General features: G+C 66.7%; 56 protein-coding genes and 17 pseudogenes. 53 read left to right on the top strand and 20 right to left on the bottom strand.

The window, feature by feature from the left end:
* The 17 genes and pseudogenes from GNX96_RS40930 to GNX96_RS40860 all read left to right on the top strand — a co-directional run.
* The coding region (locus GNX96_RS40930; RefSeq protein WP_163572984.1) for a CGNR zinc finger domain-containing protein at positions 1-385 on the top strand (385 nt) is incomplete at its 5' end.
* Positions 386-457: 72 nt separating this feature from the next.
* Positions 458-1,411, top strand: coding sequence for a hypothetical protein (locus GNX96_RS40925; RefSeq protein WP_163572983.1), 954 nt, complete (start codon positions 458-460; stop codon positions 1,409-1,411).
* 147 nt (positions 1,412-1,558) lie between these two features.
* A complete protein-coding gene (locus GNX96_RS40920) occupies positions 1,559-2,128 on the top strand; it encodes a DUF4129 domain-containing protein (RefSeq protein ID WP_163572982.1) in 570 nt (189 codons plus the stop codon).
* The gene (locus tag GNX96_RS40915; RefSeq protein ID WP_163572981.1) at positions 2,125-2,421 is read left to right on the top strand and encodes a hypothetical protein; all 297 of its coding nucleotides are present in this window, start codon (positions 2,125-2,127) and stop codon (positions 2,419-2,421) included. Before GNX96_RS40920 ends, GNX96_RS40915 begins: the two co-directional genes overlap by 4 nt.
* Positions 2,422-2,572: 151 nt before the next feature.
* On the top strand, positions 2,573-3,391 hold the full coding sequence (locus tag GNX96_RS40910) for a DUF4350 domain-containing protein (RefSeq protein ID WP_390624282.1): 819 nt from the start codon (positions 2,573-2,575) through the stop codon (positions 3,389-3,391).
* A gap of 182 nt (positions 3,392-3,573) precedes the next feature.
* Positions 3,574-4,659 (top strand): annotated as a pseudogene (locus tag GNX96_RS40905) (AAA family ATPase).
* An 80-nt stretch (positions 4,660-4,739) separates the two neighbouring features.
* Positions 4,740-6,010: pseudogene (locus GNX96_RS40900) on the top strand (DUF58 domain-containing protein).
* Positions 6,011-6,245: 235 nt separating this feature from the next.
* Positions 6,246-6,440 carry a hypothetical protein gene (locus GNX96_RS40895; protein WP_163572979.1) on the top strand — a complete coding sequence of 65 codons (195 nt, stop codon included), beginning with the start codon at positions 6,246-6,248 and terminating at the stop codon, positions 6,438-6,440.
* Positions 6,377-6,667, top strand: a pseudogene (locus GNX96_RS66200) (glycoside hydrolase family 20 zincin-like fold domain-containing protein); the annotation flags it as partial. The gene GNX96_RS40895 and the pseudogene GNX96_RS66200, both read left to right, overlap by 64 nt.
* Before the next feature lie 14 nt (positions 6,668-6,681).
* A pseudogene (locus GNX96_RS40890) lies at positions 6,682-7,371 on the top strand (family 20 glycosylhydrolase); the annotation flags it as partial.
* A gap of 344 nt (positions 7,372-7,715) precedes the next feature.
* Positions 7,716-7,988: pseudogene (locus tag GNX96_RS59065) on the top strand (Ig-like domain-containing protein); the annotation flags it as partial.
* Positions 7,968-8,993, top strand: a complete 1,026-nt coding sequence (locus GNX96_RS40885; protein ID WP_279582832.1) for a DUF4082 domain-containing protein — start codon at positions 7,968-7,970, stop codon at positions 8,991-8,993. The pseudogene GNX96_RS59065 and the gene GNX96_RS40885, both read left to right, overlap by 21 nt.
* 4 nt (positions 8,994-8,997) lie before the next feature.
* Positions 8,998-9,498, top strand: a pseudogene (locus GNX96_RS66195) (SDR family NAD(P)-dependent oxidoreductase); the annotation flags it as partial.
* Positions 9,486-9,752 (top strand): SDR family oxidoreductase, encoded by a 267-nt coding sequence (locus GNX96_RS66190; RefSeq protein ID WP_163572976.1) that lies wholly within the window; start codon positions 9,486-9,488, stop codon positions 9,750-9,752. The pseudogene GNX96_RS66195 and the gene GNX96_RS66190, both read left to right, overlap by 13 nt.
* 9 nt (positions 9,753-9,761) lie before the next feature.
* Positions 9,762-10,472: a PIG-L deacetylase family protein gene (locus GNX96_RS40870; protein WP_279582826.1), complete on the top strand. Its 711-nt coding sequence runs from the start codon at positions 9,762-9,764 to the stop codon at positions 10,470-10,472.
* Entirely contained in the window at positions 10,469-10,978 is a 510-nt protein-coding gene (locus GNX96_RS40865; protein WP_163572974.1) for an enolase-like domain-containing protein, read from the top strand. Before GNX96_RS40870 ends, GNX96_RS40865 begins: the two co-directional genes overlap by 4 nt.
* Positions 10,975-11,619, top strand: a complete 645-nt coding sequence (locus tag GNX96_RS40860; RefSeq protein ID WP_279582825.1) for an enolase C-terminal domain-like protein — start codon at positions 10,975-10,977, stop codon at positions 11,617-11,619. The genes GNX96_RS40865 and GNX96_RS40860 overlap by 4 nt, the downstream gene beginning before the upstream one ends.
* 4 nt (positions 11,620-11,623) lie before the next feature.
* Here the strand turns inward: GNX96_RS40860 and GNX96_RS40855 are convergent.
* Positions 11,624-12,620, bottom strand: a pseudogene (locus GNX96_RS40855) (stage II sporulation protein M).
* Between the two features lie 70 nt (positions 12,621-12,690).
* Between GNX96_RS40855 and GNX96_RS40850 the strand changes: the two are divergent.
* Positions 12,691-13,281 (top strand): RDD family protein, encoded by a 591-nt coding sequence (locus GNX96_RS40850; RefSeq protein ID WP_279582824.1) that lies wholly within the window; start codon positions 12,691-12,693, stop codon positions 13,279-13,281.
* 66 nt (positions 13,282-13,347) lie between these two features.
* Here the strand turns inward: GNX96_RS40850 and GNX96_RS66185 are convergent, their stop codons facing one another.
* The 3 genes from GNX96_RS66185 to GNX96_RS59055 form a co-directional block, all read right to left on the bottom strand.
* Positions 13,348-13,488 carry a hypothetical protein gene (locus GNX96_RS66185; RefSeq protein ID WP_390624279.1) on the bottom strand — a complete coding sequence of 47 codons (141 nt, stop codon included), beginning with the start codon at positions 13,486-13,488 and terminating at the stop codon, positions 13,348-13,350.
* Positions 13,489-13,653: 165 nt separating this feature from the next.
* Complete coding sequence (locus GNX96_RS66180) at positions 13,654-13,815, bottom strand: CGNR zinc finger domain-containing protein (RefSeq protein WP_390624281.1); 162 nt, start codon at positions 13,813-13,815, stop codon at positions 13,654-13,656.
* Between the two features lie 169 nt (positions 13,816-13,984).
* Positions 13,985-14,185 (bottom strand): hypothetical protein, encoded by a 201-nt coding sequence (locus GNX96_RS59055; RefSeq protein ID WP_279582823.1) that lies wholly within the window; start codon positions 14,183-14,185, stop codon positions 13,985-13,987.
* A gap of 303 nt (positions 14,186-14,488) precedes the next feature.
* Between GNX96_RS59055 and GNX96_RS40835 the strand changes: the two genes are divergently transcribed.
* From GNX96_RS40835 to GNX96_RS40815, 5 genes and pseudogenes are all read left to right on the top strand, one after another.
* On the top strand, positions 14,489-14,962 hold the full coding sequence (locus GNX96_RS40835) for a DoxX family protein (protein ID WP_279582822.1): 474 nt from the start codon (positions 14,489-14,491) through the stop codon (positions 14,960-14,962).
* Positions 14,956-15,750: pseudogene (locus tag GNX96_RS40830) on the top strand (exodeoxyribonuclease III). The gene GNX96_RS40835 and the pseudogene GNX96_RS40830 overlap by 7 nt, the downstream one beginning before the upstream one ends.
* Complete coding sequence (locus GNX96_RS40825) at positions 15,747-16,160, top strand: DUF3052 domain-containing protein (protein WP_163572969.1); 414 nt, start codon at positions 15,747-15,749, stop codon at positions 16,158-16,160. The pseudogene GNX96_RS40830 and the gene GNX96_RS40825 overlap by 4 nt, the downstream one beginning before the upstream one ends.
* A gap of 33 nt (positions 16,161-16,193) precedes the next feature.
* Positions 16,194-16,556, top strand: coding sequence for a hypothetical protein (locus tag GNX96_RS40820; RefSeq protein ID WP_163572968.1), 363 nt, complete (start codon positions 16,194-16,196; stop codon positions 16,554-16,556).
* Positions 16,543-16,974: a hypothetical protein gene (locus tag GNX96_RS40815; RefSeq protein WP_163572967.1), complete on the top strand. Its 432-nt coding sequence runs from the start codon at positions 16,543-16,545 to the stop codon at positions 16,972-16,974. Before GNX96_RS40820 ends, GNX96_RS40815 begins: the two co-directional genes overlap by 14 nt.
* Here the strand turns inward: GNX96_RS40815 and GNX96_RS59050 are convergent.
* The 5 genes and pseudogenes from GNX96_RS59050 to GNX96_RS40795 all read right to left on the bottom strand — a co-directional run bounded on the left by GNX96_RS59050 (position 16,971) and on the right by GNX96_RS40795 (position 21,111).
* Positions 16,971-17,324 (bottom strand): hypothetical protein, encoded by a 354-nt coding sequence (locus GNX96_RS59050; protein WP_279582821.1) that lies wholly within the window; start codon positions 17,322-17,324, stop codon positions 16,971-16,973. The genes GNX96_RS40815 and GNX96_RS59050 overlap by 4 nt on opposite strands.
* Positions 17,237-18,235 carry a galactokinase gene (locus GNX96_RS40810; protein WP_279582820.1) on the bottom strand — a complete coding sequence of 333 codons (999 nt, stop codon included), beginning with the start codon at positions 18,233-18,235 and terminating at the stop codon, positions 17,237-17,239. Before GNX96_RS40810 ends, GNX96_RS59050 begins: the two co-directional genes overlap by 88 nt.
* Positions 18,232-19,213 (bottom strand): annotated as a pseudogene (gene galE, locus GNX96_RS40805) (UDP-glucose 4-epimerase GalE). The gene GNX96_RS40810 and the pseudogene galE overlap by 4 nt, the downstream one beginning before the upstream one ends.
* A pseudogene (gene galT / locus GNX96_RS40800) lies at positions 19,210-20,278 on the bottom strand (galactose-1-phosphate uridylyltransferase). The pseudogenes galE and galT overlap by 4 nt, the downstream one beginning before the upstream one ends.
* Positions 20,279-20,295: 17 nt before the next feature.
* Positions 20,296-21,111 carry a DeoR/GlpR family DNA-binding transcription regulator gene (locus GNX96_RS40795; protein ID WP_279582819.1) on the bottom strand — a complete coding sequence of 272 codons (816 nt, stop codon included), beginning with the start codon at positions 21,109-21,111 and terminating at the stop codon, positions 20,296-20,298.
* A 286-nt stretch (positions 21,112-21,397) separates the two neighbouring features.
* Between GNX96_RS40795 and GNX96_RS59045 the strand changes: the two genes are divergently transcribed.
* The 12 genes from GNX96_RS59045 (at position 21,398) to GNX96_RS40745 (ending at position 29,848) form a co-directional block, all read left to right on the top strand.
* Complete coding sequence (locus GNX96_RS59045) at positions 21,398-21,610, top strand: hypothetical protein (RefSeq protein ID WP_279582818.1); 213 nt, start codon at positions 21,398-21,400, stop codon at positions 21,608-21,610.
* Complete coding sequence (locus GNX96_RS40790) at positions 21,594-22,694, top strand: ABC transporter substrate-binding protein (protein WP_279582817.1); 1,101 nt, start codon at positions 21,594-21,596, stop codon at positions 22,692-22,694. The genes GNX96_RS59045 and GNX96_RS40790 overlap by 17 nt, the downstream gene beginning before the upstream one ends.
* Positions 22,695-22,704: 10 nt before the next feature.
* Entirely contained in the window at positions 22,705-23,658 is a 954-nt protein-coding gene (locus GNX96_RS40785; RefSeq protein WP_279582816.1) for a carbohydrate ABC transporter permease, read from the top strand.
* Complete coding sequence (locus tag GNX96_RS59040; protein ID WP_279582815.1) at positions 23,655-23,879, top strand: hypothetical protein; 225 nt, start codon at positions 23,655-23,657, stop codon at positions 23,877-23,879. Before GNX96_RS40785 ends, GNX96_RS59040 begins: the two co-directional genes overlap by 4 nt.
* A 2-nt stretch (positions 23,880-23,881) precedes the next feature.
* The gene (locus GNX96_RS40780; protein ID WP_279582831.1) at positions 23,882-24,583 is read left to right on the top strand and encodes a carbohydrate ABC transporter permease; all 702 of its coding nucleotides are present in this window, start codon (positions 23,882-23,884) and stop codon (positions 24,581-24,583) included.
* Positions 24,580-26,682, top strand: a complete 2,103-nt coding sequence (locus GNX96_RS40775) for an alpha-galactosidase (RefSeq protein WP_279582814.1) — start codon at positions 24,580-24,582, stop codon at positions 26,680-26,682. Before GNX96_RS40780 ends, GNX96_RS40775 begins: the two co-directional genes overlap by 4 nt.
* A 357-nt stretch (positions 26,683-27,039) precedes the next feature.
* Complete coding sequence (locus GNX96_RS40770; protein WP_163572966.1) at positions 27,040-27,645, top strand: hypothetical protein; 606 nt, start codon at positions 27,040-27,042, stop codon at positions 27,643-27,645.
* A complete protein-coding gene (locus GNX96_RS40765; protein ID WP_163572965.1) occupies positions 27,633-27,842 on the top strand; it encodes a hypothetical protein in 210 nt (69 codons plus the stop codon). The genes GNX96_RS40770 and GNX96_RS40765 overlap by 13 nt, the downstream gene beginning before the upstream one ends.
* Complete coding sequence (locus tag GNX96_RS40760) at positions 27,808-28,038, top strand: hypothetical protein (RefSeq protein ID WP_163572964.1); 231 nt, start codon at positions 27,808-27,810, stop codon at positions 28,036-28,038. The genes GNX96_RS40765 and GNX96_RS40760 overlap by 35 nt, the downstream gene beginning before the upstream one ends.
* A gap of 69 nt (positions 28,039-28,107) precedes the next feature.
* Positions 28,108-28,671, top strand: coding sequence for a M36 family metallopeptidase (locus tag GNX96_RS40755; RefSeq protein WP_163572963.1), 564 nt, complete (start codon positions 28,108-28,110; stop codon positions 28,669-28,671).
* Positions 28,581-29,501: a M36 family metallopeptidase gene (locus GNX96_RS40750; protein WP_279582830.1), complete on the top strand. Its 921-nt coding sequence runs from the start codon at positions 28,581-28,583 to the stop codon at positions 29,499-29,501. The genes GNX96_RS40755 and GNX96_RS40750 overlap by 91 nt, the downstream gene beginning before the upstream one ends.
* On the top strand, positions 29,498-29,848 hold the full coding sequence (locus tag GNX96_RS40745) for a hypothetical protein (RefSeq protein ID WP_390624278.1): 351 nt from the start codon (positions 29,498-29,500) through the stop codon (positions 29,846-29,848). Before GNX96_RS40750 ends, GNX96_RS40745 begins: the two co-directional genes overlap by 4 nt.
* An 18-nt stretch (positions 29,849-29,866) precedes the next feature.
* On the opposite strand, the gene GNX96_RS59035 is transcribed toward GNX96_RS40745, so the two are convergent.
* Together GNX96_RS59035 and GNX96_RS40740 are read right to left on the bottom strand one after the other, a co-directional pair.
* Complete coding sequence (locus tag GNX96_RS59035) at positions 29,867-30,046, bottom strand: hypothetical protein (protein WP_279582813.1); 180 nt, start codon at positions 30,044-30,046, stop codon at positions 29,867-29,869.
* Positions 30,043-30,438: a TetR/AcrR family transcriptional regulator gene (locus GNX96_RS40740; protein WP_279582812.1), complete on the bottom strand. Its 396-nt coding sequence runs from the start codon at positions 30,436-30,438 to the stop codon at positions 30,043-30,045. Before GNX96_RS40740 ends, GNX96_RS59035 begins: the two co-directional genes overlap by 4 nt.
* 99 nt (positions 30,439-30,537) lie before the next feature.
* Between GNX96_RS40740 and GNX96_RS40735 the strand changes: the two genes are divergently transcribed.
* The 7 genes and pseudogenes from GNX96_RS40735 (at position 30,538) to GNX96_RS40705 (ending at position 34,202) form a co-directional block, all read left to right on the top strand.
* A complete protein-coding gene (locus GNX96_RS40735; RefSeq protein ID WP_163572961.1) occupies positions 30,538-31,107 on the top strand; it encodes a quinone oxidoreductase family protein in 570 nt (189 codons plus the stop codon).
* Positions 31,080-31,493 (top strand): zinc-binding dehydrogenase, encoded by a 414-nt coding sequence (locus GNX96_RS40730; protein WP_279582811.1) that lies wholly within the window; start codon positions 31,080-31,082, stop codon positions 31,491-31,493. Before GNX96_RS40735 ends, GNX96_RS40730 begins: the two co-directional genes overlap by 28 nt.
* A 121-nt stretch (positions 31,494-31,614) precedes the next feature.
* Positions 31,615-32,643, top strand: a pseudogene (gene trpS, locus GNX96_RS40725) (tryptophan--tRNA ligase).
* The gene (locus tag GNX96_RS40720; protein WP_163572959.1) at positions 32,640-33,167 is read left to right on the top strand and encodes a 2'-5' RNA ligase family protein; all 528 of its coding nucleotides are present in this window, start codon (positions 32,640-32,642) and stop codon (positions 33,165-33,167) included. The pseudogene trpS and the gene GNX96_RS40720 overlap by 4 nt, the downstream one beginning before the upstream one ends.
* Positions 33,168-33,227: 60 nt before the next feature.
* The gene (locus GNX96_RS40715) at positions 33,228-33,683 is read left to right on the top strand and encodes a YhjD/YihY/BrkB family envelope integrity protein (RefSeq protein WP_163572958.1); all 456 of its coding nucleotides are present in this window, start codon (positions 33,228-33,230) and stop codon (positions 33,681-33,683) included.
* A pseudogene (locus GNX96_RS66175) lies at positions 33,605-33,820 on the top strand (inner membrane protein YhjD); the annotation flags it as partial. The gene GNX96_RS40715 and the pseudogene GNX96_RS66175, both read left to right, overlap by 79 nt.
* Positions 33,821-33,890: 70 nt before the next feature.
* On the top strand, positions 33,891-34,202 hold the full coding sequence (locus GNX96_RS40705) for a YhjD/YihY/BrkB family envelope integrity protein (RefSeq protein WP_313885914.1): 312 nt from the start codon (positions 33,891-33,893) through the stop codon (positions 34,200-34,202).
* Here the strand turns inward: GNX96_RS40705 and GNX96_RS40700 are convergent.
* From GNX96_RS40700 to GNX96_RS40690, 4 genes and pseudogenes are all read right to left on the bottom strand, one after another.
* Entirely contained in the window at positions 34,162-35,085 is a 924-nt protein-coding gene (locus GNX96_RS40700) for a D-alanyl-D-alanine carboxypeptidase family protein (protein ID WP_279582810.1), read from the bottom strand. The genes GNX96_RS40705 and GNX96_RS40700 overlap by 41 nt on opposite strands.
* Positions 34,994-35,731, bottom strand: a complete 738-nt coding sequence (locus tag GNX96_RS59030; protein ID WP_279582809.1) for a hypothetical protein — start codon at positions 35,729-35,731, stop codon at positions 34,994-34,996. Before GNX96_RS59030 ends, GNX96_RS40700 begins: the two co-directional genes overlap by 92 nt.
* 52 nt (positions 35,732-35,783) lie before the next feature.
* A pseudogene (locus GNX96_RS66170) lies at positions 35,784-36,011 on the bottom strand (hypothetical protein); the annotation flags it as partial.
* Positions 36,008-36,598, bottom strand: coding sequence for a D-alanyl-D-alanine carboxypeptidase family protein (locus GNX96_RS40690; RefSeq protein WP_279582808.1), 591 nt, complete (start codon positions 36,596-36,598; stop codon positions 36,008-36,010). The pseudogene GNX96_RS66170 and the gene GNX96_RS40690, both read right to left, overlap by 4 nt.
* 126 nt (positions 36,599-36,724) lie before the next feature.
* Between GNX96_RS40690 and GNX96_RS40685 the strand changes: the two genes are divergently transcribed.
* Positions 36,725-36,961 (top strand): SCO4848 family membrane protein, encoded by a 237-nt coding sequence (locus tag GNX96_RS40685; RefSeq protein ID WP_163572954.1) that lies wholly within the window; start codon positions 36,725-36,727, stop codon positions 36,959-36,961.
* Positions 36,962-37,214: 253 nt separating this feature from the next.
* On the opposite strand, the gene GNX96_RS40680 is transcribed toward GNX96_RS40685, so the two are convergent.
* Together GNX96_RS40680 and sdhC are read right to left on the bottom strand one after the other, a co-directional pair.
* Positions 37,215-37,565, bottom strand: a complete 351-nt coding sequence (locus tag GNX96_RS40680) for a hypothetical protein (RefSeq protein WP_163572953.1) — start codon at positions 37,563-37,565, stop codon at positions 37,215-37,217.
* The gene (gene sdhC, locus GNX96_RS40675) at positions 37,562-38,155 is read right to left on the bottom strand and encodes a succinate dehydrogenase, cytochrome b556 subunit (RefSeq protein WP_279582807.1); all 594 of its coding nucleotides are present in this window, start codon (positions 38,153-38,155) and stop codon (positions 37,562-37,564) included. The genes GNX96_RS40680 and sdhC overlap by 4 nt, the downstream gene beginning before the upstream one ends.
* A gap of 261 nt (positions 38,156-38,416) precedes the next feature.
* Between sdhC and GNX96_RS40670 the strand changes: the two genes are divergently transcribed.
* The 7 genes and pseudogenes from GNX96_RS40670 to GNX96_RS40645 all read left to right on the top strand — a co-directional run bounded on the left by GNX96_RS40670 (position 38,417) and on the right by GNX96_RS40645 (position 45,222).
* The gene (locus GNX96_RS40670) at positions 38,417-39,469 is read left to right on the top strand and encodes a BMP family lipoprotein (protein ID WP_163572952.1); all 1,053 of its coding nucleotides are present in this window, start codon (positions 38,417-38,419) and stop codon (positions 39,467-39,469) included.
* Positions 39,470-39,600: 131 nt separating this feature from the next.
* Complete coding sequence (locus GNX96_RS40665) at positions 39,601-41,133, top strand: ABC transporter ATP-binding protein (protein ID WP_163572951.1); 1,533 nt, start codon at positions 39,601-39,603, stop codon at positions 41,131-41,133.
* A 13-nt stretch (positions 41,134-41,146) separates the two neighbouring features.
* Positions 41,147-41,281, top strand: coding sequence for a hypothetical protein (locus tag GNX96_RS59025; protein ID WP_279582806.1), 135 nt, complete (start codon positions 41,147-41,149; stop codon positions 41,279-41,281).
* The gene (locus GNX96_RS40660; RefSeq protein WP_279582805.1) at positions 41,278-42,168 is read left to right on the top strand and encodes an ABC transporter permease; all 891 of its coding nucleotides are present in this window, start codon (positions 41,278-41,280) and stop codon (positions 42,166-42,168) included. Before GNX96_RS59025 ends, GNX96_RS40660 begins: the two co-directional genes overlap by 4 nt.
* 90 nt (positions 42,169-42,258) lie before the next feature.
* Positions 42,259-43,518 (top strand): ABC transporter permease, encoded by a 1,260-nt coding sequence (locus GNX96_RS40655; protein ID WP_163572950.1) that lies wholly within the window; start codon positions 42,259-42,261, stop codon positions 43,516-43,518.
* A gap of 10 nt (positions 43,519-43,528) precedes the next feature.
* Complete coding sequence (locus GNX96_RS40650; protein WP_163572949.1) at positions 43,529-43,942, top strand: cytidine deaminase; 414 nt, start codon at positions 43,529-43,531, stop codon at positions 43,940-43,942.
* Positions 43,939-45,222, top strand: a pseudogene (locus GNX96_RS40645) (thymidine phosphorylase). Before GNX96_RS40650 ends, GNX96_RS40645 begins: the two are co-directional and overlap by 4 nt.
* A 491-nt stretch (positions 45,223-45,713) precedes the next feature.
* On the opposite strand, the gene GNX96_RS66165 reads toward GNX96_RS40645, so the two are convergent.
* Positions 45,714-46,085, bottom strand: coding sequence for an MMPL family transporter (locus tag GNX96_RS66165; RefSeq protein ID WP_390624280.1), 372 nt, complete (start codon positions 46,083-46,085; stop codon positions 45,714-45,716).
* Positions 46,078-47,706: pseudogene (locus GNX96_RS40640) on the bottom strand (MMPL family transporter); the annotation flags it as partial. The pseudogene GNX96_RS40640 and the gene GNX96_RS66165, both read right to left, overlap by 8 nt.
* A 336-nt stretch (positions 47,707-48,042) precedes the next feature.
* On the opposite strand from GNX96_RS40640, the gene GNX96_RS40635 reads away from it, so the two are divergent.
* Positions 48,043-49,068 (top strand): hypothetical protein, encoded by a 1,026-nt coding sequence (locus tag GNX96_RS40635; protein ID WP_163572948.1) that lies wholly within the window; start codon positions 48,043-48,045, stop codon positions 49,066-49,068.
* 48 nt (positions 49,069-49,116) lie between these two features.
* Positions 49,117-50,555: pseudogene (gene purB / locus GNX96_RS40630) on the top strand (adenylosuccinate lyase).
* A 39-nt stretch (positions 50,556-50,594) separates the two neighbouring features.
* Here the strand turns inward: purB and GNX96_RS40625 are convergent.
* Positions 50,595-51,332 (bottom strand): DUF6585 family protein, encoded by a 738-nt coding sequence (locus GNX96_RS40625; protein WP_163572947.1) that lies wholly within the window; start codon positions 51,330-51,332, stop codon positions 50,595-50,597.
* A 238-nt stretch (positions 51,333-51,570) separates the two neighbouring features.
* Here GNX96_RS40625 and GNX96_RS40620 point away from each other — a divergent pair.
* Positions 51,571-51,777, top strand: a pseudogene (locus tag GNX96_RS40620) (adenosine deaminase); the annotation flags it as partial.
* Positions 51,778-52,003 lie beyond the last annotated feature (226 nt).

Below are 52,003 nucleotides of genomic sequence, written 5' to 3'. Positions count from 1 at the left end.
TGCGCGCTCGCCCTCCGGCTGCGGACGGCGTTGCGAAATGCCGCACAGGCGCACCGCGACAGCGCTCAAGACGAGGCCCCCGACAGCCGACCTCACCCGCAAACTTCCGCTGTACGCCGACATCCAACCGGACGGCTTGATCAACCTGGTCCCAGCGGCGATCGCCGGAACGGTCCGCCATGCGCTCGCCGCCCTGCTGGCCACCGCGACGATGGCTACCGTCGACGGCACCTGGCGGCGGGTGAAAATGTGCGCGGCGCCGGACTGCCACACCGTCTTCTATGACAACTCCAAACCGCACAATGGCCGTTGGTGCAGCCCAAAAGGCTGCGGCAACCGGCACAACACCCGCACGTACCGCAATCGCGCGAATCGCACGCCGTGAGGGCTGCCCCATCGGGCTCGGTGGTGGGCGGTCGTACGGGTGCGGGCTGACGAGGCGTGACACGATGGCGGCATGGTCGCGACCGCAGACGCCGCGGCGGCCGTGACCGCGGCGAACCCCGCACAGGCCTCGCCTGGGGTGGCCGAGGCGGACGTCAGAGGCGTGCCCAGCATCCCGATGCGACCGCTCGCGGTCGGTGAGGTCATTGACTACTCGTGGGACATGGTCCGGCGCTGGCCGCGGATCAGCCTGACGCTCGGCGCGCTCACCACCGTCGCCGTGCAGCTCGTCGCGTTGCCGATGGCGGCGCTGGTCGCCGTGGTGGCGGCCACCGTCGACACGAACGGAGTCGCCGGCACCCTCGCGTTGCTGCTGTCGATCGCCGGCGCCACGTTCGCGGTGACGGCACTGACATACACCGGCACCGCCGCGCTCTCCGGGATGCTGTCGATCGTCGCCGACGATGCGGTGACCGGCGTCGAGCCGTCGCTGCGCCGGGTCCGACGCAAGATGCGCGGGCGGTGGCCGGCCCTGATCGGCGTCAGCTTGGTGATCGGCGCGATCGAGAGCATCGCCTCGCTGATCTCCTCGTTCCTCCTGCTGTCCATCGGATGGATGGCGGTGCAGCCGCTGACGTCGATGGCGGCCCCGACGACGGTGTTGGAACGGCTCAACCCGTTCCGGGCGATCCGCCGGTCGGCGGCGCTGTCCGGCCGGGACAGCGGGCGGGTGATCCTCATCCGTTTCCTGGCCAGCGTGATCCAGAGCGTGTTGACCCTAGTGACCGGCGCCATCTACGGCGGTGGCGCGCTCCTGCTGCTGGGTTTCCTCGGGGAGACCACCCCGGTCCTGCTCGGGCTGCTCTTCGGCGCCGAGCTGGTCGCGCTCGTGACCGGCGCCCTGATCGCGCCGTTCGTGGCTTTCAACTCCGGCGTGCTCTACGCCGATCGCCGGATGCGGGGAGAGGGGCTGGACATCGAGGTCCTGCTGGCCAACCGGCGGCGCCGGCGCGGGGTGGCCCGGTGATCACCCTGCCCACGCTGCTCCTGCTGCCGTACAAACACACGCCCGTCGGCGGTGACGAAGCGCGCAAAGCCGCCGCGAAAGAGCTGTCCAAAGAGGCATATAAGCAGCATGAGCGGTCCCTGCTGGACCGCTGGCTGAAACGACTTCATGGACTGGCTCAGCCGACACCTCAGCCCAGGTACGCAGGGCTCAGCAGCCAACAACTGGCTTCTCCTGATCGTGGTGGTCGCGGTGTTTTTGCTGGTCGCGGTGCTGATCTGGCGCTACGGGCTGCCCGCCAAGACGATCCGCGGCGGTGAGCCGGAACTCAAGCTCGGCACCGGTACGGCCGACAGCCACACCAACCTCGCCGACCGGTACGCGGCGGACGGCCGCTATGCGGAGGCGGTCCGGGAGCGGCTCCGCGCGATCGTACGGTCGTTGGAGCAACGTGACCTGCTCGATCCGCGGCCGGGCCGAACGGTGACCGAGATCGTCGCCGCGGTCCGCCGTTCGCTGCCGGACGCCACCGACCGACTGCGCGAGGGCGCACAGCTGTTCAGCGACATCTGGTACGGCAGTCGGACGGCTTCCGCCGCCGACGACGCGACCATGCGCGAGGTGTTCGCGACGGTGGCCGCCGCGAAGCCGTCCGTCAGCACCGATGAGCTCGTCGGCGCCGGTTGGGCACTGCCGGGCAGCGAAACCGACAACGGCGATGAGGCCCAGCCACGATGACCGTCGTCGCGCCGCCCACCCTCGCGCCTCCGCCGCCCCCAGGTGCGTACAAAGACCCCAAAGCGAGCGCGGTCGCCAGCCGCGCCTGGCGCTGGCTGTGGCTGCCGCTGCTCATCCTCGTGCTGGTCATCGCGGGTGCCAGCGTGGTGTTCATCGTCGACCTCGACAGCAGCGACACCGGCACCCTCAACCCGCACTCGTACCGGCCGGACGGCGGCAACGCGCTGCGGGTGCTGACCGAGAGCAGTACGGCACTCCGGTCGATACCCCGTCCACCAGCGCCGACGCGCTGAAGGCGGGGCTGGGCGGCGATGTCACGCTGCTGATCCCGGACACCGCGCCGCTGTCCGTACGAACGATCCAGTCGTTGAAAGCGCTGCCGCCGTCGACCCGCGTGGTCCTGCTGGCGCCTGATCGAGGAGCGCTGCACGTGCTCTCCCCGACCTGGACTTCGGCGACTTCCCGGCGACCTCGCCGGTTGCTCCCAACTGCGACGCGCCGGAAGCGAAAGCGGCCGGCAGCATCGACTTCGACGGCGCCGGCTATCTCCCGAAGACGATCCACGCCGCCCACGTGACCAGCTGCTATCAGGGCGGGCTGCTGCTGGTCAGCGACTCCACCGGTCCCGAGTTCGCGCTGCTCGGCGACGCCAACCTGCTGACCAACGAGCACCTGACCGGGTACGGGCACGCCGCGCTGGGCATCAACCTGCTGTCTACCCACAGCCGGGTCGAGTGGCTCTACCTGGACCAGCCGGAGTCCGCCAGCAGCGAGGGCGGCGACGGTTCCCAAGCGCTGTTCCCGCCCTGGGTGGATGCCGCTTCCCTTTACCTGATCCTCGCCGGAGTGCTGGTCGCGCTGTGGCAGGCCCGCCGGCTGGGCGTCCCGGTCCCGGAGCCGCTGCCGGTGGTCGTACGGTCCGCCGAGACCGTTGAGGGACGCGCGCGGCTCTATCGCCGGGCAGGCGCTCGCAAGCTCGCCGCTGAGTCGTTGCGGGGTGGGGCGCTGGCCCGGATCACGCCGGCGCTCGGGCTCGGCGCGGACCCCGATCCGCGCGCGCTCATCATCGCGTTGGCGCAGCGCAGCGGGCGTACGACCCAAGAGATCCATCGACTGCTTTACAGCCCGCCGCCGACCGACGACCAGGGCCTGCTGGCGCTGGCCACCGAGCTGGACCGGCTGGTGGACGACTACCTGACCCAACTCACGATCGGCCGAGCCGGCGCCGATCAGGGCAATAACCCGGAGGGACCGCAGCAGTGACGCAGAGCTTTGAGTATTTCCCACCTCGCCCTCCGGCGCAGCCGCCCTACCCGCCACCGCCCAACCCGCAGTCGACGTGGCAGCAGCCGCCGGCCGAGCCACCCACGTCGGGGTCCGAGTGGCAGCAGCCGCCGACGGACCAGCCGGAGCCCGTGGTCGGATCTGACTCCGGGCAGGAGCCGATGCCAGCGGACCCGCCGGCCGCCGAACCCACGCTTGAAGAGCCGCTGGTGGCGGCGCACGACGAGACTCCGCCGCCGGCGTATCAGCAGTCCTCCGACCGGCCGGCCGAGATCGCACCGGACCCGCGCGGCGATGACGCGCGGGACGCGCTGACCCGGCTGCGCAGCGAGGTCGCCAAGGTGGTGATCGGCCAGGATGCCACCGTCACCGGCCTGGTGATCGCGTTGCTGTGCCGTGGCCACGTGCTCCTTGAGGGCGTGCCCGGCGTGGCGAAGACGCTGCTCGTACGCACGCTGTCCCACACGTTGCGGTTGGACCACAAGCGGGTCCAGTTCACCCCTGACCTGATGCCCGGCGATGTCACCGGCTCGCTGATTTACGACGCTCGTACGGCCGAGTTCTCGTTCCGGGCCGGGCCGGTGTTCACCAACCTGCTGCTCGCCGACGAGATCAACCGGACGCCTCCCAAGACCCAGGCCTCGCTCGCTGCTGGAGGCCATGGAGGAGCGGACCGTGTCCGTCGACGGCGAGTCCCGCCAGCTGCCGGACCCGTTTGTGGTGTGCGCGACCCAGAACCCGATCGAATACGAGGGCACCTACCCGCTGCCCGAGGCGCAGCTGGACCGTTTCCTGCTCAAGCTGACCGTGCCGCTGCCCAGCCGGGACGACGAAATCCGGGTCGTGCAGGCGCACAACGCCGGCTTCGACCCGCGGGACCTGCCGCCGCCGCCGGCGTACAACAGGTGGCTGGCGCCGACGACTTGGCCGCTGCCCGGGAGGCCGTCCGCAAGGTGCAGATCGCCGACCCGGTGCTCGGATATGTGGTGGACATCTGCCGGCAGACCCGGTCGTCGCCGTCGCTCTCGCTAGGTGCCTCGCCGCGTGGCGCGACCGCGCTGCTGGGGACCGCGAAGGCGTGGGCGTGGCTGTCCGGCCGTGGGTACGTGACGCCCGACGACGTGAAGGCCCTGGCCCGGCCGACCCTGCGGCACCGGGTCGCGGTCCGGCCGGAGGCGGAGCTGGAGGGCGTCACCGCCGACGGGGTGCTGGACACCGTGCTGGCGAGCGTCCCCGCTCCGCGTTGACCTCGCCATGCTGACCGGAAGAGCGGTCGTCCTTTTCGCCGCCGGTGTGGTGCTGATGCCGTTGTGGGGCGTTTTTTGGCCTGTCTCCGTGGATCGGCTTGCTGATCTGTGTCGCCGTGCTGTTCCTGCTGCTGGTGGTGGACTGGAGTTTGGCCGCAGCGCCACGAAAAGTACGTATGCACCGAGATGGCGCGCTGCAGAGTCGGCTGGGCGAAACAGTCACTGTCGACCTGCACCTCACCCATGCCGGTAAACGGCCGTTGCGAGCGCTGGTACGGGACGCGTGGTTACCGTCGGCTGGTGCGACGCCGTACGCGCATCGCATTTCCCTGCGCCCAGGCCAAAGTGGCACCGTCACGACGACATTGACGCCGACCCGGCGAGGCGATCGGCGGACCGATCGGTCACCGTCCGGGCGTACGGGCCGATGCGGCTCGCCTTCCGGCAGACCCGGCGCAAGACCGCGCGGCGGATCACTCCACAGTGGACACTGCTGGTGCTGCCGCCCTTTACCTCACGCAAGTTCCTGCCGGAGAAGCTGTCCAAACTTCGCCAGCTGGAAGGAAAACTCGCCGTTCGCGGGCGCGGTCAGGGAACCGAATTCGATTCGCTGCGGGAATATGTCGACGGCGACGACGTGAGGTCAATTGACTGGCGAGCCACCGCCCGGCGGGACACTGTCGTGGTACGGACCTGGCGTCCGGAACGCGATCGCAAGGTCGTCTGTGTCGTCGACACCGGCCGTACGTCCGCCGTCCGGGTCGCCGACATCCCGCGGCTCGACGCCGCCCTGGACGCCTGCCTGCTGCTCGGCGCCGTGGCCGCACGGGCCGACGACCGGGTGGACATGTTCGCCGTCGACACCGATGTGCAATCCCGGGTGACCGGTGCGCACCGCGCCAACATCCTGCCCAGCCTGGTCCAGGCGATGGCTCGACTTTTCCCGCGGCTGGTCGAAACCGACTTCTCGCTGATGGTCAGCGAGGTGCTCCGGGCCGAGCGCAAGCGATCGCTGGTGGTGCTTTTCACCGCGCTGGAACCGGCTGCCCTGGAACACGGCCTGCTGCCCGTACTGGGCGCCCTGACCGCCCGGCACACCGTCGTACTGGCCACCCCCAGCGACCCGACAGTGGCCGCGATGGCCGCCCCGATCACCCCCGGCGACCAGCGCAAACGCGGCTCCGAGGCGGTCTACGCCCGGGCCGCCGCCGAACGCGCGCTCGGCGACCGCCGCCGGATCATCGCCACTATGCGCCGTGCCGGCGTCGAAGTGGTCGACGCACCCGCCGACATCTTCGCCTCCAAGGTCGCCGACGCTTATCTCGAACTCAAAGCCGCCGGCCTGCTCTGACCTCCCGCCGGAGTCGCCCTCAGGCCACCCGTGAAGGTTTTGCCCGTTTTGTGACCCGTTTCGTGGCATTCGCCGAGGTTGGCTGGCCGCCCTCGGCGTCGACGGAGCGCACTTTCGCCGCGATCACAGGTTTGCGTGAAAGCGCTTGGAGGCCCTTGCCAGTGCGCAACTTCGGCCATATTATCTGGATCCACGGAAACATTTTCGATATATCGAAGATGGACGGGAGCTGGAAGTGACCATCTCGCGCAGGCGTTTTCTGTCCCTGACCGGCGGCACGATCGTGGGCGGTGCCGTGCTCGGTGTCGGAGGTGCGCCGGCGTACGCGGCCGGTGGACCGCCGCCCACCATCCCGGCACTGCAGTCGTGGGCGGCGGGTGCGGGGCAGTTCACCCTCGGCGACGCCAGCGCCGCAGCCGGATCGTGCTGAACAGTGCCGACAACGGGCAACTGCAGACCGCCGCCGAGGTGCTGGCCACTGACCTGGGCCGGCTGCTTGGCAGGACCGTCGAGATCGTCACCGGAACGCCGGCGGCCGGTGACCTGCAAATGACCTTCACCGGCAGTGCGACCGGCTTGGACGCCGAGGCGTACGAGCTGCGCGTCGGCTCGACCATCGAGGTGCGCGGCCCGAAATCCGGTGCATTCTGGGGCACTCGTACGCTCGTGCAGTGGTTTCGACAGAGCCGCACGATCCCCGGCGGGATTGCCCAGGACAGGCCAAAATACGCCGATCGCGGGTTGTTGGTGGCCAACGTCGCGAAATACTTCACGATGACCTGGTGGCAGGGCCAGATCGAAGAACTGTCATATCTGAAGATGAATCTGCTGTGGCTGTCGGTCGGCTACGACAGCACGCCGTTGGCGGATATGCAGGCGATCGCGCAGTATGCGGCCCGACACAACGTCACGATGGTGCCGCTTTTCAACATGCCCGGCCATATGGACAAACCGCTGACCGGACATCCAGATATGCAGCTGCCCGGCGTGCCCGCCAACCTCGACCTGAGCAAGGACGCCGCTTATCCGTTCGCCGCTGGCCTGCTCACCCGCTGCTTAGCGCTTTCGACACGCCGTACTGGCACACCGGCGCGGACGAATACCTGGGCGACTACACCCCGTTTCCGCAGCTTGGTGCGTACGCGCGGGCACATTACGGACCAACCGCGGTGCCGGCGGACTGCCAGTACGGTTTTCTCAACTACCTCAACCCGATTGTCCGCGCCGCCGGCAAGACCATGCGCGTCTGGAACGACGGCATTCTCACCAGCGGAACCGTCCCCATCGACCAGAATGTCATCGTCGAGCACTGGGTTTCCTATCCCGCCGACAAAACACCGCAGCAACTGGTCGACCAGGGCTACGACGTATCGAACTCGAATCAGGATTTCCTTTACTATGACCCGGGAAACCGGCACCCGGATCCGCAGCGAATCTACGACAACTTCCACGTCGGCCTGTTCCACAACGGCTTGACGGTCTCCGACGACAGCCCGAAACTGCGCGGCGCGAAACTGAGCCTGTGGACCTTGCCGGACAGTGAGGGGGAGGAACTGGAGTCGGACACCCTGGCCAATCCGATGCGCTCGCTGGCCCAGCTGACCTGGGGATCACCGAAACCGTCGGCCACCTACTGGGGCGGTTTCGGTGCCATCATTGACAGTACCCGCCGGGCGCCGGGTTTCCCGAACCCGCGCTTTCGCTCGACACACCTGTCAGCGGTGCCACCAGTTTCCCGCCGAGCAAAGGCATTTCCGTCCAATTCTATGACGCTGTCCAGGCCGGCTCGATCCAGCTATCCGTCAAGACCGCCAGCGGCGCGACCGTGGCCGGCAGCATGTCGTACGACGCTGGCAACAAGATCGCCACTTTCACCCCGTCCGGGCCGCTCGCGTCCCATGCCTCGCACACCGCGACGCTGATCGTGACGCCGGACCGCAATGACAACATTCCGGCCGTGCCCTTGCAAACTTCGTGGCAGTTTCAGACGGCACTGCCGACGCGGGCCGGGGACGTACGCACGATCTGGGAGGACGCCGATGAGCCGGGTCTGATCGCCGCGGACGGCGACGAGGTCGAGCTCGGACTGAAGTTCCGGTCCGACAGCGACGGTTCGGTGCTCGGCGTCCGGTTTTACAAGGCGCAGGGCAACGTTGGCGCACACACCGGCACGCTCTGGTCCGCCGACGGCAGCAGCCTCGCCACCGCCGCTTTCACCGCGGAGTCGGCCGCTGGCTGGCAGGAGGTCCGGTTCGGCACGGCTGTCCCGATTCAGTGGAAGAAGACCTACGCCGTCTCCTACCACGCGCCAAACGGCCGTTATGGCGCCACCAATAGCGCTTTTACCAACGCCGGCAAGGATAGCGGCCTGCTGCACGCACTGAAGTCTGGTGTCAGCGGCCCGAACGGGGTGTTCCACTACGGACCGCACGGCTTCCCGGCCGACTCGTACGAGGACACGAACTACTGGGTCGAGCCACTCGTCCAACTGGGCGCGCAGCCACGGGCGATCTGGGCCGACACCGACGCTCCCACCCTTTTCAGTGCCGACCCGGCCTCGGTCGAGCTGGGACTGAAGTTCCGGTCCGATGTGGACGGTGTGGTGGCCGGAGTACGGTTCTACAAGGGAACCAACAACACCGGTGTGCACATCGGGACACTGTGGAACGCAGCCGGCGGCAATCTCGGCTCGGCGACCTTCGCCGATGAGTCGGCCAGTGGGTGGCAGGAGGTCCGGTTCGCCGCCCCGGTCGCGGTCAAGGCGAACACCACCTACGTCGTGTCGTATTACGCCCCCAACGGCTGTTTTGCCGCCACCAACAACGCTTTTACCAGCGTTGGCAAGGACAACGCACCTCTGCACGCACTGCGGTCCGGGGTCGACGCAGGCAACGGTGTCTTCGTCTACGGCGCCAGCGGCTTCCCGACTCAGTCATTCGCTGACACCAACTATTGGGTCGACGTCGTTTTCACGACAGGATAGCCGGATGGGAGACGAACGTACGGCCGTGGTGGTGGGCGCCGGCGGTGACATCGGCGGCGCCTGTGCCCGGGAATTGGCGCTGTCGCATGACATCGTCGTCTGCGTGGACCGGAACCAGGAACGCGCGAAGGCCATCGCCCGGGCGATTCCCGGGCGTGCGAAGGTGGTGGTCGCGGACGCCACCGATATCGGGTTCGCCGGTTCGGTGACCGCCGCGGTCGAGAACGTACGGTCCGTGGTGCACGCCATCGCGTACGAGGAACAGAGCCCGGCCGAGACGATCACCCGAGACAGCATCGAGCGCAGCCTCGCCGTCGGACCGGTGGCGGCCCTGCTGACTTTTCGAGAGTTGCTGGTGAAAGAGCGGCTGACAGCTGGCGCCAGCCTGGTCGCGATCGGCTCGCTGCACGCGAGCATGCCGTTCGCCGGCTGCGTCGGATACAACGCGGCGCATGGCGCGCTGGCCCAGGTCGTGAGATCACTCGCGCACGAATGGGCGGACCGCCGCATTCGCGTCAACGCGGTGGTTCCCGGCTGGATCCGCACGCAGGGCGAGACGGATCTGTGTACGGAGACGAGTTTCTCGACTCAGTCGCCAGCGCACTCCCGTTCGGTCGGTTCGGCACTCCAGCCGATGTCGCCTCGACAGTCGGTTTTCTCTGCTCTGACAAGGCAGCTTACGTCTCTGGCTCATTCTTCACCGTCGACGGCGGTTTGGGCGCCTCGCTGGCCCGTCTCCCGCAAGGTCCGCCGACATGACCGTGGTCTGTGTTTTCGCCCCATCAGGACGACGAAATGCGCTGCCTCGGCACGCTCGTACGGCTGCACGAGCAGGGCCAGCGGATCGGTTTCGTCTGCGTCACGAACGGCGACAAGGGGCTGTCTTTCGATGGCCCTGGTGGGCAACGCGAGGCCGCGGCCGTACGACAGCGGGAAATGCTGGCGGTGGCGAGCCATTTCGACGCCGAATATCTGTGCCTGGAACGGGAAGACGGATTCGCTGTCGGCGACCACGAATTGCGCACCGACCTCATCGAAGCGTTGCGCCGGCTGGCTGCGGAAGTGGTTTTCACGCACTGGACCAGCGACTACAACGACGATCACGTGGTGACCGCGAAAGCCGTCACGGATGCCGCACTTTTCACCGGCATCTCCTCTTTCGGCGCTGGTTCGCGGGCCCTGCCACGCACGCCGAGAATCTTCCACACCCATCCCGGTGAGGGATTCGGCTTCGAAGCGACCCATTTCGTCCCGCTCAGTTCCGCTCACGTACGACAAAAGGCCACGCTGATCCGGCGGCACGAGAGTCAGATGGACGTACGCCGGCGAATGCTCGGCTATGACTACGCGGACGAGATGGCCGACCACGATCGCGGTCAGGGCGCTCGACTGTCGGTCGCGGCGGCCGAGGCCTTCCGGCCCTGCCTCGCCGAGCGTCGGGTGCCGTGGCCATCGGATCTCCCCGGGCCGCTGGCGTGAAAATCACCGGAGTCACGCCTTTTCTGTTGCGTGGCGATGAAAAATACGGAACCGAAGGTGCGGAGGCGACGGACCAGGGAGATCACCTGCTGCTCGTACGCGTCGACACCGACGAGGGCATCAGCGGCTGGTCCGATGTAGAGACGCTCGGGCCGGTGGCTGTCCGGGTGCTCAGCGGCCGTGGCATGGGCGCGCTGGGTTTCCGTACGATCGCGGAAGAACTGGTCGGCAAGGACCCACTGCGACCCGACCTGGTGTGGGACGAGCTCTATGTGGCGACTGCCTATTACGGTCGGCGCGGTGTCGCCATGCACTGCATGTCAGCGGTCGACACAACTGCCTCTGGTCGATCCGGGCGCAGGCCGAGGGCGTTGACCTCGCCGCCGCGCTCGGCGGCCGGCGGCGCGACCGATTGCCGGCTTACGCTTCGACACTTTTCCGGCCCCATCCGGAAAGAAACGCCGAGGCCGTCCGTCGATATGTCGAGCTCGGTTTCCGGGCGGTGAAATTCGGCTGGGGCGGCTTCGGGATGGATCCAGGACTGGACCGGGAAAACCTGGCGGCCATCCGGGACGCCCTACCGGCGGGCCACCAGCTGATGGTCGATCCAGGCTGGTATGTCGACGACGGCGGCCGCCCACGTACCCGTACGGCCGACCAGATCCGCACGATGCTGTCGATCCTGAGCGACTTCCAGCCGTACTGGGTGGAGGATTTCGTGCATCCGGAGGACTTCGGTCAATACCGGAGTTTCAAGGCGGAATTCCCGGGGCTGCGGTTCGCGGCCGGCGAGCAGCAGGCCACGATCTGGGACTTTCGCCGGCTGCTGACCGAATCCGACATCGACGTGCTGCAGCCCGACCTGTCCCGCTGCGGTGGCCTGACCGTCGCACTCGCGCTGCGCGCCGAGACGGATCGGGAAATCGTCACGCACTCCTGGCTTACCGATCTCCTGCACGCGTACAGCCTGCATTTCCTCGCCACCCTGCCAAGCGTCACCTGGGTCGAGTTCAACGTGGCGCAGAGCGAGCTGAGCCGTGGCGCCTGTTCCTCGCGACTGGCGTTGGAGCCGGACGGGACGGTCGCGGTGCGACCGGAATCGGGCTCGGCGTCGAGGTCGACGAGGATTTCGTACGATCAAAGCTGAATAGCTAAGCCATCGGGACGTAGTCTTCGCGTTCGCCCACTCGAAGGTCGCCGGTTTCGCCCGTACCAGCCGCCCGGCGGCCGAAAAAGATGACATAGAAAAGGAAACTGCCGAAAGCGAGCACACCGATGGCGATCCGGGCGAAGGTGGGTAGCGGGGATGGGGTGACGAAACCTTCGATGGCGCCGCTGACGGCCAGTACGCCGGCGAGTCCGATCGCCGCGGTGACGCCGGCTCTGGCTTCGGTGGCGACCGCCTGCGCACGCGTACGCAGTCGGCCCGGCGCGACCCACGCCCAGCCGATCCGCATGCCCACTCCGGCGGCCACGAAAACCGCGGTCAGCTCCAGCAGCCCGTGCGGCAGAATAAGGCCGAAGAAAATGTCCGCTCGATGGTTGGCGATCATGATGCCGCCGATCACGCCAACGTTGAGAATGTTCTGGTAGAGCACGTAAATCACCGGCAGGATCAGCACTCCGGCGACCAACGCCATGGCTGTCAGCAAGGCATTGTTCAGCCAGACCTGGGCGGCGAAGGCCTGCGCCGGGTGATCGCTGTAATAACTGGCGAAATCCTTGTCCACCAAGTGCTTGATGTCATCCGGCGTACCGATTCGGGACTGCACGTTCGGGTTCAGTGCGATATAGGCCATGATCGAGAACGCCACCAGCGAGCAGATCGTGGCGACCGCGCACACCACCAGCGCCAAGCCCGATAGACGGTGACCGGGAAGGTGACGATGAAGAACCGGGCCACGTCCGACCACGCTGGTGCCACGGTGCCGGTGACCGCCGCTCGGCCGGCCGCCACCAGCCGGGACAGCCGGCCAATCAGCGCCGCGTCCGGCGATCGGCTCTGCACCACCGACAAATGCGTCGCGACCCGTTGGTAGAGCCCGATCAGCTCGTCGGTCTCCTCGCCAGAAAGCCGCCGCTTCCGGACAGCTCGGCCAGCCGGTCCCACTCGGTCGAGTGCTCCATGACAAAGGCGTCGATGTCCACGCCCGCCAGCGTAACCGCCGTTGTCCTGTCATCGGTTCCAGTGGTGACGCGGCCTGGCAGACTGGGCGCCATGGCGTACGACGGGCAGGAAACGGCACCGGGCGGTGGCCTGCTCACCGGCGAGGCGGTGGCGGTCGAGCTGCCGGTGGCCCGGCTCGGCACCCGTACGCTCGCGATCACCATCGACGCGGCCTGCGAATACCTGCTGTTCTACCTGTTCCAGTTGGGCCTGAGCAGCCTGCTGCTGAGCGGCGACACCGCTGCGTACACCATCGGTCTGCTGCTCTCGATCATCCTGACTTTCCTGGTCTGGCCGATCGCCTTCGAGACGGTCAGCCGCGGCCGCAGCCCCGGCAAGATGGCGCTCGGGCTGCGGGTGGTGCGGGCGGGACGATGGCGGCCCGATCCGGTTCCGGCAGGCGCTGGTGCGCGGCCTGGTCGGGTTCGCGCTGGAGTGGCCGGGCCTGCTGCTCGGGCCGATCGCTTGGCTGATCGGGTTGATCACGCTGCTCTTCAATGGCCGCGCCAAACGGCTGGGGGACATCGCGGCCGGCACCATCGTGCTGCAGCAGCGGCTGCCCGATCGTGGCGTCCAGATCCCGGACGTGCCGCCGCAGCTGCGTCCCTGGGCGCAGACGCTGGACCTCACCCGGCTCGATGACGAGCTGGCGCTGGCCGTACGAAAGCTCATCACCCGGGCCCGTGACCTGCGCGTGCCGGCCCTGCGTCAGCTCGAGGCCGAGCTGGTCGCCGAGGTCGCTGCGGTCACCGCACCACCGCCACCGGTCGGCACCCCGCCGGCGATCTTCCTGGTCTGCGTGCTGGCCGAGCGGCGCCGTCGCACGCTCCAGCGCAGCGCCGAACGCAAGGCCGCGGCCGCTCAGCTCGCCGTCATAGCGCCAGCAGCTCCCGTCCAGCCCGCCACGGTCGCCGTGCCGTCCGGCGACCTCGCTGACTGGACTCGGCCGGCCAGCGAGGTCGCCGCGGCTCCCGCCACCGGGTTCGCGCGCCGCCCGCGTAGAGGGCCTAAGCCTCAGCTGGATGCGCGTCGGCGGTGGTTGGCCACGCGTACGCGAGTGGCGCATTTCGATGAGCAGAACCTGCGCGGTCCACCGTTGCCGGCGTTGACGTACGGGCGTTCGCAATCCGGTGCCGCACACTGTCCGCCGGGCGGAGTTTGGTGCTGAGCAAGCAAAGTAGCCAACGCCCAGGCCGATGACGTGAGCAGCCACCGCCCCCACGGCCCGTCGTCCTCGGCGTCGATGTGGAGATGCCAGCCGGTGTTGTCATGGGCGGTCAAGCGCGGCGGACCGGCGTACGCGTGGAACAGCTCGTTGAGTCGCTCGGCGGCTGCGGCGGTGGAATCAGCGCGAAAAAAAAACGGTCGCGAGCGCTTGTGCAGCTAACCGCAGTTGCGCCAGATCGGCGTTGGTCAGCTCGATGATGGGCCCGGGTTCGCCGTGCGCGGTCAACACCGCGACCACTTCGGTGGGAGTCGGTGTGCCGCGGAACAGGTCCACGCGACGCTTGCACGCGCAGGTCTTCACTACGGCGGCGAGCCTCAAGACCGGCGCGTTCGCCTTGGGGGCGGTGCTGGGCGGCTGGCTGGCCGGCGCTGGACTCGGCGCGGCCCTCGGGTTGGCAGCAGGCTGCCAGCTACTCGCGGTGATCGTGGCGTCCGTCCTAACGTGGAGTGGTCCGTCAGGCGAAACGCCAGGCCGGCCTCTGACAATAAGTAGCGGTGCGTCCACAATCGGCCACAGTTGAACGCTCTTCTCCGCGTTGCCGTGTCTGCCGTATGACGCCGAATATGGGCAACGTACGAGCACATGGGAGTAAAGATGACAAGTATTACCAAAGATAATCAATTGGTCACCGATCGGCCGACCGCGCAGGAGGCCAGCACCGCACGGTCGGTCGGCCTGCTGGTCCTGCGGCTGATGGTCGGGGTGGTGCTGGTCGTTCACGGCATTCCCAAGCTCGCCAACCCGGCCGCCTTCATTCATGAGGTCGCCGGCCTCGGCGTGCCGATCCCGGTGGTCTGCGGCAGCCTGCAGATTGCGGGTGAGGTCGGGCTCGGCCTCGCGTTGCTGATCGGGCTGATGAGTCGTACGGCCGGCGTACTCGTCGCGGTCATGATGGGCCTGACCTGGGTGATCGTGCACGTGCCGCAGGGGCTGCTCGGCAAGACCGGCATTTCCGGCGAGAGCGCCGTGCTGCTGGGGGCCTTGCCGGTGTCGCGATCGCGCTGCTCGGCGGCGGTGCGTACGGCGCGGACACCCTGCTGGCGAAGCTGCGCAAAGCGCGCTGACGGCCTGCCGGTAGCGTTTCCTGTGTGCTAGTCGCTACCGCGAACGTGAACGGCATTCGGGCCGCGTGCCGCAAGGGATTTGACCAGTGGCTGGTCGACCGCAAGCTCGACGTGGTCTGCCTGCAGGAAGTGCGGGGGCGCAGGACGCCGAGATCCCGACCGAGATTCGGGGCGGTTGGCATATCGCGCACGCCGAGGCGGCGGCGAAGGGCCGCAACGGCGTGGCGGTGTTCAGCCGAGTGGAGCCCACCGACGTACGCTCCGGCATCGGCTCCAAGGAGTTCGACCCGCAGGGGCGGTATATCGAAGTCGACCTGCCCGGGCTGATCGTCGCCAGCCTCTATATGCCCAAAGGTGAGGCGGAAACCGACAAACAGGTGGCCAAGGCGCGGTTCATGAAACCGTTCCTGCCCTACTTGCGGGCGCTGGCCCGGCGGGCCGCTGAGCAGGACCGGGACGTGATCGTGGCCGGCGACTGGAACATCGCGCACCGCGAGGCCGACCTGAAGAACTGGCGCGCCAACCGAGTCAACTCCGGTTTCCTGCCGGAGGAGCGGGCCTGGCTGGACAAGTTGTACGGGCCGCGCTCGGCCTATGTCGATGTCGTACGAGCCGTCCATCCCGACACCGAAGGCCCCGTACAGCTGGTGGTCATATCGCGGTCGGGCGTACGACAACAACGTCGGCTGGCGGATCGACCACCTCGCGGTCACCCGCCGACTCGCCGCGAAGGCCCGGACGGCGCAGGTCGACCGGGCGGCGACCTGGGACACCCGGTTCAGCGACCATTCGCCGGTCCTGGTCGACTTCGACGTATGACCGGCTATTCCGGTACGCCGTTGGCCAGGAAACTCGGCGTGAAACCGGGCCATGTGCTCGCTCTCATCGACGCGCCCGCCGGATGGGCGGTGCCCGACCTGCCGGGCGGCGTCGACGTACGAACCGGCGGTGATGGCCCGGCGGACGTCCTCATCATTCTGTTCGTGGACCGCCTCGCCGACCTCGATCTCACCGCGCCCGGCCGGCGGATCTTCCCGGCCGGCATGGTGTGGGTGGCCTGGCCGCGCCGGGCCGGCGGCCACACCAGCGACATCACCGACAACGACGTACGCGGCCACGCCCTTTCGCTCGGCCTGGTCGACGTGAAGGTGGCCGCGCTGGACACCGACTGGTCCGGCCTGAAGGTGGTCTGGCGCAAGGAAAACCGTGGCGAAAAGCCGCCGGCCTGAGGGAGTAGATTGGCCGGGAACAGGGGAGGGTCGATGACTCCGGCAGTGACGACGGTGGTTGTCGCGGTGGCGTTCGCGATGGCCGCGTGGAGCCTGGTGCTGGCCGCCCGCAACAAGTTGCCCGGCCGGCTGACCCTCGGTGGCCTCGCGGTCGTCGAATTGGCACTGCTCGTCCAACTCGCGGTCGCGATCGTGCTGTTGGCCCAGGGACATCAGGTCCCGCAGTTCTGGACTTTCCTCGGCTATCTGGTGGCCTCGCTGATCGTGGTCCCGGTCGGTGCGGTCTGGGCGCTGTCCGAACGTACCCGTTGGAGCAGTGTCGTGCTCGCCGTCGCCTGCGTGGTCGTACCGATCCTGGTATTGCGGCTCAACCAAATCTGGGGTGGCAGTGCCTGAAACCCGCGAGCGCCGCGCCACTCGATCCGGATTCGGCCGCGTACTGGTCGCTGTCTACGGCATTTTCGCGCTGTCCGCCAGCGCTCGCGCCGGAGTCCAGATCGCCACCAAGTTTTCCGAGGCACCACTGGCTTTTTCGCTTTCCGCCCTGGCCGCCGTTATCTATATCGTCGCCACCGTTTCGCTTGCGTTGGACGGTGACGTCTGGCGGCGCCTCGCTTTCGCCGCCTGCGGTACGGAGTTTGTCGGCGTTCTCGTGATTGGGACGTACAGCCTGCTGGACCGGGTCGCCTTCCCGGAGGCCACGGTTTGGTCGGATTACGGTCAGGGGTACGGATACGTGCCCGCCGTACTGCCGCTGGTGGGGCTGTTTTGGCTCTATTACACGAGGATGCGCGTTCGTAACGTCAAAAGCTAGTGGCGGCAGTTGGGGGCTGGATTTTCGTCGAGTGCGGGACTTTGTCCCACTCTCGACGTCGAGTGTGGGGTTTTGTCCCGCAGTCGACGTCCGGCCTTCAGGAAAGGCGCAACTGAGTGGCGCCGGCTGACGGAACGGCGGGTAAACCAGTCAGGCGCCCGAAAACCGGCGGCGGCGAAAGCGGCCTCGACAGCCTCGGCCGTGCTGGCGGCCTGATCGACGTCCGTCAGCGCGATAATGCATCCGCCGAAACCTCCGCCGGTCATTCGCGACCCGTAGGCCCCAGCCGCGAGGGCCGCTTCGACGGCGGTATCGACTTGCGGAACGGTGATCTCGAAATCGTCACGCATCGAAGCGTGGGAAGCGGTGAGCAAGGGACCGGCTTCGCGGACCGAGCCGGCGCGCAGCAGCAGGCGACCGTCTCCTGCACCCGGGCGTTTTCGCTGACGACGTGGCGGACGCGGCGGCGGACCACGTCGTCGTCGATTTTGGCCAGGGCGTCGGGAAGATCGGTGACCGCGATGTCCCGCAGGGCTGGCACGCCGAGGATTTCGGCGCCGCGTTCGCAGGATTGGCGACGTTTGGCGTATTCGCCGTCGGCGTGGCTGTGTTTGGTGTTGGTGTTGAGGATGAGCAGGGCGAGGCCGGCGCCGGTCAGGTCGAGAGGGATCTGCTCGGTTTCCAGCGTACGGCAGTCCAGGAAAAGTGCGTGGCCAGCCGTGCACAGCAGCGAAGCGGCCTGGTCCATCAGGCCGGTGGCGGCGCCGACATAGAGGTTTTCCGTGCGCTGTACCAGTTTCGCCGCGTCCATGCCGGGAATGTCGAAGCCGCCGAGGCCGGCGAGTGCGGTCAGGGTGGCGCATTCCAGTGCATGAGATGACGAAAGACCGGAGCCCAGCGGGACGTTGGAGGAGACCATCAGATCGGCGGGCGGGACCTGGTGGCCGGCTTCCACCAGCGCCCAGACGACACCGGCCACGTACCCGGCCCAGCCCTTGATCTTGCCAGGGACCAAGTCGTCCCGTCCGAAGTGGACGGTCTCGGCAGTGAGGTCGGAGCGTACGGTCCACTGTGGACCTTCAGCGTGCGCGGCGGCTACCACCGTCCGCTCGGGGAGCGCGAATGGCAGCACGAAACCGTCGTTGTAGTCGGTGTGCTCGCCGATCAGATTGACCCGGCCGGGGGACGCCCAGAGACCTTCGGGCGCTCGGCCGTATGTGTCGAAGAAGAGTTCTTCAGCGGTTCCCTCGGGCAGCGTCACGACTGGCTCCCGGAGTTCAGGAAATCCCAGGCGTCGCTGACCATGTCCTGGAGCGAGGCTTTCGCGGGTGTCCAGCCAAGCTCGGCTTTGGCCGCATCGGAGGAGGCGACCAACTCGGCCGGATCGCCGGCTCGCCGGTCCTTTTCGATCACTGGCAGCGGCTTGCCGGTGACTTTTTCCACCACCGCAAGAACTTCCCTTATGCTGAAACCGGTGCCGTTGCCGAGGTTGAAGACCTTGTGTTCGCCTGGCGTCAGATTGTCCAGTGCCAGCAGGTGCGCCCGGGCCAGATCCTCGACGTGGATGTAGTCGCGAATGGTGGTGCCGTCCGGAGTGGGATAGTCGGTACCGAAAATCGCGAACTCGGGTCGCCGGCCGGCCGCGGCTTCCAGGGCGAGCGGGATCAAATGGGTTTCCGGGGTGTGCCGCTCGCCCATCACCGTGGTGCCGCGCCGGTATGCGCCAACGACGTTGAAATACCGCAGGCTGGTGGCCGCGATGCCGAGCGCGGCCACCTCGCCGGCCAGCATGAAGTCGACGGCCAGCTTGTTCTCACCGTACGGGCTGGTCGGCGCGACGACCGTCGCGGATTCCAGGATCGGCACCTGCGTCGGGTTGCCGTAAACCGCGGCGGAGGACGAGAAAAACAATCTTCCGTACGCCCGCGGCGCGCATCGCGACCAGCAGCGACAGCGATCCGCCGGTGTTCACATGCCAATAGAGGCCAGGCTTTTGTACGCTCTCGCCGGCCGCGATCAGGCCAGCGAAATGCAGCACGGCGTCGAAACCGGAATCCGGTGTCAAAACCGTTGCGACCTGTGAGATGTCGCACCGGATGAATTCCACCCCGGCTGGCACGCCGGAGGCGTCCGAAGTCGACAGGTCGTCGATGGCGACCACGGAATGCCCCGCATCGACCAGCATCGCCGACACGATCGAGCCGATATAGCCGGCACCGCCGGTGACCAGGATCTTCACTGTGCTGTGGCCTCTCTGAGCAGCGCCGCGGACCGCTCCGGTGGAATGTCGTTGATGAAAACTCCCATGCCCGACTCGGATCCGGCCAGGTATTTCAGCTTTCCGGCTTCTCGCCGGATCGAGAAGAGCTGCAAATGCAGGTAGGCCAGGTCCCGGTCGACTCGGGCCGGAGCCTGGTGCCAGGCTGAGATATACGGCATGGGAGTGTCGAAAAGGGCGTCGAAGCGCCGCAACACATCCAGGTAGATCGGGCCGAAACTGTCCCGCTCGGCGTCCGAGAGTTCGGGAATGCCAGGCACCTGCCGATGCGGGTAGAGATGCACCTCAAACGGCCACCGCGCGAAAGCCGGTACGAAGGCTGTCAGTGCTCGTTGCTGGCCACGATCCGCTCGCCGATCCGCTGTTCGTCCGCCAGCACCCGGGCGAAGAGGTTTTCGCCGGTACGGTCGCGATGCCGGTGCGCCGAGTCGAGCATTCGGCGGGTTCGTGGGGTGACGAACGGGTACGCGTAGATCTGACCGTGCGGGTGATCCAACGTGACGCCGATTTCCTCGCCACGGTTCTCGAAGCAGAAAACCTGCTCGACGAAAGGCAAAGCGTTCAGCGTCTCGGTCCGGTCGGCCCAGACATCCACCACCGTACGCACGCGTTCGGGCGTGAGTTGAGAAAAGGACGAGTCGTGGTCGGAGGTGAAGCAGACCACCTCGCAGCGGCCGGCGCCGGGCCGCCGGGTGACCACCGTGCCGTCGTCCGACGGCACCGGCTCGTCCGCCCCGCCGGTGGTGAAAAAGGGAAAACGGTTCTCGAAAACCACCACGTCGTACGCTGGCGACGGAATTTCGGTCAGCCTGTCCTTTGTGGACGGATCCAGCGGACATTCCGAGGTCGGCGGCAGGAAAGTACGACTCTGTCGGTGCGAGGCAATCGCCACCCATTCGGCCAGCAACGGGTCGTACCGTACTTGCGAAAGGGTGTGCGCGCTGGCGGCAGCTCGCGAGAGTCGTAAAGCTCTCGGACGGCGTCGTCGGTCTCGTCGAAATAGATGATTTCGCGACCGTCCGCCAACCGCGCGGGTGTTTTCTTCACTGCTGCAGGTCCTCCGCTGCGCCAGTTGCTGGCACGATAATGAGTTCTCCTACTTCACCGGACAGCGTTTCGGCCGCTTCCGGGGACAGTCCGTCGTCGGTGATGAGCACATCGGCGTGCGAAAGTGGCGCCATCGAGCTGATGCCGACCGTCTCCCATTTGCTGTGGTCGGCGAGGACGACCAGCCGCCGGCCGGCCGCGATCAGGGCGCGGTGGGTGTCCGCCTCGGTGATGTTCGGAGTGGTGAAACCGGCCTGGTTGTCCATGCCATGCACGCCCAGGAAAACCAGGTCCAGGTGGACTGACTGCAGGGCCGCGTTGGCGAACGGCCCGACCAAGGCGTCCGACGGCGTACGCATGCCACCGGTCAGCACCACGGTCTGGTCAGCCCGTCCCATGGTGTGTAGTGCGTCGGCGACCGGGATCGAGTTGGTCACGATGGTGAGCCCCGGGACACCGCACAGGTGCCGGGCGAGCGCCCACGTGGTCGTACCGGCGCTGATGCCGACAGCGCTGCCGGGCGTGACGAACCGGGCCGCGCGGGCCGCGATCGCCTCCTTCTCCAGCCGCTGCCGGGAGGACTTCACCGCGAAGCCAGGCTCGTCGGTGCTGCGTTCGGTGATCGCGGTCGCGCCGCCGTGCACCTTGTCCAGCAGCCCGCGGTCGGCCAGTACGGACAGGTCGCGGCGGACGGTCATGTCCGAGACATGGAGCATCTCGACCAGCGCGCTGACGGTCGCGCCGCCGTTGCGGCGGACTTCCTCGAGGATCAGCTGTGACGCTGGCGGGCGAGCACCCGTCCAGGCTCGCACAGCCGCTCAACGCGAGTCAACATTAATCAACATGTTCTCACGTTGTAGAGAATCAAGGGCGAACCGATTCGTACCCTTTCAGAGGGGAAAGTAATGTTGACTCCGTCACTTTGCTGACTTGTTGTGGACGAATCGACAGCTTTTTCCCGTGTTTTGTCTGGAGTCTTGACACCGCCTAGTCTCCGGGGTGCAAGATTGGCGAATTCTGGTCGGCTTCGTGCGAACGTGTTGGAAGACAGCTGCTGGAGCTGATCGGTTGGATCAGCGTTCGGTCACAGGAGGAACCATGTCCCTGCAGGAACACCTCGGCGGCGCGCCGGTCAGCCGGCGGTCGCTGCTGGCTGGCGGTCTCGGTCTCGGCGGCGCGCGCGGCGGTCGGCGGCCTCGCCGGCTGCGGCGGCGGCTCCGGATCGGCCAGCCAGACGATCACCGTCGGATCCAGCGCCTCGGACGCGGTGCCGAAAAAGGCCACCGCTGGGATCATGAAGGCCTTCAGTGACAAGAACGGCGCGACCGTCAAGATCAACACGGTCGACCACAACACGTTCCAGGAGCAGATCAACAATTACCTGCAGGGCCGCCCGGACGACGTGATCACCTGGTTCGCCGGCTACCGGATGCGGTTCTTCGCCAAGAAGGGCCTGCTCGGCGACATCTCCGACGTCTGGACGCAGGTGGGCAGCCAGTTCAGCTCGGCCATGAAGAAGGCGTCCACCGGCGAGGACGGCAAGCAGTATTTCATTCCGCTGGACAACTACGCGTGGGCGGTCTTCTACCGGAAGAGCGTCTTCCAGCAGCACGGGTACGAGGTGCCCAAAACCTGGGATCAGTACGTCGCGCTGTCCGCGAAAATGCAGAAAGACAACCTGCCAGTGGCGTTCGCCGACCAGGACGGCTGGCCGGCGTTCGGCACCTTCGACTACCTCAACATGCGCGTCAACGGCTACGACTTCCACGTCAGCCTGATGGCTGGAAAAGAGGCGTGGGACTCCCCGAAGGTGGCGAAGGTTTTCGACACCTGGAAGCAAATCCTGCCGTACTACCAGACCGGGGCACTCGGCCGTACGTGGCAGGAGGGCGCGCAGGGACTGCTGCAGAAGAAGACCGGGATGTATTTGCTCGGCGGCTTCGTTTCGCAGCAGTTCACCAACAAAGAAGATCTGGACGACCTGGACTTCTTCCCCTTCCCGGAAATTGACTCCACTGTTGGGACGGACGCGGTGGAGGCGCCGATCGACGGCTACATGATGGCGAAGCGGCCGAAGAACGAGGCCGGCGCCAAGAAACTCCTGACGTACCTGAGCAGCGCCGCCGCCGAGGAGGGCTACCTGAAAGTGGACCCGAGCAACATCGCGGTCAACAACGGCGCCTCCAGCGCCGGCTACAACGCGCTGCAGAAGAAGCAGCAGGTGCTGATCGCGCAGGCGAAGTCGATCTCGCAGTTCCTGGACCGGGACGCGGACCCGACTTTCGCCTCCACGGTGGCCATCCCGAGTTTCCAGGACTTCCTGAAGAACCCGAACAACATCGCCTCGACCCTGAAGAAGATGGAAGCACAGAAGAAGTCCATCTACAGCGAATAAAGGATCACAGGTGGCAACATCTACCGCCGCGGCGGACGCTCCGGCTGGTGCTGGACCGACCCGCCGGACGGCACGCCGCAAGGTTCGGCGCTGGAGTCGGCGCGACACGCTCGTCGTCAGCCTCATGTTGGGCATTCCCACTCTGCTCAACATCCTGTTCGTCTGGCTGCCGGCGTTCACCTCGGTGGGGCTTTCGCTGACGTCGTGGGACGGCATCGGCCTGGACCAGATCAAATGGGTCGGGCTGCGGAACTACCAGGAGATCTTCACGATCTACCCGCCGTTCTGGCCGGCGCTGGAACACAACGTGATCTGGCTGCTTTTCTTCGTGCTGATCCCGACCCCGTTCGGGCTGTTTCTGGCGGTGCTGCTGGACCGGCAGATCAAGGGCAGCCGGATCTACCAGGGCGCGATCTACCTGCCGGTGGTGCTGTCGCTCGCGATCGTCGGTTTCATCTGGCAGCTGGTCTATTCCAACGACCAGGGCCTGATCAACGAGCTGCTCAAGGATGTCGGGCTGAATCCGGTCAACTGGCTCGGTGACTCGCACGTCAACCTGTGGGCGGTGCTGGTCGCGGCCAGTTGGCGGCACGTCGGCTACATGATGATTCTTTACCTGGCCGGCCTGAAAGGCGTTGACCCGTCGCTGAAAGAGGCCGCCGCGATCGATGGCGCGAGCGAGCGGCAGACGTTCTTCCGGGTGGTTTTCCCGTCACTGCGGCCGGTGAACATCGTCGTCATCGTCATCACCGTGATCGAGTCGTTGCGGGCATTCGACCTCGTCTACATCATCAACGGTGGTTTCAACGGCCTGGAGCTGCTTTCCGCCCTGGTCACCCAGAACATCATCGGCGAGGCCAGCCGGATCGGCTACGGTTCGGCGATCGCGGTGATCATGATGCTGATCTCCACGGTCTTCATCATCATTTACATCACCCGGATCTTCAAAGAGGAGCCGCAGTGAGCGCGACAACGGCCACCGCGACGCGTAAGACCGGAAAAGCCGCCGGCCCGGTGAGCCGGCAGCGCAAGCCGATCCGGCCGGCCCGGATCGCCCTGCACGCCTTCCTGATCCTGGTGACGGTGTCGTTTCTTTTCCCGTTGTTGCTGGCGCGTTCTACACGTCTTTCCGTACCCAGAACGACACCGCCCTGCACGGCTATTTCTCGCTGCCCGATGCGTTGACGGTGCAGAACTATGTCAACGCCTTCACCCAGGGCAACATGCCGCTGTATTTCGGCAACACCATCCTGGTGACGGTGCCGTCGATCATCCTGATCCTCGCGCTGTCGTCGATGGTGGCCTTCGGGCTGGCCCGATTCCGACTGCCTGGCCGCAAAGCGCTGCTGGTGATGTTCGTGGCCGGCAACCTGCTGCCGCCGCAGATCATGTTGACGCCGCTCTATCGGCTCTACAACCTGATCCCGCTGCCGGACTTTATGAGTGACTCCCAGGTGCTTTACGACTCGTACTGGGGAATCATCGCGATCCATGTGGCATTCCAGATCGGTTTCTGTACGTTCGTGTTGACGAACTACATGGAAGTCCTGCCCAAGGAACTCACCGAGTCGGCACTGGTGGACGGCGCCGGCGCGTGGAAGCAGTACACGTCGATTATTCTGCCGCTTTGCCGGCCGCCGCTGGCGGCCCTCGCGACGCTGGAATTCACCTGGATCTACAACGATTTCCTGTGGGCGCTGGTGTTGATGAGTACGGGTGACAAGCGACCGATCACGTCCGCCCTGAACAACCTCAAGGGCGAGTTCTTCACCGACAACAACCTGCTGGCGGCCGGCTCGCTGATCATCGCGCTGCCGACCATGATCGTGTATTTCGCGCTGCAGAAGCAGTTCATCAGCGGACTCACCCTGGGAGCCAACAAAGGATGACCGGAGCCGCCGGATGGCATCATCTCACCGCCGGCGGCGTCAGCCTGCTGGTGGAAGCCGTTGCGGGAGCGAGCCCGCGGGTGCTCTGGTGGGGCGCCGAGCTGGGCTCGACGGACCTCGCCGCGGTGGCGCTGGCCGCTGGTGCGGCCGGCCCGCACGGTGGGGTAGTCGCGAGTTCGGCCGCGCTGCTCTTTCCGAACTACGCCGAGGGAGACGCCTCCCGCCCAGCGCTTGCCGGCCACCGCGGCGGCGTGGATTTCTCGCCATTGCCTAAATGCGTGACCGTCGATTCGTCGGAATCCGCGCTCGCCATCACGTCCGCTGACGAGTCGGCAGCGCTTTCGGTGCGTACGGACGTGGAAATCAGCGAGTCCGGGCTGCTGCGACTCCGGCATGCGGTGACCAACACCGGCGACTCCGACTATGTCCTGGACGGCGTAGCCGCCGCGTTGCCGATTCCCGGCGAAGCCGCCGAGGTGCTGGACTTCACCGGCCGATGGAGCCGCGAGCGCAGCCCCCAGCGCCGGCCGATGACGATTGGTGCGGTCGTAAGGGACAGCCGGCGCGGCCGTACCGGCCATGACGCCACCACGCTGATGTGTGCCGGCGAGCCAGGCTTTGGCTTCCGGCATGGTCAAGTGTGGGCCGTGCATGTGGCGTGGAGCGGAAACCACAGCACGTACGCGGAAAGGACGCCGTCCGGGCTCGGGCGGCTCGGCGGCGGCGAATTGCTGCTGTCCGGCGAGGTCATCCTCGCGGCCGGTGCGGAATATGTCTCTCCGTGGCTTTTCGCGGTCTATTCCGGCGCTGGCCTGGACGGGGTCAGCGCCAGTTTCCATCGCTGGCTGCGGGCTCGTACGAACCACCCGAAGTCGCCGCGACCGATCGTGCTGAACACCTGGGAAGCCGTCTATTTCCAGCACGATCTGGAAAAGCTCTGCCGGCTCGCGGACGCGGCCGCTGAGGTTGGCGTCGAACGGTTCGTCCTCGATGACGGCTGGTTCGGCAGCAGGCGGGACGACACGTCCGGTCTCGGCGACTGGTACGTCTCCGCGCAGGTTTGGCCGGAGGGTCTTTCACCGCTGATCGACTATGTTCGCGGTCTGGGAATGCAGTTCGGGCTGTGGGTGGAACCGGAAATGATCAATCCGGATTCCGAGCTGGCCCGCGCACATCCCGACTGGATCATGTCGACCGGCGGTCGGCTGCCGGCCGAAGTCCGGCATCAGCAGGTCCTGGACATCGGGAATCCGGCCGCGTACGCGTACATTTTCGAGCGACTGGACGCGCTCCTCACCGAATATCCGATTTCTTTTGTGAAATGGGACCACAACCGGGACCTGGTCGACGCCGGCCAGTCCGGTGCCGAGCCGCACAACCGGGCTGGGGTTCATCGACAGACACTGGCGATTTACCGGCTGCTGGATGAACTGCGTGCCAAGCACCCGGGAGTCGAAGTGGAGAGCTGCTCATCTGGTGGCGCTCGGATAGACCTGGAGATTTTGCAGCGTACGGACCGGGTGTGGACCAGTGACTGTAACGACGCTTTGGAAAGGCAGGCAATCCAGCGCTGGACAGGATTGTTGTTGCCGCCGGAGCTGATGGGCGCGCACGTCGGCCCGACCGAGTCACACACCACCGGTCGGGTGCACTCGTTGTCCTTTCGTGCGGTGGCCGCGACTTTTGGCCACTCCGGAATGGAATGGGACATTGCCTCGATCACCGCGCAGGAGCGTGCGCGGCTGCGCACCTGGGTGTCTTTTGTGAAGGATCACCGAGATTTGCTGCACAGCGGCGATGTGGTACGCGCCGACTACCCGGATCCGGCCGGCTGGGTGCACGGCGTGGTCGCGACCGATCGATCCTGCGCCCTGTTCGCGTACGTCCAGATGGCGTCGACGGCTTTCGAGCGGCCACTGCCCGTACAGTTGCCTGGCCTGGACCCGGACCGGTGCTATCTCGTCCGCCCGGTCTATCCGGCCGGCCCAACCCGCCGACGTCAACCGGACCGGACCGGCTTGGATGGCGGCCGGCGAGATCGCGCTCTCCGGCCGCGCTCTCGCCACCGTTGGCCTGGCTCTGCCGATCCTGCGCCCTGAGCAGGCGCTACTCCTTGAGGTCAGTCCGCGGTAGTCCGCAAAGAGGAATGCCGAAGGTGCACACTTTCGGCGCCTGAATAGGCGCCCGAAACGGCATTCCGACGGACGGCAGGTCGATGCGACTCTGCTGCGGCGACACGCGCGGGCCCGTGGCTGGCTCGTGTTCCCCCCCCCCTCCAGGAGAGCCGATGAGTCCTGTCCATCGACAACGCCGACGCCTTGCGGTGGTCGGCGCGTGCTCGGTTGTGGTTTTGGTTGCCGCGGCGCAAAGCACGGTCCAGGCCGCGTCCGCCGCGGCGCCGCCTCGGCCGGCGAGGCCACCGGTGGCGGCCGGTCAGCTGACCTCTTACGACGTACGTGACGGCGGCAGTCAGGCCCAGACCCGAGGCGCTCGCGCAGCGCCAACTCGCGCTGCGGGCCGCCCCCGCGGTCCGAGAACTTTCCCAGCAACTGGGCCCACAGAGCATCGTCGACCTGGACCCGCTGACCGGCACCCCCCGCGGCAGATCGCCCGGCTGGACGGCATGCTCACCGGCCCGAGTCGGGCCGCCGCCAAGGACGTCGCGCGCTCGCTATGTCCGCGACCACTCGGCGGTCTTCACACCTTTCGCGGCGGACCTGCGGAACCTCGCCGTGGCACGAGACTACGTTGACATTACTGGCATTCATCACCTGTCCTTCGTTCAGCGAGCGGGCGGTCTGGACCTGTTTGGCAACGGACTCAAGGCCAACGTCAGCAAGGACGGCCGGCTGATCAACCTGACCGGTTCGCCACTGCCCGCGCTGACCGCGCCAGCGGCTGGCCCGGCGATCAGCGCGGACCAGGCGATTCAGGCCGCGAAACGGGACACCGCTGAGAAGAACGTCGTTCGCGGTCCAGCGGACACCTCTCGACACCGGTACTGTTCCGTACGCCCGGCGGCACCCGTCGCGCGTACGAGACGGTCACCATGTCGGCGGTGAATCCGACGCTGGACGTGGTCGACGCGCAGAACGGCCGGGTGCTCTACCGGCAGCCGTTGTCCAGTGACTACGCCAATTCCGCGGGTTCGCCAGTGAGCGGCGGACCGGAGAAGATGCCGGCCGCGCAGCCCGCCCGCTGCCGCTACCCAGTACGGCGATGTGGTGACCTATTATCCAGGCGCGCCGCACGGCGGTGACCTGCACACGGTGAGCCTCAACCAGAACGGCTGGCTGCCCAAGGGATCGGCCGTACTGTTCGGAAACAACGCGCACGCGTACGCGGATCTCAATGACAACGCCCAAGCCGACTCCAACGAGGAGGTCGGGCCGACCGGCCAGCAGGGCTACCGTTTTTTCGTTGGTGCGTACGCACCCGGCGGGCGAGCCGTGTGACACCAACGTCTGCACCTGGGATCCGTCGACGGCCTATATTCGTGGCAGAACAACGTCGGCCACGACACCGTGCAGGCGTTTTATTTCGCCAATGTCTGGCACGACCACCTGCAGGACGCGCCGATTGGTTTCACCGAGGCGGCCGGGAATTTCCAGCAGGTCAACAGCAGCGGGCAGGGCATCGGCGGCGACCCGATGCACACCCAGGCGCTGGATGGCGCGTCGGTGGCGAACGGTCTTCCGGACGCGAACCGCATCGACAACGCCCGGATCGCTACCCCGCCGGACGGTCAGTCCGCGATTATTCAGATGTACCTTTATCACCTGCCTGGCGCGGCATACCCGTCCGGAGATCCGTTCCTCGCGGTGGATTCGACGAACGAGGCCGACAGCACGTACCACGAATACACGAACGCCCTTCCGCAGCGACTTCTGGTCGATGCGAACAACGCTCCGGTGCTGAATTCGTGGCAGGGGCGGGCATGCAGGTCGGCTGGAGCTACTGGTATCCGGCCGACTATGAGGTCAGTCACGGCGACCAGATCGACACCCCGGCGCCTGGGGAACTCAAGGATGGCGCGTACGAAACCGCCGGCGGAACCTTCGTCCACGAGGGCTACGACTGCCCGGTAGGCACCGCCGAGGCAGCTTGCCCCGGCACCGTACGCACCGGCCCTGGCGGCTTCACCTACGGCCAGATCTCCAAGGTCAGCACGACTCCCAATCCGCACGGCGGCGGCGAGTTCTGGGCGCAGACGCTGTGGGATCTGCGTACCGCGCTGGGCAGCACTCTGGCCGAGTCGCTGGTGACCCGAGCGATGGAGTTGTCCCCGGCGTTTCCGTCCATGGTGGACATGCGCAACTCGATCCTGCAGGCCGACCAGGCGATTTACGGCGGCCGGCAAGTGGCTGCCCTATGGCGGCTGTTCGCGGCCCGCGGGCTGGGGTTCTTCGCCGCCAGCGACGGCGGCGATGACCAGAACCCGGTGCAGAGCTTCGCCGTGCCACCGGCGCCCGGCTCGCCGATCGCGACGTTGACCGGCAAGGTGACTGACCCCGGCAACACTGCGCTGGCCGGCGTAACGGTGGGGATCGCTGGCCATGACTCCGGTTTCCCGGGCGACTACGCGGCGACCACCGACGCGAGCGGCACGTACACGATCAGCGGCATTTTCGCTGGTACGTACCCGTACGTGTCAGCCAGCGAAGCCGGTTTCACCCGGCAGGTCCGCTCGACGGTCGCGCTCGGCTCGGGTACGACGACATTGGACTGGCAAGTGGCCCGGACTGGGCCGCCGCGTCCGGCGGCGGCAGCGTCGCCTCCTTCACCGGCGGCGACTACACCCAGGACGAGTGCGGTCCGCAGAACATCATCGACCAGAGCCAGCACAGCGGCTGGGGCAGCGACGCCGACCTCGCCGCGGACGGTACGCCGAGCGCCGCGACCGCGAAGAACGTGGTGATCAAGCTGCCGAGCGCGGTCAATGTCACGCAGCTGGCCATCGACCCGTCGAACAGTTGCAGTGACGACGATCCGACCTCGGCGACCGGCGGCTATCGGGTAGAGACCTCCGCTGACGGCATCACTTGGCAGCAGGCGGCGGCGGGTACGTTCACGCCGGCGGACCTCGGCAAGTTGGTGCCGCTCGTACCAGCCGGCACCACCGGGCAGGGCGTGAGCTACGTACGGTTCTGGATGCTCAGCACGCAGGCCGTCACGCAGAAGCTGGGCTGCCCGAGCACCGCGTACACCGGGTGCCTATATATGGACTCCGGTGAAGTGGAGGTCTTCGGCACTCCGACCAGCTGACTTGTCCGCTGGGCCCGGTCACGGGTCCAGCGGCCTCAGCAACGCGGTGGCCAGGTCGTGCAGCGACCTGGCAAACCGCGGTGACGTGCCGTTGCGATGCAGGTGGGCCACCAGGTCGCTGCTCAGCGAGCGGAGCAGGATGTGCGCCTGCAGTTCGGCGTCCAGATCGGGACGGGCCTGCGCGATCAGGGCCGTCACGTGACGATGCCAGGCCTGTAGACCGGCTGGTCGTCATGGTTGCCGGCGACGGCCGCGCGCTCGTGCGCGGCGATCAGGCCGAGATTGTTGGTGATCAGCTCCAAAGTGCCGTCGAGGAACGCGAGCAGTCGCTCGGTGGGCTCCGCGCCAGGGCCAAGCGGCGGCGGGCCGGACGTGAACGCCGTCTGTAGAGCCTCCGCACGCTGGACCATAAGTGCGCGCATCAAGCCGTACCGATCACCGAACCGGCGGAACACGGTCCCTTTGCCGACCCCGGCCTTCGCGGCCACACGGTCTATAGAGACCTCTTCGGGTGGGAAGTTGCTCAGCAGCTCTTCGGTGGCTCGCAGGATCGCGGCCCGGTTGCGCGCCGCGTCCGCCCGCTCGGCCACTCTTTACTCCTCAACGCTAGACGGACCAGCGGTCCGGATAGTAGCCTCTCGAATAATCGGACTGTCGGTCCGATTAAACGTACATCGAGGAGAAGACTAGTGAGAGCGATTGTGATGCGGCGGACCGGTGGTCCGGAAGTGCTGCGGCTGGAGGACGTACCAGTGCCGGTTCCGGCCGCCGGGGAGGTGCTGGTCAAGACGGAGGCGATAGGCGCCAGCTACCCAGAGACGCTGCTAAGGTCCGGCGCGTTTCCGGTGCCGGGTGGCCTGCCTGCGGTGGCCGGGATAGAGGCGGCTGGCACGGTGGCGGCGGTTGGCGATGGAGTTGACGCGGGGATGATCGGCCGGCGGGTTGTCCTTATGGACACCTGCGGCGGCGCGTACGCGGAGTTCTGTGCCTCGCCGCTGTCGGCGATCACCGAGATCCCGGACGGTTTGTCGGCGGTGGACGCGGTGGCGGTTGGCGGCATGGCGGCGACCGCGCTGGCCGTCCTGCAGGACGCGGAACTGGCCGGCGGCGAGACGGTCCTGATCGAGTCGGCGGCCGGGCAGGTCGGTGGCTACCTCGCGCAGCTGGCTCGGCGTGCCGGTGCTGGTCGCATCATCGGCACCGCCGGGAGTCCGCGAAGCTCGAGTTGGCTTTGGAGCGCGGCTTCGACGAGGTGGTGAACCACCGCGAGGAAGGCTGGCAGGAGAAGCTGCCTCGCGGTATCGACGTCGTTTTCGAATCCATCGGCGGTGACTCGGCGGGGCGGTTGCTGGACGCCATGACAGCGGGCACCGGCCGGATGATGTCGTACGGGCTGTTGAGCGGCGACTGGGCCCGGATCGAGGCTTTCGAGCTTGATGCCCGCGGGCTGCGGTTGGTCGACTGCGCCCGCCGCGACGGGTGGCTCCAGCGGGTCGAGGCCGCTCGTACGACCGTGCTCGACCTGGCCGTACGCGGTGAGTTGCGACCCTTGATCGACAGTCACCTGCCGCTCGCCGAGGCGGCCACCGCTCATCGGCGCTTCGAGGACCGTCTCGCCGCCGGCAAGATCATCCTCACTCCCTGATTCGGACAAAGGGTGTGTACGGAGGGTGACGGTGCGGGGCTGGCGGACACGGACCGTACGGACGTCTGGCAAGGGTGGGGAAGGCGTCCGGCCCGGTGCGGCAGCCTGACAGAATGCGGCTATGGCCGACTCCCGTCCACGTGTCTTCTCCGGCATCCAGCCGACCGCCGACTCGTTCCACCTCGGCAACTACCTGGGTGCGGTGCGTAACTGGGTTGCGATGCAGGAGTCGCACGACTGCGTCTACTGCGTGGTGGACCTGCACGCGATCACGGCCGGGCATGACCCGGAGGTGCTCCGTAGGCGTACGCGCGTGTCGGCGGCCCAACTACTGGCGGTCGGGATCGACCCGAAGACGTCCGTGCTGTTCGTCCAGTCGCAGGTGCCCGAGCACGCGCAGGGCGCGTGGATCCTGTCCTGCATCACCGGCTTCGGCGAGGCCAGCCGGATGACACAGTTCAAGGACAAGTCGAGCAAGGGCGGTGAGTCGCAGTCGTCAGTGGGCCTCTTCACGTACCCGATCCTGCAGGCCGCCGACATCCTGCTCTACGACACGGACGCCGTGCGTGGGCGAGGACCAGCGCCAGCATCTGGAGCTGTCCCGCGACCTCGCGCAGCGCTTCAACAGCCGGTTCGGCGAGACGTTCGTGGTGCCCAAGCCGCACATCGTGACGGACACCGCGAAAATCACCGACCTGCAGGACCCGACCGCCAAGATGAGCAAGTCCGCGTCCAGCCCGAACGGCATCATCGACCTGCTGGAGGACCCCAAGCGGTCGGCGAAGAAGATCCGGTCGGCGGTGACCGACTCCGACGCCGAAGTGCGCTACGACGTGGAGAAGAAACCGGGCGTCAGCAACCTTTTGCGCATTTACGCCGCCCTTTCGGGTCGTACGATTGCCGATCTTGAAGACAGCTATGCCGGCCGCGGCTACGGTGACTTCAAGAAAGACCTGGCAGAGGTGGTGGTCGAGGTGTTGACACCGATTCAGGACCGGACCGCGGCCTATCTCGACGACCCGGCCGAGCTGGACCGGGTGCTGGCCGCCGGCGCGGAGTCCGCGCGCGGGCGATCGCCGGACCGGTGCTGGCGCGCGCCTATGACCGGATCGGTTTCCTGCCGGCCGCCGGCGAAGGCCAGGGCCGGTGACGCAGGCTGCCGCTGTCCGTACGATCGGCGTCGCGATCAGCATCCCGGAGCCCTGGGGTGCGCTGCTGGACGCCCATCGAGCCGCTTCCGGCGACCCGCTCGCGCCCAGCGTGCCGGCGCACGTGACCCTGCTGCCACCGACCGAGATCCCGGAGGCTCAGGTCGAGGAAGTGCGGGCGCACCTGCGCTCGGTCGCCGCCGAGCACAGCCCGTTCGAGCTGCACCTGCGGGGCAGCGGGACGTTCCGGCCGGTCACCTCGGTGGTTTTCGTCGGGGTGGCTCGCGGGATCAGCGAGTGCGAGCTGCTGGAGTCCGCGATCCGCGGCGGCCCGCTGCGCCGCGACCTGCACTTCCCGTACCACCCGCACGTCACGGTCGCGCACGACGTGGATGAGGCGTCGCTGGATCGGGTGTACGAGAAGCTGGCTGACTTCGACGCTCGTTTTCGGGTCGGTGGCTTCACGCTCTACACCCACGGCACTGACGGCCAGTGGCGGCCGGAGGAGAATTTCCCGTTCGCCTAAACGTCCCCGAAATGCGGTGGCCCGTTCTTCGGGCCACCCTGGAAGGGGGAGGGATGCCCGATGGCGGACAGCCAGAGTCTGGCCGAAAAAGGGGCCGAGGTCGTGCAGGGCGCGCAGCGCCGGCTGGATCGGCTGCGCGAGCGTTTTGGCTGGCTGGACCACATCATCAAGGCCGGCGCGCTGTTTGGTGAGGTGACTGCGGGAAGACTCGCGGCGGCTTGCACGTACTATGGCTTCCTCGCAATTTTTCCGTTGCTGTTGCTCGCTTTTTCCGTTCTCGGGTACGTGTTCGCCGGCCACCCGGAAATCACCCAGCAGGTCGAGACCACGCTGCACCAAAACCTGCCGTTCATCAGCGTGCAGGACATCGTCAAGGCTCGTGGCGCGGCCGGGGATCATTGGCCTGGTCGGGTTTTTCTTTCGCGGGCCTGGGCTGGGTGGACGCCACTCGGTCCGCGATCCGGGCGATCTGGAAGCGCCCGGAGGCGCCGGGGAATTTCGTTGTCCGCAAGCTGATCGACGCCGGCATCCTGGTTGGCCTCGGGGTGATTCTGGCGCTCTCCTTCGTCGTCTCCGGCGTGCTTTCCGGTGGAACCCGGCTGATTCTGCAGTTCCTCGGCCTCGCGGACTCCGGCGGCGGCTCGTTTTTCCTGCAGGCAGTGGGTGTGGTGCTGAGTCTCGCGGTCAACGTGATCTTCTTCATCGCGCTGATGTCCGTCCGGACTGCCGCGGCTGAAGATCCCGTTCAAGGTCGTGCTCCTGCCGGCGCTGCTGTCGGCCGCTGGGTTCACTTTGCTGCGTACGCTCGGGGTCCTCTACATTTCCCGCACGCAGGCCAATCCGGCCTACCAGGCGGTCGCCGTCTCGGTCGGCATCCTGCTTTTTCTCTTCTATCTCAACCAACTGATGTTCTTCTCGTCCGCGCTCACCGCGACGGACCGGCGGATCAGGGCCGACGAGGTCGACCCGTACGACACCGAGGAAGAAGTCGAGGCTAACGACTCCGAGCCGACGCCCGTCGCCACCAGAAAATAGCCCCGGCGACCAGTACCGCGGCCATGGCCAGCAGCGAAACGACCAGTGTGGTGGGGAAATTCGACGATGACACTGGGGTGGCTTGCGCCGCCGCCGGCGGCGCGCTGGGGCTTGGGGTGGGCGCCGGTGACACCAGAGTGCCGACTCCCGTCGTACTTTCGTGGCTGAAGCCCCAGTCCAGCAGCCGCGCCCCTTGTTCCCACATCGGCACCGGTCTTTGTTCGCCATTCATCAAGGTCACCACCAGTCGGTGGCCGCCGCGCTGGGCGACGCCGACGAACGTGTGCCGGGCAACATCGGTGTAGCCGGTTTTCCCACCCAGCGCACCGGAATAGCCGCGGAGCAGCTTGTTGTCGTTCTGGATTTGGTAGCCAGGATACGTTTTTGGCTTGTGGCCTGGCAAAGTGATGGTTTCGGTCGGGATCTGCGCGGTCTTGGTGCCGTCCAGTGCGGCGAACCTGGGCAGGTTGAAGTCGGCCCGGGCAAACATCGCCAGGTCGTACGCGGACGAGAACTGGCCGTTGGCGTCCAGACCGTGCGGGGTCTTCGCGGTGGTGTCGAGAGCGCCGATTTTCTGGGCGTTGTCATTCATCGCGGCGATCGTCGCGGGCACTCCGCCGGCGCCGCCACCCAGCCGCGCGAGCATCATCGCGGCATCGTTGCCAGAAACCAAAAGCAAGCCAAGAAGGACGGTGTGCAGGTCGTACTTGCCGCCGGCCACGATCCCGACCGCGCTGCTGCCCGGCTCGATGTCGGTGTCCTGCGAAGTGGCCGTCACGATTTCCTTGTCGTCACCGAGTTTTGGCAGCACGGTAAGCATTGTCAGCAGTTTGATGCAGCTCGCCGGAGGGTGGCGTACGTGCGGGGCGCAGGCCGCCAGCACCGCGCCGGTGTCCAGATCGGCGACAATCCACGAAGAAGCGGAAAGTCCGGCGGGTGCAGTGCTGCCCGGCGGCATCGCGAGGCCGGTCGACAGTTGGTCGCCGCCAACGGTCGAGTCCGGCCGGGCCGGTGGGACGGGCGCTGGCGGGTGCTTGGCGATCGGCGGTGATGCGGGCGCGATGGGGCATGGCGCCGGTGCTGGCGCGGCGGCCGCCGGCGCTACCGGCACCACCACCGTCAGCGCCGCCGCCAGGAGGGCAGCCGCGAAGGTGACGAGACGGGAGCGTACGAGCATCAACGCTCGCGAGTTGGTCGGCTGTTCCTGCGGCGCTTTTTTTGGGGCGGCGGCGGCCGGGCAGCAGTGCGATGCCGGCAAGGCCGACCGCGCCGAGCGAGAATCCGCTCTGCACGCTGACATTCGAGCCCGGCGGCGGAGTTTTCGTTGGCCGGCCAGGCGTTGTTTGGGCGTTGGCGTGTTGTTGGATGGTGTTGGCCTTGGCTGCGTTGGCGGCGGCCCGGGCCTGCTGCGCCTGCGCCACATCGGCCGGTGCCGGGACGAGGCTGCCCACCGCGCCAGCGGAGGCGGACAGTCCAAAGCCCCAATTCAGCAGGGCGGCGGCGTCCGCGCCGGCCGGGTGGGTCGTCATTCAGCATCGTGACGATGAGCGTACGCCCGCCACGCTGTGCGGCGGCCGCGAACGTGTGCCCGGCCGGTGTCGTCCACCCGTTTTTTTTCGCGCCGATCTCACCGGAAAAGCCGAGGTGCCAGAGCTCGTTCTGGCTTTCCAACGGCCGACTCGGGCCACCTACTGGACCGAACGAGAATGTCGTGCTGGAGAAGTACTGCAGAAAGCGCGGGTCGGCCAGTCCGGCTCGCAGGACCAGCGCCATGTCGTACGCGGAGACCGCCTGGCCGGGGGTGTTCAGGCCGTTCGGGGTGAGGGCGTTGATGTCGTACGCGCCGAGGGAGGCCGCGGTCGCGCGTTCATCAGCTGCAGCGTCTTCGCGCGGCTGCCGGTCGCCTCCGCCAGCACATTGGCCACGTCGTTGCCGGAGCGCATCAGCAGCGCGTGCAGGAGTGCGTCAACGGTGTAGCTGCGGCCGGGCGTCAGGCCTACGCAGGTGCACTCGACGTTGAGGTCGGCGGCGTTGACGACGACCTGCTTGTCCAGCGGCACATTTCGTACGATCGTCAGCGTCAGCAGGGTCTTGAGGATGCTGGCCGGCTCGTTCCGCCAGTGCGGTTGCTTGGCGGCGAGCACGTTGCCGGTGGTGGCGTCGGCGACGACGTACGCGGAGGCGTCCATCGCCGGCGGCGGGGCCGAGTTCGAGGCGTGCACCTCGCCGGTCGTACCCATCAGCGACCCGCCGATCGGTCCGGTCCTGATGTCCGCGGTGGCCGCCCCTGGCCACGGAATCGCCGCGCCGATCGCGCAGCACAGCGCCGCCACCAGAACGACCGCCCGCCGACGGGAGATCGCGGGCATCGGAGTAGTCAGCGGGCTCACGGGCATCGGCAGCCACGCTAGTCACACGAACCCCGTAGGTCTCGCAGGCGCGCGGAACTAGCCCAAAAGCGGCGTACGCCTGCTTCGACACCCGGTAGAAGTTGCCTGCTGGCGGCCGGGGACACTGGAGGCATGGTGCTCTCGCGTGGTTGGTCGATCTTCCTGGTGGTCGTCGGCGTGTGGAACTGGATCATCTGGCCGCGCTTCGCGGTCGCGATCTGGAATGACCCCCGCTCCTTCACGGCCGGCTCGCCGACCAGCTTCCTGATCGTGCATGTGCTGCTGATCGTCACTTCACTCGCCATTGGAACCGTCGTCGGCGTCTACGGCATCCGCGGTTTCCTGGCCTCTCGGCGCCGCTCAAGCTGAGAGTCTGGCCGGCCCGTACGCGGGGTGCGGCTCGAAACTGTCGTACCCACCCCCAAAAATCACCCCCCCACCCAGTGACGGGTGGGGGGGGGGTTTGAGGACCGATGTTCAACTAAAAATTAAGGTCCACCTCTCGACCCACCCCCCGCCCGTTCAAAGGGAGGGGGAAAGAAAAACAGACACGTACGACAATTTCGCGCCGCACCCTATGTAGATTTCGCCGCGGCCGGGTGCGATGAGCGCGCGGTAGCTCTCAGGACGTGAGTGCGGGGTTGAAGGCGTAAATCACGTACGTCCCGGCCGCGAGCGCGGCGATCGTCAGCACTCCCACCAGGCCGTACAGAAACCGCCCGGACTTGGCGTAGTCGCGGACGACGACGCGGAGGCCGTTCGCGCCGTGCAGCAGCGCCAGCCACAGAGTGACCACGTCCCAGGCCTGCCAGAGCGGGTTCGACCAACGGGCCGCGACCCAGGCAAAGCCGAGGCGTTGGACGCCGCCGTCCGCGAGGTCGGTCTGGTAGAGGTAGCCCAGCACGAGTACGGCCAGCAGGACGCCCGAGAGCCGCATGAAAAGCGTCAGCCGATGCTCCCAGATGGTGGTCATGTGGCACTCCCGAAAAGCTGCGCGAGTGGGTACGACAGCAGCTGGTACGTCACCGGGATCATGACCAGAACCCACAGCACCAACACGACTCGCATCAGCGTGCCCTGGATCCGGGCCGCGGCGGCGATCGTGTCGATGGCGATGATCCGCAGGCCGTTCAGCGCGTGGTAGAGCACTGCGCCGAAGACCACGACGTCCAACAACACGCCGGCCGGGTGGGTGTAGATCGCCGCGACGGTGTTGTACGAGTCCGGGGAAACGAGCACCAGCGCACGGTCGGCGACGTGGACGAGGACGGCGACGAAGATCAGGAATCCGGTCACCCGGTGCGCGTACCAGGACCAGGTGCCGTCCCGGTTGGCATAGTGCGTACCGGCGAGGCTCGCCCGGCTCCAGAAACCGGGAGCCGCTGGCTCCGAGCCGGTGGCGTCGACCAGCTCCGGCTCGGTGGCGTCAACCGGCTCAGACTCGGCCGCGGCGGGGTCCGCCTCGGCGAGGGAGTCGGCAGGAGCATCGATCTTGGCCGTACGCAGGTCGGATACGTCGGGTGATTCCGGGTCCGACCCGGCGGTCGGTTCCGGTTCCGACACGCCGACCTCCTTAGAATCCACCGACTCGGCCCTCGTCAGGACTGTCAGTGCGCCACACTAACCTGCGTCACGAGCACAGTTGCCGTGGCGGTGGGACAGCGGTGCAAGGGCATTGATCGGTCAAGCTGCGGCGTCCGTATTACCGGGACATCACAAGTTCACCGTTCGGCTCCCCGGTGTTGCGCCGCCCGCTACAGTCGCGACGGTTCATCCCGGCCCACACTGTCGTCGGGCCGGGCGCGCATAGGAAGGAGTCTCGACGTGCGTCGAGCGAGGGGGATCAAGCTGGCCTCGGTGCTGGCCGTCGGTGCGATGGCACTGACCGCCTGCGGCGGTGGCACCACCGGGACGGCGGGCGGCGGCTCGTCGACCACGTCGGTCAAGGTCGGGCTCGCGTTCGACGTGGGTGGCCGCGGCGACAAGTCGTTCAACGACCTGGCGGCGGCGGGTCTGGACAAGGCCAAGACCGACCTGAAGATCACCACCAAAGAGCTCTCCGCGGTGGTCGGCGAGAGCGACGCGGCCAAGGCGGCTCGGCTCAAGCTGCTCGCCCAGGCCGGCTTCAACCCGATCATCGCGGTCGGTTTCGCGTACGCGCCGGGCCTCAAAGAGGTCGCGCCGCAGTTCCCGAAGGTGAAGTTCGCGATCGTCGACGGCGCCGCCTCCGACGTTTCCGGACCGAACGTGACCAACCTGGTCTTCAAGGAGAACGAGTCCTCGTTCCTGGTCGGGGTGGCCGCCGCGAAGGCGACCAAGACCAAGAACGTCGGCTTCATCGGCGGCGTGCAGACTCCGCTGATCCAGAAGTTCCAGGCCGGTTACCAGGCCGGGGTCGCGGCCGTCGACAAGACGATCAAGGTCCAGGTCAAGTACCTGTCCCAGCCGCCGGACTTCACCGGCTTCAACGACCCGGCGAAGGCGAAGGTCACCGCCCAGGGCATGTACGACGGTGGCGCTGACGTGGTCTACCACGCGGCCGGCGGCTCCGGCTCGGGTCTGTTCGAGGCCGCGGCCGCTTCCAAGAAGTGGGCTATCGGCGTCGACTCCGACCAGTATGCGACCGCGACGGCGGACCAGAAGCAGTGGATCCTGACCTCGGCCCTGAAGGGCGTGGACACCGCGGTGTTCAACTTCGTCGAGCAGGCCGGCAAGAACCAGGTCAAGTCCGGTGAGCAGCGGTTCGGCCTGAAGGAGAACGGGGTCGGCTACTCGACCAGCAACCCGGCCGTGAAGCAGTACGAGTCGGTGATCGACGGTTTCAAGACGCAGATCATCGACGGGAAGATCGTGGTCCCGGCGACCCCGGCTTCCTAGCAACCCCAGCAGGACATCCAGCGGCTGGCCCGGTGCGTCGGCATCGGGCCAGCCTCTCGCTCAAAGAGGAGCGTCAGCCATTCCAGCACTGACCAAAGCCGACCGAGAGTCCGGCGACCGCCCCGACGGCGGTGGCTCTGCGTGGGATCACCAAGCGGTTCCCCGGAGTCGTCGCCAACGACGACATCAACATCGAGGTGCAGCGTGGCACCGTGCATGCGATCGTCGGGGAGAACGGCGCCGGCAAGTCGACGCTGATGAAGATCCTGTACGGGATGCAGCGGCCGGACGCCGGCACCATCGAGGTGGACGGCGCGACCGTGCATTTCGGCTCTCCCCAGCAGGCGATCAAAGCCGGCATCGGCATGGTGCACCAGCACTTCATGCTCGCCGACAACCTCACCGTCACCGAGAACGTGGTGCTCGGCGCCGAGCGACTGTGCGGCATCGGGGCTCGGGCTCGCCGCCGGATCCTGGAGATCTCCGAGTCGTACGGGCTGGGCATCCAGCCGGACCGGCTGGTCGAGGACCTCGGCGTGGGCGACCGGCAGCGGGTGGAGATCCTCAAGGTTCTCTACCGGGGCGCCAAAATCCTGATCCTGGACGAGCCGACCGCGGTGCTGGTGCCGCAGGAGGTCGACGAGCTCTTCGGCAACCTGCGCGACCTGAAGGCCGAGGGCCTGACGGTCATCTTCATCTCGCACAAGCTCGACGAGGTGCTCGCGGTCGCCGACGAGATCACCGTCGTCCGGCGCGGCACCACTGTGCGTACGGTCAAGCCGTCCGAGGTCACCTCCCGGCAGCTGGCCGAGCTGATGGTCGGCAGCGAACTGCCGGTGCCGCAGCTGCGTACGGACGCGGTCACCGACAAGGTGGAGCTCTCGGTCACCGACCTGACGGTGCCGTCGGAGCACGGGCGGCCCGCGGTGGACGGGGTCTCCTTCGAGATCCACCGCGGCGAGATCCTGGGCATCGCCGGCGTCGAGGGCAACGGCCAGGCCGAGTTGGTCGAGGCACTCATGGGCATGCGCCCGTCCACCGGCGTGGTCCGGCTCGGGCACGGGGACATCTCCGACTGGGACACCCGGCAGCGCCGGACGGCCGGCATCGGTTACATCCCCGAAGACCGGCACCGGCACGGCCTGCTGCTGGAGTCGCCGCTCTGGGAGAACCGGATCCTGGGTCACCAGAACCAGAAACCGAACATCTCCGGCCCGTGGATCGACCGGGCCGGCGCGCGTGCGGACACCGAGCGGATCGTCGCGGAATACGACGTGCGTACGCCCGGCATCGACGTGGCGGCGGCCTCGCTGTCCGGCGGCAACCAGCAGAAACTGATTGTCGGCCGGGAGATGAGCCACCAGCCGCGGGTGCTGATCGCGTCGCACCCGACCCGTGGCGTGGACGTGGGCGCCCAGGCGGCGATCTGGGAGCACCTGCGGCGAGCCCGGACGGCCGGCCTCGCGGTGTTGTTGATCTCCGCCGACCTGGACGAGTTGATCGGCATGTCCGACACGCTGCGGGTCATCCTGCGCGGCCGGATCGTGGCCACCGTCGATCCAGCCACCGTCACACCTGAGGAGCTCGGTTCGGCGATGACCGGCGCCACCGACGACGCACCCACCGAGCCAGCTGGCGGCGACTCAGCGGACCGCAGCTCATGATCGAGAGGACGCGATGACCGCCGCGCTCAAACGGCTGCTGCCGGGCTTGCTGGCCGCGGTGCTGGCGCTGGTGCTGTCGCTCATCATCACGTCGTCGTTGGTGCTGCTGTCAGTGGTGCGCAACCGCTGTTCGCGTTTGGCCAGATGATCAGCTACGGCGCGCAGCCGGACAGCAGCATCGCGAACATCATCAACAACGCGGTGACATATTTCCTGTCCGCGCTCGCGGTGGCCATCGGCTTCCGGATGAAGCTGTTCAACATCGGTGTCGACGGGCAGTACCGGCTGGCCGCGATGGTCGCCGCCGTGGTGGCCGGGTTCGTGCCACTGCCGCCGGTGCTGAGCCAGCTGGTGACGATCCTGGTGGCAGTGCTGGTCGGCGGCCTGTGGTCCGGCATCGCCGGGCTGCTGAAGGTGACCCGCGGGGTCAGCGTCATCTCCACGATCATGCTGAACTTCATCGCCACCGGCCTGGTGGCGTATATGTTGCAGCGCGGCCGGTTCGCGGTCCAGGCCGCCGGCAGCAACAACATCGGTACGCCGACCATCCCGCCGTCCGGCCGGGTCGCTGGGCTGCCGCTGATCCCGGGGACGAACACCACCATCTTCGGGCTGATCATCCTGGCGGTCCTGGCCGGCGTGGGTTACCAGATCCTGGTCAACCGCAGCCGGTTCGGTTTCGATCTGCGGGCCACCGGTCTGTCCGCGTCGGCGGCGGTCGCGAGCGGTGTGTCGGTCAAGCGGATGACCCTCACCACCATGATCATCTCTGGTGCGCTGGCCGGCATGGTCGGGCTGCCGCAGCTGCTCGGCGCCTCGTACACGTACTCGCTCGACTTCCCGGCGGGGCTCGGCTTCACCGGCATCGCGATCGCGTTGCTGGGCCGGAACAACCCGATCGGCATCGCGTTCGGCGCGCTGCTGCTGGGGCCTCCTCGACCAGTCGTCGCTGATCCTGGACCTGAACGGCATCCCGAAGGAGATCGTGATCATCACCCAGGGCACCGTCGTGCTGTGCGTGGTCATCGCGTATGAGGTGGTCCGCCGGTTGACGTTGCGCCAGCAGCAACGCGCGGTCGGCCGTGAGCTGGCCACCGATGTCCCGGTCGCCGAGGGAGCGGCCGCATGAGCACCGCCACCGACATCACCCTCGCGCCCTCACTCGGCGCCACCGCCGGGCCGAAGCTGGACTGGCGGCGCGGCCTGATCATCACCGGCGGGCTTTTCCTGCTGCTGTGCCTGGTGCGTACGCTCACCGGCGCCGACGACATCACGTCCGGCGGCCAGATCAGCGCCGCGATCACCCTCGCGATCCCGGTCGGGCTGGCGGGCCTCGGCGGCCTCTGGGCGGAGCGAGCCGGTGTGGTCAACATCGGCCTCGAGGGCATGATGATTCTCGGCACCTGGTCCGGCGCGTACTTTTGCCTCGCCTTCAACAGCCCTTGGGCGGCCCTGGTCGGTGGGGTGGTGGGCGGCGCGCTTGGCGGCCTGGTGCACGCGATCGCCACCGTGACTTTCGGTGTTGACCACATCATTTCCGGCGTCGCGATCAACATCATCGGACAGGGCGTGGCCCGCTATCTGGCGGTCATCGCCTTCACCGGCAAGGGCGGCGGGGCCACCCAGTCGCCGCCGGTGCCCGGCTTCGACACCATCGGCATTCCGGGCATGACCGGTCTTCTGCGGCCGATCGAGTCCAAACACTGGTTCCTGATTTCCGACCTCGCCGGCCTGCTGCGTGGTGTCACAACCGGTTTGTCGTGGCTGACGATCATCGCGATCCTGATGGTGCCGCTGACGTTCCTGGTGCTGTGGCGTACGTCCTTCGGCCTGCGGCTGCGCTCATGCGGCGAGAACCCGATCGCCGCCGAGACGCTGGGCGTGAACGTCTATCGGATGAAGTATGCGGCAGTCATTGTGTCCGGCGGGATGGCCGGCATGGCCGGCGCCTTCCTGGTCACGGTGGCCTCGTCGATCTACCGGGAGGGACAGACCGGCGGTCGCGGTTACATCGGCCTCGCCGCGATGATTTTCGGCAACTGGCGACCCGGCGGGCTGGCGGCTGGCGCGACGTTGTTCGGCTTCACCGACGCCCTGCAGTCCCGGCAGAACTCGTCCGTACACGCGTTGCTGTTTTTCGTCGCGCTGCTGGTGGTTCTGCTGTCCGCCTGGAACCTGTGGCGGCGCCGCTGGCTCCAGGGCGGTATCGGGCTGTTCATCGCGGTGCTGCTGGTGGTGTGGTTCTTCCTGAGCACCACGGTGCCGCAGGAACTGATCACGTACACGCCGCACATCACCACATTGCTGGTCCTTTCGCTGGCCGCGCAGCGGCTGCGGATGCCGGCCGCGGATGGCGTCATCTACCGCCGAGGACAGGGCGGTTAACGTAGGCGACATGTTTGCCAGAGCAGGTCAGACGGTCGACTGGGTCGCGCTGCGCGCCGCCGCCATTGAGGCGATGCGCGACGCGTACGCCCCCTACAGCAAGTTTCCGGTGGGCGCGGCCGCACTGGTCGACGATGGCCGGGTGGTGACCGGCTGCAATGTCGAGAACGCCTCGTACGGCCTCGCCTTGTGCGCCGAGTGCGGAGTGGTGTCCGCGCTGCACGCCACCGGCGGCGGCCGGCTGGTCGCACTGTCGTGTGTGGACGGTGCCGGCGAGCCGCTGGTGCCGTGCGGGCGGTGCCGACAGCTGCTCATCGAGCACGGTGGCCCGGACTGCCTGATCGAGTTCGCCGACGGTCCACGGCCGATGTCGGCGCTGTTGCCGGACGCCTTCGGCCCTGACCACCTGGACCAGGTCCGATGAGTTTCGCGGCGGTTGATGTCATCCGTACGAAGCGGGACGGTTTTTCCCTTTCGGACGACCAGATCGACTGGGTTATCGACGCGTACACGCGCGGCGAGGTGGCCGACGAGCAAATGTCGGCGGCGTTGGCGATGGCGATTTTCCTGAACGGCATGACCGATCCGGAGATCGCCCGTTGGACAGCTGCGATGATCGCCTCCGGTGACCGGATGGACTTGTCCAGCTTCGATCGGCCGACCGTCGACAAGCACTCGACGGGCGGTGTCGGCGACAAGATCACCTTGCCGCTGGCGCCATTGGTCGCCGCCTGCGGCGCGATCGTACCGCAGCTGTCCGGTCGCGGCCTCGGCCACACCGGCGGCACCCCTGGACAAGCTGGAATCCATTCCGGGTTGGCGCGCCTCAGTGTCCACTGAGGACTACCTGAGCCAACTTTCCTCGGTAGGCGCGGTGGTTTGTGCCGCCGGCGATCGGTTGGCTCCAGCGGACAAGAAGCTTTACGCGTTGCGTGATGTCACCTCGACCGTCGAGTCGATCCCGCTGATCGCCAGCTCGATCATGTCCAAGAAACTCGCCGAAGGCGCCGGTGGTCTGGTGCTGGACGTAAAAGTCGGCTCCGGCGGCGCTTTTATGAAGGACCTGGACACGGCCCGCCGGTTGGCCGAGACAATGGTCCGGCTCGGCTCCGCGCATTCCGTGCCGACGGTGGCCGTGCTGTCCGACATGTCGACGCCACTGGGGCGTACAGCCGGGCATGCGTTGGAGGTCACCGAATCCGTCGAGGTGCTGGCCGGTGGCGGCCCGTCCGACGTGGTCGAGCTGACCGTCACGCTGGCCAGGGAAATGCTCGCGTTGGCCGGACTGTCCGATGTGGACCCCGCCAAGGCGTTGGCCGACGGACGCGCGATGGACGTCTGGCGGCGGATGATCACCGCACAAGGCGGTGACCCGTCGGCTGCTTTGCCTGAAGCTCCAGAAAAACACGTCGTCACGGCCTCCGCTGACGGGGTTGTGACACGGATGGACGCCTATGCGGTGGGTGTTGCGGCTTGGCGGTTAGGCGCTGGCCGGGCCCGCAAAGAGGACCCCGTGTCAGCTTCTGCTGGGGTGGTGATGATGCGCAACCTGGGGATACGGTGCGGGCTGGGGATGCGATTTTTGAACTGCATACCGAGGAAGTTTCGCGGTTTGAGGGGGCTTTGGAAGCTCTCGCGGATGCTGTTGATATTGGTACGGAGTATGTTCCCTCGCCTCTTGTATTGGGGAGGGTACGCGGTTAGCCCTGGTTAAGGGCGGTGTTTGCTGCGGATGTGAGCGCCTTGGTTAAGGGCGTTTACTGCGGAGGTGAGCGCCCTGGTTAAGGGCGTTTACTGCGAGGGTGCGGCGTCTCGTCTACCAGCCATCGGAAAATCCCGCCCCGCCACCAAAGACCGGTGGCGGGGCGGGATTTTCCGATGGTTACTGCCGATCCGCCCTATGTTTCTGGCGCCTTCGGCGCGGGCGCCGTCGACTACGGCTACGAGCGTCCGCCTTCCAGGCCCCGCAAAGACCGCGGGGCCTGGAAGGCGGACGCTCCTGCCGGAGGGGCGACAACATCGGCCTGGCGGCCGATGGCGCCGCCGGGGTTGGGTTTCGTCGAAGTTGACCAACTTGGTGGAAATGGTGACGGTTCCGCGCCGGGCGGGGTACGCGGGTTTGGTTTCGGGCGAGTTGGCCAGCTGTGGAGTTGAAGGTGGCGGTCCTGTGTTGGGTGGGGTGCGCGTGGTTGGGTTTAGCGAGGTTGACCAACCTTGGTCTGAGAGCCGTCGTTACGCACGGGCCCAGAGATCAGGTGGGCTGGGTGACTGGGCCACCAGGTGTGGTTGTTGAGGAGGGTCATGATGGCGGGGAGGATCATGATGCGGACGATGAAGGCGTCGAGGATGACCGACAGGCCGAGGCCGAACGCGATTTCCTTCATTTCGGTCAGGCCGACGAAAAGGAAGCTGGCGAAGACGGAGGTCATGATGACAGCGGCGATGGTGACGACGCCGGCTGACGTGGTCACGCCTTCGTAGATGGCCTGCCTGGTGGGGATGCCGCGGTGCGCGGCTTCTCGGATTCGGCTGACGACGAAGACCCTGATAGTCCATGGACAGCCCAAAAAGAATCACGAAAAGGATCAGCGGGACGCGGTCGCTGATGAAACCGACCGACTGGAAACCGAGGATGCCTTCGGCCCAATGGTGCTGGAATACCAGCACCAGCACGCCGAGGGTGGCGGTGTAGGACAGCATGTTCAGCACCACACCGGCGAAGGCGATCGCCACGGACCGGAAGGCCGCCACCATCATCGCAAACGTGGCCAGCAAGGCGAATCCGACCACCCACGGCGTCTGCTGCTCCTGATGCTGGACGTAGTCGACGGACCGAGCGATCTCACCTGTCACCCCGTATTGGGCGCGGTCGATCCCGCTCACCACCCGCGGCACCAGCTGGTTTCGCAGCAGCTTCAGGGTTCGCGCAGCTCTCGGGTCGTTTGGTCCGTACGGCGCGGAAAGTTCGACCGTACTGACGGTGCGGTCGGTGGACGTACGAACGGTCATCGCGTTTCGAGGAGCGAAAAGCGGATCGTGGTCTGCGTCTTCGGCCATGGTTTTGAGGCCGGCGACGACCTTTGATGCGTTGGCCGCGTCGGTACGGACGGCGACTACGTACGTGTAGCCCTCGGCCGGGAAGGCGGCGGTGATTTTCAGGTAGTTAGCGATGGCCGGCAGGGAGCGTGGATAGGTGTCTGGGCCGGATTCGCCGAGACGGAAAGCGCCCAGCGGCAACGAAAGGAGCAGCATCGCGGCCACCGCCACCGCGAGGGTGGTCACCGGGCGACGCAGCGCCGGGCGCAGTAGAGCCGGCCAGAACCCGCCATCCGCCCGGTGGTGAGACCGCGCCCGCAGGCGCAGGAAGCGCGATGGGCGAGTGAGTCGAATGCCGAGTTTCGCCAGTAGGGCTGGCAGAACTGTCAGTGAGCTGACCGCGGACACGAGGACGACCAGGATCGTGCCAGTGGCGATCGACGAATAGATGGCGTCACCGGCCAGATAAAGGCCCACCATGGTGACCACGATCGCGAGGCCGGAAATCACTACCGCGCGGCCGGAGGTGGCAGCGGCGATCTGTACGGCCGCGGTGGGGCTGATCTTGCCGTCCGCCCGCTCACTTTCCTCTCGTATCCGTTTGAGGTAGAACAACGAATAGTCGACGCCGACGGCCATACCCATCATCAGGATGACATTCGCGACCGCGCCGCCGGCATCCGGGAAAATGGAGGAAGCGGCGGCGTAAAGGCCCATCGAGGCGAAAACCGAGGTGAGCGCGAGCAACATCGGGATGCCGGCGGCGAGCAGGCTGCCGAAAACCACCAGCAGGATCAGCAAGGTGACCGGCAGCGTGATGACCTCGCCGCGGGCCAGATCCTTCCCGAGTTGCTCGCCAGGCGCCTGTGAGGTGGAAACAGTGCCGGTCTCGTCGATCTGCAAGCTCGGAAAGGCGAGCTGAGTGCCAGCAGTCTGGGCAAGCAGGGTCGGCAGTTTGGTGCCGGCCTCTTTGGCGCTGCCTCTCATAGTTATCTTCACCAGCACCGAGTTTCCTTTGCTGGCCACGATCGGCGGATCGACGCTGGAGACCGCGGCCAGGGTGCGCATCCGGCGGGTCAGGTCCGCCGCGGCGGCATCGGCCTTGCCTCGGTCGAAAGCGCCGGACCGCGCCGAGATCAGCACCTTCTCCATTGGCGGCGCGTTCAGGCCGGCAGCGTCCACGATGGCCGCGGCACGGCCCTGTTCGCCGACCCAGCCATCCTTTCCCTGGATCTGGTTCGTTCCGGTGACCGCGCCGAGCCCGATGCAGGCAATGATGATGGCCGCCCAGACACCGATCGCCGGCCAGGGATGCAGGGCACTCCAGGTTGCCACCCGCACGGTCAACAACTGTTGTTTTTCACTGGTTTTCTGCACCGGACAAGGACAGCAGCCGGCGACCCGAACGGGTAAGCCGCTCAGGTGTGATGAAATTGTTGACGCAACTGAGACGAAAGAGCCACCACAGGGAGACTTGAGAGGGAGCCGGTGGAGCAGACCCAGGCCCGACAGGCCTATCGCGACGCACGCGTGGAGCTCGAGGTCTTCCTGCCTACGGTGCGGGTTCGGTCGTTCGCGGAGTCGGCCCGACAGATCGCGTCCGGTCGGCGTTTTGAGGGCGATCAGTGGGACGCGTGTGCCCAGTTGGACCGGGCGGTGCTGCGATACCAGCGCGTCCTGACCCCGCTGGATCCGATGTTCGTACGGCTGCGCGCCCAACAGGTGCTGGCATCTTTCGCCGCGCACCGGTTTGGCCGGGTGGAGCACCTCGCCGGGCCGTGGATCCGGGCCGCGGCCGAGATTTCGTGTCCGGCGGAGGCCGAGGTTTTGCGGCAATGCCAGGAGTTCGGGCGTACGGCCGGGGCCAGCGGACAGCGTCGCGCGCAGGCCGCTGAGGCCAAGTTCGCTGACCTCGCGGTGATATCCGGGCCGCGGTTGCTCGAAATGGTGGCCGCGGTGAACAAACTCAGCGGCCGGTTGCGAAAGGCCGGCCGGTGGGCGGACGCGGTAGCGCTGCGGCTCCGGTTCATCGCCCGGATGGTCGAGGAATGTGGCGCTGACGAGCCAAAAGTCGCAGAGCTGCGGATCAACCTGGCGCTCGACCAGATGGCCGAGGGTGAGACGGCCGCGGCCGTGCCACTGTTCGAGCAGGCCACCGCGGCCGAAGCCGACGTGCTGTCGGATGAGTTCGTGTACCGGACGCGGCTCGGTTATGCGTTCATCTGCGAACACCAGTCGCACGAAGCCGAACGTATTCTGACAGTGGCGGCCGGTCGGCTGCGCGATCACCGGGCCAGCGCTGACCCGGCGACGTTGTGTGCGCGCGTCGAGGAGACGGAGATGGAAGTCGAGGACCTGCTGGCCAGATGCCTGTGGCAGCAGGGCAAGGTGCCGGACGCGCGCAAACATTTCGAGCAGGCGTACCACTTCCGCACCAACGCGACCGCCAAGATCGACGAACCGGTGGCCAGCACCTTCAACGCCTGGATCTTCAGCCTGGAGCGGTTCGGCTGAGGCGGCTGGCGGCCTGGGAACGCCGGCCACCCCGGCCCGTACGATGGGATGGTGAGCAAGCCGGTGATTCCCAACGTTCTCGCAGGTCGGTATGCCAGTGCCGAGATGGCCAGGCTGTGGTCCGCCGAGCACAAGATCGTGCTCGAGCGGCAGCTGTGGCTGGCGGTGTTGCGGGCGCAGGCGGACTTGGGCGTGCCGGTGCCGGACGGTGCCATTGAGGCGTACGAGCGGGTGATCGACCAGGTGGATCTGGTGTCGATCGCGGCCCGTGAGCGGGTCACCCGGCACGACGTCAAAGCCCCGGATCGAGGAGTTCAACGCGCTCGCCGGGCACCAGCAGGTGCACAAGGGAATGACCAGTCGCGATCTCACCGAGAACGTCGAGCAGCTGCAGATCGTCAGCGCGCTGCGGTTGGTACGCGGCCGGATGCTGGCGGCGCTGGCCCGGCAGGCGGAGCTCGCCACCACGTACACGGACATCGCCCTCACCGGTCGCAGCCACAATGTGCCGGCGCAGGCAACCACGCTCGGCAAACGCTTCGCGACCGCGGGGCAGGAGCTTTTGCTGGCGCTGCGCCGAGTCGACGAGCTGATCGCGCGCTATCCGTTGCGGGGCATCAAAGGTCCGGTGGGTACGAGCGCGGACATGCTGCAGCTGCTCGGCTCGCCGGCCGCGGTGGACGAGCTGGAGGCGGCCGTCGCCCGGCACCTTGGTTTCCAGGACTCGCTGGTCAGCGTCGGGCAGGTCTACCCACGGTCGCTGGACCTGGACGTAGTGAGCGCACTCGTGCAGGCTGCCGCCGGGCCGGCGTCGCTGGCCACCACCATCCGGCTGATGGCTGGGAACGAGCTGGTCACCGAGGGTTTCAAGGCCGGACAGGTGGGTTCCTCGGCGATGCCGCACAAGATGAACAGCCGGTCGTCCGAGCGGATCACTGGTTTCGCGAACATCCTGCGCGGCTACCTGACCATGGTCGGCGCGCTCGCCGGCGACCACCAGTGGAACGAGGGCGACGTTTCCTGTTCGGTCGTACGCAGAGTCGCGCTGCCAGACGCATTTTTCGCGTTGGACGGCCTTTTTCGAGACACTGTTGACCGTGCTGGCCGAATTCGGCGCTTTCCCCGCGGTGATCGATCGCGAAGTGCGGCGGTATCTGCCCTTCCTTGCCACCACGAAACTGTTGGTCGCCGCGGTGGGCGCCGGCGTCGGCCGAGAGACCGCGCACGAGGTCATCAAGGAGCACGCGGTGGCGACCGCGCTGGCCATGCGGGAGGTCGGTGACACCGACGGCTCGGCCTTGCTGGACCGGCTGGCTACCGATCCGCGGCTCGGGCTGACTGCCGCCCAGGTCCGCGACGCAGTTGGCGAGCCGCTTTCCTTCACCGGCCTCGCGCAGCGTCAGGTGGCCACTTTCGCTGACCTGGTGGCGAAGCTGGTGGCCGCCGACCCAGCAGCGGCGGCCTACCAACCCGGCGACATTCTTTAGGGCGCGTCTCCTCATCCACCTGGAATGAGGAGACCCGCCCTAGCCGCGTACGCCCAGAAAACGGTCGGCGAGGTGGAGGAACAAATAGAGGTTCGGGATTTTCTTGGCCGGCGTGCCACCGGCGGCCATCCACTTGCCGGCCCGCTTGATCGAGACGTAGCCCTCCCGTACGTTCACGGCCTCCACCTCGGGCCACGGGACGATGCCCTTGCGGATGGCGATTCCCGGCCGGCCGATGCTGACGTCGCCGAACTGTACGTTTTCGCCACGGGACAGTTTCGCTTCCACCGCGGGCAGATGGGTCCGGGCGACCTGGTCGCAGACCAGCCGGCCAAGCCGCGCGATGTCGTCATAGAAATGGGTGAGCTTGGTCTGCACGTCGTCGTCGCGAATGATCGTGTAGACGTAGGTGGTGCCAGTTTTGATGCCGTTGGAATAATTCACGGTGATTTCCTGGTAAACAGAGGAAATCCGGTCCCAACGATAGGTCGACTCAGGGCCTGCGTGATTGACGGTCATGAATCCGTGGTCGAACACGTACACCCGCTTAGCGGCCTGTCTGGGGTTCAACGAGCTCTGGAAAGCCAGCCAGAGAAAGTAAAAGCCGACGAGAATGACCAGTGAAGCGAGTCCCATCACTATCATCGCTATGACGGCTACGGTGCGCCGCTTGGGGTGAAAAGTCGCGATGTGCCGGCCAAGACTTTCCTGATGCGCGCGGGTCAGAACGTCGTTCGGTGGTCTTTCCAGCGTATTCGCCATTGGCTGCGCGGTCACAATGCCCCGTTTCGTGGTGATGGGATTTGGCCGCTGAGGCGGGCCGGTCGTGACACTATCCGATGAGTGGTGCGCACATCACGCTTTCGCCAGGGTCGGTCATCGTACGTCTGGCGGGTTCGGTAGCGTATTGCAATGACAACGACGTCTCCCCGGCAGCCATCCCGGCCGGGCGTCGATTGCCGAGCACCCGATCGGTGCTCCGCGAGCTCTATTTCCGGGGTGACGGGGTGAACACGACAACCGGCTGATGATGCGACACCTCGATGACCAGGGAATGGGCCCTGCTGGTGGACGCTTTTTGCACTACGGCTGGCGGGCATCTGCAGTGGTTCACGGTCAATGCGATGAAGAGCGCGCCTTTATCCCGTTCGACGAACGGCTGGCCATCATCAACGACGTGATCAAGCCGGGCTACGCGAAGCTGATGAGCGACGCGTCGTAAAAGGGTGACAGCTGACCAACTGCTGAGTGGGGTGTGATCAGCTGTCACCCGGCTTTTATTCGCTCGAATGACAATCCAGAGCACGATGTAGACCAGAAACGTGGGGCCCAGGTAGCAGGCAAGAAAGCACGAATCAGGGAACCGCACCAGGTTGGCGGAAGAGTCAGAAACGTGCTCCGCGAGACCCTAACAGACACCGCCGATACCACGTCGATCTCGTGGTCTA

The sequence above is a fragment of the Fodinicola feengrottensis genome (genome assembly GCF_010993775.1).
GTDB classification, from domain to species: domain Bacteria; phylum Actinomycetota; class Actinomycetes; order Mycobacteriales; family HKI-0501; genus Fodinicola; species Fodinicola feengrottensis.
The sequence above is the reverse complement of the archived record's forward strand: the minus strand, read 5'-3'. Positions and strand labels throughout refer to the sequence as shown.

Coding starts and splice junctions, on each gene's coding strand:
- GNX96_RS59030 (WP_279582809.1), bottom strand. CDS start 35,731: ATGACGACCCACCCGGCCGGCGCGGACGCCGCCGCCCTGCTGAATTGG.
- GNX96_RS40765 (WP_163572965.1), top strand. CDS start 27,633: ATGTCGGCGGTGAATCCGACGCTGGACGTGGTCGACGCGCAGAACGGC.
- GNX96_RS40915 (WP_163572981.1), top strand. CDS start 2,125: ATGACCGTCGTCGCGCCGCCCACCCTCGCGCCTCCGCCGCCCCCAGGT.
- GNX96_RS40655 (WP_163572950.1), top strand. CDS start 42,259: ATGAGCACCGCCACCGACATCACCCTCGCGCCCTCACTCGGCGCCACC.
- GNX96_RS59045 (WP_279582818.1), top strand. CDS start 21,398: ATGTCCCTGCAGGAACACCTCGGCGGCGCGCCGGTCAGCCGGCGGTCG.
- GNX96_RS40690 (WP_279582808.1), bottom strand. CDS start 36,598: ATGCCCGTGAGCCCGCTGACTACTCCGATGCCCGCGATCTCCCGTCGG.
- GNX96_RS40715 (WP_163572958.1), top strand. CDS start 33,228: ATGGCGGACAGCCAGAGTCTGGCCGAAAAAGGGGCCGAGGTCGTGCAG.
- GNX96_RS40680 (WP_163572953.1), bottom strand. CDS start 37,565: ATGACCACCATCTGGGAGCATCGGCTGACGCTTTTCATGCGGCTCTCG.
- GNX96_RS40925 (WP_163572983.1), top strand. CDS start 458: ATGGTCGCGACCGCAGACGCCGCGGCGGCCGTGACCGCGGCGAACCCC.
- GNX96_RS40660 (WP_279582805.1), top strand. CDS start 41,278: ATGATCAGCTACGGCGCGCAGCCGGACAGCAGCATCGCGAACATCATC.
- GNX96_RS40650 (WP_163572949.1), top strand. CDS start 43,529: ATGTTTGCCAGAGCAGGTCAGACGGTCGACTGGGTCGCGCTGCGCGCC.
- GNX96_RS66190 (WP_163572976.1), top strand. CDS start 9,486: ATGGGCGGACCGCCGCATTCGCGTCAACGCGGTGGTTCCCGGCTGGAT.
- GNX96_RS40820 (WP_163572968.1), top strand. CDS start 16,194: ATGACTCCGGCAGTGACGACGGTGGTTGTCGCGGTGGCGTTCGCGATG.
- GNX96_RS40825 (WP_163572969.1), top strand. CDS start 15,747: ATGACCGGCTATTCCGGTACGCCGTTGGCCAGGAAACTCGGCGTGAAA.
- GNX96_RS59050 (WP_279582821.1), bottom strand. CDS start 17,324: ATGCGTGACGATTTCGAGATCACCGTTCCGCAAGTCGATACCGCCGTC.
- GNX96_RS40685 (WP_163572954.1), top strand. CDS start 36,725: ATGGTGCTCTCGCGTGGTTGGTCGATCTTCCTGGTGGTCGTCGGCGTG.
- GNX96_RS40850 (WP_279582824.1), top strand. CDS start 12,691: ATGGCGTACGACGGGCAGGAAACGGCACCGGGCGGTGGCCTGCTCACC.
- GNX96_RS59025 (WP_279582806.1), top strand. CDS start 41,147: ATGACCGCCGCGCTCAAACGGCTGCTGCCGGGCTTGCTGGCCGCGGTG.
- GNX96_RS40920 (WP_163572982.1), top strand. CDS start 1,559: ATGGACTGGCTCAGCCGACACCTCAGCCCAGGTACGCAGGGCTCAGCA.
- GNX96_RS40775 (WP_279582814.1), top strand. CDS start 24,580: ATGACCGGAGCCGCCGGATGGCATCATCTCACCGCCGGCGGCGTCAGC.
- GNX96_RS40790 (WP_279582817.1), top strand. CDS start 21,594: ATGAAGGCCTTCAGTGACAAGAACGGCGCGACCGTCAAGATCAACACG.